Below are 56,442 nucleotides of genomic sequence, written 5' to 3' on the forward strand. Positions count from 1 at the left end.
GCGCGCGATCTCCAGTTCCTTCGGCTTCCGCTCCTCATAGGTCGCCGCCATCTTCTTCTCCGTCGCGTCATCCAGCTCCTCGTCGGCGGCCGGGAACATCTCCTCCTCTTCCTCGTCGATGTGGTGCTCGTAGCGGTGGCGCATGTGGAAGAACTTGGACTCCCACTCGTCAGATCCGAAATCGAGATCCATAAGCTCGCCCAGCAGATCATCGACTTCCTTGTGCTCGGACACCGAATGCCGCGCATCGTCGCGAAGCTCGGGATTGCCCAGCATCACGGCGTAGAGCGATTCCTCCTCCGCGGCGGCATGGCTCTGCAGCTCGAGCCGAAACGCTTCGAACAGCTTCTGGCGCTTCTTGGTATCGCCGCGCAGCTCGGCCAGCTCCTTCAGCATCTCGCGCTGCTTGTCGTGATCGGCCTTCAAGTCACGATAGATTTGCGCCTGGGTCATCGTCCGGTCTCCTCCGCGTCATGCGGCAGAACAGGTCAATGGCCCCCGGGTTGCTGTTGCGATCCGTTTTCAGCCGGCATCGCGGCGATCCAGTCACGCAGCAGCGCGATCGCCTCCTTGTGCGCCGTCGCGCGACCGATCTCCGGCATGGCGATGCCGGGCTCGGTCGATTCCATGCGATAGAGCAGGATCGAATTCTCCGGATGCCCCGGCGCGATCGCGAAATCCCGTGCGCCCGATCCACGCCCCGCCGCCACCGGCCGCTTCAGGAGGCCCTGCGCCACGGGATCGCTTTCGCTGGTTAGCAGGAACAGCCCGGAATTGGACGCCGCCCCCTCTCGCCGGTGGCAATGCGCGCAATTCACCTCGAGATAGGCGCGCGCCCGGTCAGCCAGCGGCGCGCTCGCATCGTCCCAGCGTAACAGCCGCGGCGCGTCACCGGGCGCGCGATCGAGCACGCCGGCGGCAACCAGCGCCTGCAGCTGCCGCCCATCATTGAGGTTGCGCGCGGTCGGCCCGATCGGGGTGATGGCGCCGCTCAGCGCATGGCATTCCTTGCACTGATTCTGGTTCGGCACCTGGTAGCTGATCGTCCGCGCCTCGCCTGATGGATCGGTGAACATCACCGGCATCCGCGTTCCGGCGCGCTTCAGCACCGCGTCGCTCAGGTCATCGTTCCAGACATAGGGCAGCGCCACCCAGCCGCCGGCGCGATGCAGCAGCACCCGCGTCTCGATCGGGCGAAAGGCGGCGCCGGCGCCATAGCCGAACGTCTTGATCAGCGCGGCGCCGATTGGGAACGCGAGCACGCCTTGCGCATCGTACCGCGCCGGCTGCCCGGCGGGAACGTAGATGTACCGCTGCTTCTCGGCGTAATCGGAGAACAGCGGCGTGTTGAGATGATAGCCGGTCACGCGCGTCGCCGGCGTGCGGGTCTTCAGATCGCGGAAGAAGCCGAACGCCGACAGGGCAGGGGGATAGCCGTCCGACATGATCGCCGCGTCGTTCACGCTGTCGCCGGGCTGCCCCCCGATCGCTGCGGAGACGAAGAGCGCGGCAGCCGCGAGGAGCGCCGCGACCCCCTTCACTTCGCCGCCGCCTCCATCGCCGCCGGTAGCACCACTGGCGCCCGAAGCGCCGCCGGCGTGCGCTGCAGATCGACCGGTGTCGGCCGCGCGTTGGTCGGCGCCTCGCCCGCCTTCAGCCCCAGGCTCAGTACCTTGCTGTCGCTCACCGTCAGCGAGTTCGCGTCACCCGTCCCGTCCCACAGCACCGCGGGGATCGCGCCGCCCATCGCCGCGGCCAGCTGCTCGCCGCCCGGCAGCCCCGGTGCGAAGCCCGCTGGCCCATGTGTATTCTTCGCCACCACCACGTTGCGCGGCAGCGGGTTGTACTTCGCGTCCTGATAGGGGTTGCGATAGCTCACGATCATCACGTTCGCGGTGGCGTTCTTCGCCAGCGCATTGTCGGTGATGAACACGCCGTCATTGGCCATCACCAGCACGCCCGTGCCCTTGGGCACCTGCGCCACGATGTTGCCCTTGGGCGCGAAGTTCGGCGTGTCATTGTCAACCACCGTGTTGCCATAGACCCGCACGTCGCCGCCATTGCCGCGCGGCAGGTTGGGCAGGTCGAACACCAGGATGCCGCCGGTGTTGCGGGTCGCGGTATTGCCATAGACGTCCGCGTGACGGCTGTTCTCTATCTCGATCCCCGCGACATTCTGCTCGACGATCGAGTTGCGGACGATGATGTCCTCGCTCTGGCCGACATAGATGCCGGCATCGGATGCGCCGCGCACCATCCCGCCGTCGACCAGCACGCTTTTGCTCTCGACCGGATAGATGCCGTAGGCACCATTGGTTTCCTTCGGCCCGCCGGTCCATTCGACGCGAATGTCCTTGTACACGATCCGGTCCGCGCCCTTGGATTTGATGCCGTCGCCCTTGCTGTCCTCGATGGCGAAGCCGCGCAGCACCACGTCGTCGGACGTAACGAGCAGGCCTTCACCGGCGCCCTGCTGTCCTTTGAAGCTGAGCACCGTCTTGTCCGGCCCCGCGCCGCGTACGGTGACGCCGCTCACGTCCAGGCTGAGGCCGTCGGTCAGGTCGTAGCGCCCGGCGGCAATCGCCACCACGTCGCCCGGCTTCGCGTCGAGCAGCGCTTCCTGCAGCGCCTCCTGCGCATTGCCGCTGGGGCTGACGCTGATGGTGCGGGCGGCGGCCGGCGTCGCGGCAAGCGCGATCAGCATGGCGGTCGCGGCGAAATTGCGCATCCGACTCTCCCCTGTATCTTTTCAGGGGAGCATAGCGCGACTTACAGCGGTGTAAATTGGCCGCAGATCAGGCGGCGGCGGCGAAGGCGTCCTCTGCCTGCGCCAGCGCGCGCGGATCGTCCACATCGAGCCACCATGCGTCGCCAATGTCGATGACGCGTGCGTCGCCGGTGGCCGCCAGCGCCTCGACGCCGGCCGAGATCGATCCGGTGCCACCCTCCGCGATCGAGCGGCGCAGCGCGGCATGGAAGCGGCCGTCGACGGCGAACACGCCGCAGTCGAACGCGTCATAGCCTGGCAGGTGCTTGCCGATCGCCACGATCCGGTCACCGTCGGTGCGCACGCGGGTTACGTCGTCCATGTCGACCAGCGGATTGTCGAGCCGCCGGTCGATCGCCAGCGTCAGCGCGGCGGGCGGCGCCGCGATGGTGCGCGCGACGATGGCGGGATCGAACAGGTGATCCGCCATCATCAGCAAATGCGGCGCCGGCCCGAGCACGTTGGCGCCGGTCAGCACCGAATGCCCGTTGGCCAGGTTCCAGTCGGCAGTCTCGACGCACCGGATGCCCGGATCGAGCCGGTTGAGGAAGGCGCGCAGCCGATCACCCTCATGCCCCGTCACCACGACGAAGCCCGTCGCCCCGCCGGCCCGCGCCGCCGCGATGACACGCGCGATCAGCGGCGTGCCGGCGACCAGCGTCAGCGGCTTGGACGGGGAAACCGCGCGCAGCCGGCTGCCGAAGCCGGCTGCGACGATCAGTGCCTGCATGGCGGCGCGCTCCGACCGGTAGGTCGCTTACTCCGCGGCGATCCGCGCATCGGCGTGGATGAAATCGTCGGTCATCTGCGCGGCGACGTCGTCGGTGAACTGCTCCGGCGGGTGCTTGCAGAAGAACGACGACGGCCCGGTCAGCGCACCTGCAGTCCCGCGCTCCAGCGCCACCTTCACGCAGCGGATGGCATCGACCACCACGGCCGCCGAGTTTGGCGAATCCTCCACCGAAAGGCGAAGCTCGAGATTCATCGGCACGTCGCCGAACAGATTGCCCTCAAGCCGCAGGAAGCACAGCTTGTTGTCGTGCAGCCACGGAATGTAGTCCGAAGGGCCGACGTGGATGTTCTCGTCCGCCAGGCGCTCGGCCAGCACGGCCTGAACTGCTTCGGTCTTCGATTCCTTCTTGCTCGACAGGCGGTTGCGGTCGAGCATGTTCATGAAGTCGGTGTTGCCGCCGGTGTTCAGCTGGTAGGTGTGATCGATCGTCACGCCGCGCTGACGGAACAGGTTCGAAAGCACGCGGTGAACGATCGTCGCGCCGACCTGGGCCTTCACGTCGTCCCCGATGATCGGCAGGCCAGCGTCGGCGAACTTCTTTTCCCACTCGGGACGGCTGGCGATGAAAACCGGCATGCAGTTGACGACGCCAACGCCCGCTTCGAGCGCGCATTCCATGTAGAATTCGGTCGCTTCCTGGCTGCCGACCGGCAGGAAGTTCACCAGGATCTCCGCGCCCGATGCCTTCAGTTCGGCGACGATCTCGGCCTTGGAGGCATCGCGCGTATCGTCGATCTCGAAACCGCGGTCGTTGGCTGCCGACAGCATGTGGGTGGCGACGCCGTCGAGCTTCGCACCCATCTTCACGATCGTGCCCGTCTCCGGCACGTCGGCGTGGAACACCTTGGTGCAGTTCGGCTTGGCGAAGATCGCCTTGCCCAGATCCTGGCCAACCTTGCGCGAATCGACGTCGAACGCGGCGACGAACTCGAGGTCCGACACGCGATAGCCGCCGATCTCTTCGTGGATCAGGCCGTGCGCGGTGTTGCTGGCGGCATAGTGATACTTGCCCTGGACCAGGCTCGACGCGCAATTGCCGACGCCAATTACCGCAACTTTAATCGTCGCCATCTTTTTCTGATTCCTAAAACGCCGGTTCCCCCCGGCGAAGACAAAAGGATTGCAGCGTCGTGACAGATGCGCGACGCCTGTCAAGCGACGCGTGCCGGTGCTAGGGGCGGTGCAAGGGGACGCGAAAAGTGGCGACGATCGAATTGCGACCGACTGTGACGGGAAAGCCTCGCGAATTGCAGGGTTTTCTCAACCGGACGATCTATCATCCAGCAGCCCGCCGGCTGGCCACCATGCTGGTTCCGACGCCGGTTACGCCGAACATGGTGTCCGTTTTCGGGGCTGCGATGGTGGTCACGGCGGGCATTCTCTACGCCTGGGTCGGCACGCCGCTGGCGATCGCGATCGGCTTCGCGCTGCACCTGCTTTGGCACGTCGTGGACGGCGCCGACGGGGATCTCGCGCGCATGAGCGGACGGGCCAGCCCGCGCGGCGAAGTCGTTGACGGAATGTGCGATTATCTCGGCCATACAGCGCTTTACCTGATGTTGGCGAGCGCGCTGGACGACAGCATTGGCGCGATCGCCTGGGTGCTGGCGGTCTCGGCCGGCGTGTCGCGCGCCGTCCAGTCCGTCTTCGCGGAAAGCTCGCGGCGCACCTATCAATGGTGGGCCTATGGCGTGCCTTGGATCCAGCAGAACAAGAACGCCGCGACCGGCGCCGGCGGCGCACTCGCCAGGCTCTATCTTGCGGCAGCCAGCCTCCTGAACGGGGCGACTGCCCGGGTGAACACGCTCGTCGCCAGTGCCGAAGTCGACCCGGCGGAGCGGCAGCGGATCGCGCGGCTGGCGCGCGAATCGGGGCCCGGCTTCCTCGCCATCCCGGCAGTGCTCGGCGCCAACCCGCGCACGATCATGCTCGGCGTCAGCATGATCGCCGGCAGTCCCTTGTGGTTCTTCATCGTCGAGGCAACGATCCTCAACGTCGTTTTGGTGGCCGGCGTGCTGCGCCAGCATGCGCAGTGCCGCCGACTCGTTTCTCTGATCGCGCGGGGGCATGACTGATGGCGGGGCTGTGGTTCGAGGAGTTCGAGGTCGGCCAGCGCTTCGTCCACGAGATCCGGCGCACCGTGCTGGAATCAGACAATATGCTGTTCTCGGCGCTCACCTATAATCCGGCGGCGCTGCACATCGATCACGCCTATGCCGCCACCACCGAGTTCGGAAAGCCGCTGATCAACTCGCTCTTCACGCTGGGCCTCGTCATCGGGCTCAGCGTGCAGGACACCACCTTCGGCACGACGATCGCCAATCTCGGCATGAGCGAGACGGTCTTTCCAAAGCCTGTGTTCGCCGGAGACACGATCCGGGTCGAGACGGAAGTGAAGGCGCTTCGCCCCTCCGCGTCGCGGCCGGGGCAGGGGATCGTCACCTTCGAACATATCGGCCTAAACCAGCGCGACGAGATCGTCTGCCGTACCACGCGCGCTGCGCTGATGATGGCCAAGCCCGCCTGACGGGGAACAGGTTATGGCGACGCTCGTTTCGTCGTCGAAACGGGAGAAGATCATGATTCGTCTGACGGTTGCTGCTGGCCTTGGCGCCTGTGCGCTCGCGCTCGCCGGGTGCAATGAAGACAAGCTTGAAACGGGCACGCCGCTGCCGGGCGCGCCCAGCGCGGTTGCGATGCTGCGCACCGCTGACGGGGCCGATGTCGGCCGTGCCACGGCGACGGACGCCGCGGGCGGGCTGCGCGTCACCGTCGACGTCAAGGATCTGCCGGCCGGCACGCACGGCGCGCACGCGCACACCGTCGGCCGCTGTGACGCGCCCACCTTCGAAACGGCGGGCCCGCACTGGAATCCCACCAGCATGAAGCACGGGACGATGAACCCGCAGGGTCCGCATTACGGCGACATGCCCAACATCATCATCGATTCGGGCGGTCGCGGCACCGTCGCCGCCACCATCCCCGGCGCGACGCTAGCCGGCCTGCTCGATGCGGACGGCGCGGCGTTCGTGATCCATGCCGGCCCGGATGATCTGAAGACCGATCCCTCGGGCAACAGCGGCGGCCGCATCGCCTGCGGCGTGTTCCAGGCGTCCTGACATGAAAAAGGCGGGTGCCTCGGCACCCGCCTTCTTGTTCTCGGAGCGGTCGCTCAGTCCTGGCGGTTCAGCCGAACGCCGTAGAGCTCCATCCGGTGGTCGACCAGACGGAAGCCAAGGCGCTCGGCGATCTGCTTCTGAAGCAGCTCCAGTTCCGGATCGACGAACTCGATCACGCGCCCGCTCTCCACATCGATCAGATGATCGTGATGCGCCTCGGGCGAGGGCTCGTAGCGCGCGCGGCCATCGCCGAAATCGTGTCGGTCGAGGATGCCGGCCTCTTCGAACAGCCGCACGGTGCGATAGACAGTCGCGATCGAAATTCCCGGATCGACGGCAGAGGCACGCTCATACACCTTCTCCACGTCGGGATGATCGTCCGCCTCGGATAGAACGCGTGCGATCACGCGGCGCTGTTCGGTGATGCGTAGGCCCTTTTCCTGGCAGAGGGCTTCAAGGTCGATCTTACGTGGCATGGTATCTCATGTAGTGCGGAGTGCGCGCAGCGAAAAGCGCGAGCGACTCGCAGGATGGTCAGTCTAGCGAAAGCGCGTAGCTGTGGGCGTCGAATGTCTGCCCGGTTCGCCCGCGATAGTAATCGCGCCGCTCCCCGGTCTTGCCGAACCCCTGTGCCTCATACAGCGCGATGGCGCCATTGCCGGCGCGCACCTCCAGGTGGACGCGCTTGACGCCGCGCCCGCGCGCCTCTGCCAGCACGCTGCGCAGCAGGGCGGCGCCGATGCCGCGCCGGCGAAAGCGGGGGGAAGTGGCGAGAAGCAGCAACTCGGCCTCGTCGAGGATCGCGCGCGCCAGGGCGAAGCCGGCGATTTCGCCCTCCACCCGCGCCAGCGTCAGCCACACGCCCGGCATGCCGAGGATGCCCAGGCACTGGCTGCGCGTCCATGCCTCGCCGAAGCGCGGCTCGAACGCCTCGGCCATCACGCTGTCCACCGCGTCGATGTCAGCCGCGGTGCCGGTCAGCAGTTCGACCATGCGAAGGCTCGTGGCGCTCATGCCGGCACCTTCGCATCGGGCGCCCGACCGTAGATTGGGCTCGGCGGCAACGAGGTGAGTTCGGCCGGCAGCAGGTACGCGTCGGCGGCATTCGGTAAAGCGTCGTGCGTCTGTGCACATCCGTCGACAGTTGCGAGCCAACGCACACCATTGCCGACCGCGGGGCGACCATTGAGCGCCGCCATTGCCGCATCCGGGCGCAGTGAAACCAGCGTATCTTCCGGTGTCAGCGGCGAGGCACGATATCCCTGCATGAACACCTCACCGTGCCCGCCCTCCAGCACCACGGCAAGGGGTTCCCCTATGCCGCGCGCGAAAGCCGCCGCGGCAACGATCGCGGTGGACAAATAACCATGCACCGGCACCGACCAGCCAAGCCCCAGCCCACGCGCGGCCGCGATCCCGACGCGAATGCCGGTGAAGCTGCCGGGGCCAACGTCGACCAGGATCGCGTCCGCGCGTCCGCCTCCGGGCAGTTCGGCGATCATCGGCACCAGCCGCTCGGCATGGCCGCGCCCGACCACCTCATGCCGCGACGCGACGACCGCTCCGTCTTCAATCAGCGCGACGGAGCAGGCGGCGGTGGCCGTATCGATAACGAGCGTTCGAGGCATCCCGCCCTTTCACCCGCCGTGCGCGGCGGCTCAATCCCGATCAGGCGAGCCGGTTGAACTTTTCGAACGCCGGCCGCGGGCTGCGCTCGAAGATCGTCGACGGATCGCCATGACCAAGCGTGGAGATGAAGTTCGTCCGCACCCCGGGCTGATCGGCGAAGAACGCCTTGTCCACCTCGCCCGCATCGAAGCCGCTCATCGGTCCGGTGTCGAGGCCAAGCGCTCGCGCCGCCAAGATGAAATAGCCCCCCTGAAGCGTCGAGTTGCGGAACGCCGAGGCCTCACGCAGCTCCGCATTGCCGTCGAACCAGCTCTTCGCGTCGGTGTGCGGAAACAGCTCGGGCAGATGCTCGTGAAAGTTTACATCCATGCCGATCACCACCGACACGGGCGCCTTGCGGATCTTGTCGGCATTGCTGTCGCTGGCGCAGGCCGCGAGCTTCTCCTTCGCCTCCGGCGTGACGCACCAGACGAGGCGTGCGGGAAGTTGGTTCGCGCTGGTCGGCCCCATCTTCATGAGGTCCCAGATCGCGCGCAGCTCGTCCTCGGTAACCGGCTCGTCGGTGAAGCCATTATAGGTCCGCGCCGTGCGGAACAGCTGGTCGAGCGCGGCATCATCGAGGCGAGCGGACATCGGGAACTCCGTCATGGGATCAGGAAAGAAGGACGAATCACATCCGCGATCCCGCCGTCACGAAGTGGCGGGAAGCGCAGCGGCCGGTCAGACCGCGCGAACCTCGGTCACTTCGGGCACGTAATAGCGCAGCAGCTGCTCGATGCCGTTCTTCAGCGTCGCGGTGGAGGAAGGGCAGCCGGCGCACGCGCCCTGCATCCGCAGATAAACCTTACCCTTGTCGAACCCGCGATAGATGATGTCGCCGCCGTCGTTCGCCACGGCCGGGCGCACCCGAGTCTCGATCAGGTCCTTGATCTGCTCAACGATCTCCGCGTCGGCAGGATCGTCCGTGAACGCTTCCTCTGCCGGCGGAACGGAGAAGCCGGCGCCTCCGCTGCGGAACAGTGGCATCTGCGCAGTGAAGTGGTCCATCACGATGCCAAGCACATCCGGCTTCACGTCGCGCCACTCAGCGCCTGGCGCGATCGTCACCGAGATGAAGTCACGGCCAAAGAACACGCCCGTCACGTCGCCAAGATCGAACAGCGCCGTCGCGAGCGGGGAAGCTTCCGCCTCCTCCGGCGTTGCGAAGTCGCGCGTGCCCGCCTCCATCACGATGCGCCCTGGCAGGAACTTCAGCGTCGCCGGATTGGGGGTCGGTTCGGTTTCGATCAGCATGATTGCCATGTGGCGTGCGCGGGCAGGGGGATCAAGCGCCGTACCGGAAAGGATTGGTTTCCGTTCGCACAGCCCGGCTGTCGCCGCTAGCATGGCGCCCGATGACGGAACGTATCACTCCCGCCTTGGCGCGCCGTATCGCGCTGGCGGCACAAGGGTTCGGGGCCGCGCGTCCGGCGCGGGTCACGGGGGCTCATCTTCGCCGCACGCTGGATCGTCTGGCGCTGCATCAGATCGACAGTGTGAACGTGCTCACCCGCGCGCATTACATGCCCGCTTTCTCGCGTCTGGGCTCCTACGACACCACGCTGGTCGATCGCGCCGCCTGGGGCACGCGCGGCCAGCGGCGGATGTTCGAATATTGGGCGCACGAAGCCTCGCTCCTGCCGCTCGAACTTCACCCGCTGCTGCGCTGGCGGATGGACCGCGCCGATCGCGGCATGATGCGCTCCGCCGGCATGCGCGCGTTCGCGGGAGAGCGCCGCGGCGAGGCCATGGCCCTCCTCCATCGTATCCGCAGCGAAGGCCCGCTCGCCGCATCCGACATCGAATCGAGCCGCACCGGCTGGTGGATGTGGAGCGACGCCAAGCTCGCGCTCGAGTGGCTGTTCTACGCGGGCCACGTCACCACTGCGACGCGCCGGCGCGGCTTCGAGCGGGTCTATGACGTGCCCGAACGGGTGATCCCGCGCGCGATCCTCGATCTGCCGACCCCTGACGAAGCGACCGCGCAGGCGGCGCTGGTGGCGCGTGCGGCCCGCGCCCTGGGGGTCGCGACGGCCACCGAATTGCGCGACTATTTCCGGCTCAGTCCCGCCGACAATGCCGCCGCGATCACCCGGCTGGTGGAGGAGGGGGTGCTCCGCCCTGTTACCATCCCGGGCTGGCCCAAGGCTTACATCCATCATCAGGCACGTCGCCCACGCCGCATCACGGGGCAAGCGCTGCTTGCCCCGTTCGATCCGTTGATTTGGGAACGCGCCCGTACGGAGCGCTTGTTCGGCTTCAACTACCGGATCGAGATCTACGTGCCTGCGGCGAAGCGTCGCTACGGCTACTACGTGCTGCCGTTCCTGCTCGACGGCGAACTCGTCGCGCGCGTGGATCTGAAGGCCGATCGCCAGCGCCGGCGCCTGCAGGTGCAATCCTGTCATCTGGAGCCTGGCGCCCCGCCCGATACGTCCGAGCGGCTGGGCGCGGAGCTGGAGCTGATGGCCGGCTGGCTCGGCCTCGATTCGGTGATCAGCCGGCCGCAGCCCTGAAGGTGCTGCCGGTCAGACGTCCAGCTGCTTCACCGCCGCATTCCACGACGCGATATTGTCGCGCGCCTCCTGCACGAAGGCGGAGCGGCGCACGAAGCCAAGGAACAGGTCTGCGATCCACTTGCCCGGGTTGCGCAGCGGGCGCGCGAACTGGATCAGAAGCACCACGCGGGTACCGCTCGTCTCGTTCCACACCTCGTGATCATAGGTGTCGTCGAACACCAATGTCTCGCCCTCGGACCAGCGCACGAAGCGGTTGTCGACCCGCATCCGCACGTCGCCGTCGCGTGGCACGACCAGGCCAAGATGGCAGGTGATCAGCCCCTTGGTGACGCCGCGGTGCGCCGGGATATGCGTCCCCGGTGCCAGGATGGAGAAAAAGGCGCTGTTGAGGCCGGGGATCTGCTCCACCAGTGCCGTTGTCTTCGGGCACCGCGCCGCATTCTCGTCGATGCGGTAGCTGTAGCCCCACAGGAAGAACGATCGCCACATGTTGATCTTCGCGATCGAGCGGTGATCCGGGGAGATCGTCGCCAGGCTGGGGCTGGCGTCGCCCTGCAGCGCAACGGCCACCGCCTCGTCACGGATCGTCTGCCAATTGTCGCGCAGCACCTGGGTCCAGGCGAAGTTGCGCACGTCCAGCACCGGATCGTTCGGCACCAGCGACGATGAGGCGATCATGCGATCGAACAGGCCGCGAAGATGTTTGCCGATGCGGATGATTAGCGGACGTCCCGGCTCTGCGCGAAGCTCCGGATCCGGCGCGGCCTTGGCCGGCGCCGGGATGCCGGTCGCCATCGCCATCGTCCCGCCGGGGCCGAATTCCTGCCGCATTTGCCGCCGCTTTTCGCTGGTCGTGCTCACGTCCTTGGCCCATTTCGCCTGCGGCCCTGGCGGCCGTCTGCTGGGATATGGGTGCTAGGCGCGATTCGAGACGGAAAGATGGCGATTGCTGGGTGATCGAAAGATCGTCGCTGGGGTGTGGCGGCGTACCGCGCACGCGGGTACAAGCATGCCATGATCGTATCTTTGCGCGCGTTTGCTGCGCCGCTCGCTCTCCTCTCCCTCCTCGGCTCGGCTGCCGTTCCCGCGATCGGCCAGCAGGCCGCGCGCAAACCCGCCGCGGCCGCCGCCCCGGCGACGGCCGTTGCGCCGGCAGGACCATCCACGATCGTCGATCCCGCATCGATCAAGGTCGATACGTCGCCGTGGCTGTTCAAGGGATCGGACATTCCGCCCGATCCGGCGTGGAACTTCGGCACTCTTCCGAACGGCCTGCGCTACGCCGTTCGCCGCAATGGGGTGCCGCCCGGGCAGGTTGCGGTTCGCGTGCGGATCGACGCCGGTTCGCTGAACGAAACCGATGACGAGCGCGGCTACGCCCACCTCATCGAGCATCTGTCGTTCCGCGGCTCGCGCTACGTTCCCGATGGCGAGGCGAAGCGTGTGTGGCAGCGCTTCGGCGCCACCTTCGGGTCGGATTCGAACGCGCAGACGACGCCGACGCAGACCGTCTACAAGCTCGATCTGCCAGCCGCGACCGAGGCGAACCTAGACGAGAGCCTGAAGATCTTCGCCGGCATGATGTCAGAGCCCGGCATCAACGACCAGGGCCTCGCTGCCGAGCGCCCGGCCGTCCTGGCCGAGCAGCGCGAGGCGCCGGGCCCACAGGTCCGCCTGGCCGACGCGCGCAACTCCCTGTTCTTCGCCGGGCAGCCGCTCGCGGATCGCTCGCCGATCGGCAACGTCAAGACGCTGGAAGCGGCCACCGCCGCGAGCGTGAAGGCGTTCCACCAGCGCTGGTATCGCCCGTCTAAGGCCGTGGTGATCATCTCCGGAGACATCGATCCGGCGGTGTCGGCCCGCCTCATCGTCAAGAACTTCGGTGGTTGGCAGGGCGTCGGGCCGGAGCCTGCCGATCCTGATTTCGGCAAGCCCGATCCCAAGTCGGCGCCGACCGCGACTATCGTCGAACCCTCGCTGCCGCCGCTCGTCATCTCGGCGGTGCTTCGCCCGTGGGTCTATCGCGACGATACGGTCATCTTCAATCAGAAGCGGCTTGTCGATCTGATCGCGATGCGCGTGATCAACCGGCGCCTTGAAACGCGCGCGCGCGCCGGCGGCAGCTTCCTGCAGGCAAGCGTCAGCCTGGAAGATGTCGCCCGCTCTGCCAACGGCACGTTCACCAGCATCCTGCCGGTCGGTGACGATTGGGAAGCGGCGGTGAAGGAAGTACGCGCCGTGATTGCGGATGCCATGGTGTCCCCGCCCACCCAGGCGGAGGTGGATCGCGAAGTGGCCGAGTTCGACGGCGCGATGCGCAATGACGTCGAGACGGCGCGGGTCGAGGCCGGTGCGAAGCAGGCCGAAGATATGGTCCAGGCGCTCGACATACGCGAGACGGTCGCGGGCCCGCAGGAATCCTATCGCATCTTCCTCGATGCGCGGCAGAAGGGAATGTTCTCGCCGGCTGCCGTGCTCGAATCCACCCAGCGCGTGTTCAAGGGCGATGCCCAGCACGCCTTGCTCAACACCCGCGTCGCCGACCCGGGCGCCGCGGCGAAGCTTGCCGCGGCACTGACGGCCGATGTGTCGAAACTCGCTGGCCAGCGGGCGCGGCAGAATGCGGTGAACTTCAAGGACCTGCCGAAGCTCGGCAAGCCCGGCACCGTCACCTCGCGCGAATCGATCGCCGATCCCGGTGTCGAGAAGATCGTCTTCTCGAACGGGGTGCGGATGCTAATGTATCCCAACAACTCGGAAACGGGGCGCGTGTATCTGCGGGTGCGCTTCGGCCGCGGCTATGCCGCGCTGCCGGCGGACAAGCCGAGCAGCGCCTGGGCTGCGGATGCCGCGCTGGTGCAGAGCGGCATCGGCAAGTGGAACCAGGGTGATCTCGACGCGCTCACCACCGGCCGGCGCATGGGGCTCGATTTCGACGTCACCGACGACGCTTTCACCATGAACGCGCAGACGACGCCGGGCGACTATGCCGACAACCTCGCGCTCATGGCCGCAAAGCTTGCCGCGCCGCGCTGGGATCCGGCGCCGGTTCTGCGCGCCAAGGCTGGTGCGCTCGCAGGCTACGCCGGCTTCGATTCCTCGCCCGACGGCGTTCTGTCGCGTGATCTGGAGCGCAAGCTGCGCGATGGAGACACGCGCTGGGGTCCGCCGACGCGTGCCGAAATCGAGGCGCTAACGCCCGAGAACTTCCGCGCCACCTGGGAGCCGCTGCTCGCCACTGGCCCGATCGAAGTCGACGTGTTCGGTGACGTGAAGCCCGATGAGGCGATTGCCGCGGTTGCACGCACCTTCGGCGCGCTCAAGCCGCGCACCGAGGCGCCGGTGGTGGCACCGGGCGCTGCCTTCCCGGCACATGTCGATCGTCCAGTCGTGCTGACTCACCAGGGCGCCGACACGCAGGCGGCGGCGGTCATCGCCTGGCCGACGGGCGGTGGCACCGACGGCATCGCGGAAAGCCGCCGTCTCGACATCCTGGCGGCGATCTTCGGTGACCGGCTGTTCGATCGCCTGCGCTCGGTCGCCGGCGCCAGCTACAGCCCCAGCGCGGTGAGCCAGTGGCCGCTCGGCCTCCAGTCCGGCGGTCGCTTCATCGCCATCGGCCAGGTTGCGCCTGACAACGTCGAGCTGTTCTACAAGCTCAGCCGGGAAATCGCGGCCGAGCTCGTGGCCAAGCCGGTGGACGAGGATGAGCTGCGCCGCGCAATCGGGCCGATGATGCAGTACCTCGCCCGGGCATCCTCCGGGAACCAGTTCTGGCTGATCCAGACGAGCGGCGGCGCCTATGACGACAAGCGGCTCGCCGGCGCGCGCACGCTGGTGCAGGACTATATGTCGATCACTCCGGCAACGCTGCAGGCGACCGCCGCGAAGTATCTGCGGCCGGAAAAGGACTGGACGCTGGTAGTCCTGCCAAAGGCGGCAGCGAAGTAAGCCGGAACGGGGCGGGTCGATCCCGGCCCCTCAGGCGGTGCGGCTCAGAACAGCCGGCCGCCGTTCGGCACCGGCAGGCTGGGCGCCGTCAGCACCACCTTGCCGTCCGCATCCGGAAAGCCGAGCGTCAGTACCTCGCTCATCATCGGCCCGATCTGGCGCGGCGGGAAGTTGACCACGGCGGCCACTTGCTTGCCGACCAGGTCCTCGGCCGAATGGTTCTCCGTGATCTGGGCCGAGGAGCGCTTGCGGCCGATCACCGGGCCGAAGTCGATCATCAGCTTCAGCGCTGGTTTGCGCGCTTCCGGAAACGGCTCGGCCACCACGACCGTGCCGACGCGGATGTCGACCTTCAGGAAATCGTCGAAGCTGATCGTCTCGGCGGCCGGCGCCGCGGCATCATGGTTGGCGTGCATCAGAAATCCGGGTTCTCGTAATATTCCGGCGGTTCGATCCCGCTCATCCGTTCGGCCAGCAGCGGGCGGAAGCTGCGGCGGCTCTTGAACGCTGAGTACCACGCCTTGGCATGGGTATGGCTCGACCAGTCGATTCCGCCTAGATAATCGGCGACCGAGATATGCGCGGCGGCTGCAAGGTCGGCGAGGCTGATCGTCGCGCCGGCCATCCACTTGCGATGGTCCAGCAGGAAATCGATGTAATCCAAGTGGCCGATGGCGGATTTCATCGCCTCGCGCAGCCGCGCGGCATTGGGCGACTGGCGATGCACCAGCCGCTTCACCATCCGCTCTTCCAGCAACGGCCCGCTGACATCGCGATAGAATTGCGAATCGAACCAGGTGACGAGCCGGCGGATCTCGGCGCGATTGGCGGCCGATCCGTTGATCATCGCGGAGCGTTCGACCGTCTCTTCGAAATATTCGCAGATCGCCATCGAATCGATCAGCACCGTGCCGCGTTCGGCGTCCACCATCACCGGCGTCTGGGCGGCAGGGTTCAGGTCGACGAACTCGTCGCGGCGCGCCCAGGGCATCTCACGGATCAGCTCGTAGCCGACGTCCTTTTCGCCCAGCAGGATGCGCACCTTGCGCGTGAAGGGACACAAGGGGAATTGGTAAAGCTGCCACATACGGACCAGTTAGGCGCAGCCGCGGCGCGGCGGAAGCCGGTTTGGCGAAGGTTCGCCACCAGATGGCGCATAGCGGAACAGCGGGTTATGCCGATCGCGACAAGCGGACGTCTTGATCCGCACGAGGAGAGCCGATGACCTTTGAACAGATCCGCTACACCACCGATGGTCCCGTCGCGACGATCACCCTCGCCAGGCCCGACAAGCTGAACGCCTACACCGCCATCATGGGCATTGAGCTTGCTGCCGCGATCCGTCAGGCGGGTGAGGACGATGACGTCCGCGTGATCGTGCTGACCGGTGAGGGCCGGGGCTTCTGCGCAGGCGCCGACATCTCCGGCGGCGCGGACAGCTTCGGCAGTGGCGGGCCGAACTTCGCCGCGGCTGACCGCCCGCGCGAGGAAGGTGGCGGGTTCGTCGGTGCCCTGTTCGAAAGCACCAAGCCGACGATAGCGGCGATCAACGGCGCCGCGGTCGGCGTTGGCGCGACGCTGACCCTGCCGTGCGACGTCCGCATCGCCGCCGACAGCGCCCGCTTCGGCTTCGTCTTCGCTCGCCGCGGCCTGGTGCCCGAGGCGGGCAGCGCCTGGTTTTTGCCGCAAATCGTGGGCCTGCCGCAGGCGCTGCGCTGGTGCCTGTCAGGCGCGATCTTCAATGCCGACGAGGCGCTGAAGGGAGGGTTGGTCAGCGAGGTCGTCCCGTCCGACGCGCTCCTTGCCCGCGCGCATGAAATCGCATGCGAGATCGCGGAGAATACTGCGCCGGTCTCGATCGCACTCACCCGCCAGATGCTGTGGCGCTTCGCCAGCGAGCCGTCGCCTGCCGGCGCGCTGAAGGTCGACGGCGGCTTTGCCATGGCGCTTGGCGCCGGGCCGGACGTGCGTGAAGGCGTCGCCGCCTTCCTCGAGAAGCGCGCGCCCGCGTTCCCCGGCCGGATCGCGACTGACATGCCCGCCGGCTATCCCTGGTGGGATCGCTGACGCTTCAGCCCTTGTAGAGCGCGTCGAGCCGTTCGCCGTACACATCCCTCAAGACGTGGCGGCGGATCTTTAGGCTCGGCGTCATCTGTTCATTCTCGATCGTGAACGGCCCGTCGGCGAGAATGAAGCGCCGCACCCGCTCGATCACCGAAAGCTCCTTGTTGGTCCGCTCGACCGCGTGGCTGATCGCGGCGCGATAGTCCGGATCCTCGGCTAGCGTCCGAAAGTCGCACTTTGTGCCAGTGGCGGCGCAGAATTCCTGGGTCCACTCGGGATCGGGCACGATCACTGCCACCATGTGCGGCCGGCGATCACCGGCGATCATCGCCTGCATGATCTCGGGCTGAAGGGTCAGCATCCCTTCCACCTTCTGCGGGGCGATATTGTCGCCCTTGTCGTTGATGATGAGGTCCTTCTTCCGATCGGTGATCTTGAGCCGGCCCGCCTCGTCGAAAATCCCGATATCGCCGGTATGCAGCCAGCCGTCGCGCAGCACGCGCGCGGATTCGGACGGGTTGCGCCAATAGCCGTGCATGACGAGCTCGCCGCGCACCAGGATCTCGCCATCCTCCGCGATCTGCACCTCGGTATGGGGAAGGGGCGGGCCGACACTGTCGACCGTCACGCCCGCCTTCGGCCGGTTGCACGAAATCACCGGCCCGGCCTCGGTCTGGCCATAGCCCTGCAGGAACATGATCCCGAGCGACTGGAAGAACAGGCCGACCTCGGGGGTCAGCGGCGCGCCCCCGGAAACCAGCGCCTTCATCCGTCCGCCGAAGCGCTTGGCGATCTTGGGCTTGAAGACGGTATCCACCATCAGCGCCTTTGGCCGGTCGATCAGCCGCAACGATCCCTCGGCGCGCTTCTCTCCGATGTCGAGCGCGGCGCCCAGCAGCCGCTGCGCCATGCCGCCCTGCTTGGCGATCCCCTTGCTGATCCGCGCCCGAAGCACCTCGAACAAGCGCGGCACGACGAACATGATCGTGGGCTGGGCCTCCTCCATGTTCGCCGCCAGTTTCTCCAGGCTTTCGGCGTAATATATCTGTCCGCCCATGCCGATCGGCAGGAACTGCCCTCCAGTGTGCTCGTAGGCGTGGCTGAGCGGCAGGAACGACAGGAACACTTCCTCGCCCCAGCCCAGGTCCTCGGAAATCACATCCGCGCAGCCTGCGACATTGTGCAGGATCGCGCCATGGTGCTGCATCACGCCGCGCGGCGCACCGCCGGTGCCGGAGGTATAGATGATGCAGGCGGTGTCGGACCGGGCGAAGGTCGCCTGCGCTGCGATCAGCTCGGGCTCGGCGGGATGATCGTCGATCAGCCCCTGCCAGTGGCAGCTGCGCACGCCCAGCGGACGCGGCCGCAAATGCTCGATCGCGATGACCGTTTCGATATGCGTCGTGCGCAGCACCGCCTTCAGCAGCACGTCTGCCAGCTTCTGTGTCGAGACGATGACAGCACGCGCACCCGAATTCTCGATGATATGGGCGTGATCGCGCTCGGTGTTGGTGGTGTAGGTCGGCACGGTGATGCAGCCAGCCGCCATGATGGCGAGGTCGCTCAGGCACCATTCCGGCCGGTTCTCGCTCACCAGCATCACCCGATCGCCCGGCTGAAGCCCCTGTGCCTTCAGCGCCGTGGCAAGGCTCGCCACCTGGCGCGCCGCTTCGCCCCAGGTGGTCGGCTGCCACTCGCCGCCCTTCTTCGCCCACAGGAAAGGCTCGTCACGCTGCTCCGCGGCGCGGGTGAAGAACATCGTGACGAGGTTCGGAAAATGTTCGAGCCTGCGCATCTCAATCCCCTCTGGTCCTCCCGCCGGCCCGCGCGTTTCGCTCGCGCAGCTGTTTCGGGAAGCTTCTTATTCTATTCGCGCACCGCATTGCCGACGCCGCGTGGATCGGCAGCGCCGACCCAGCCAGCCGGCGTCTTTTCCGCCGCATTGGCCTTCAGCCCGAGCCGCCCGACCGTCACCTTGTGGCCCATCGCCTTCAGCGCCGGCTTCATCGCGGCTAGGCTCGTGCCCTGCTCCAGCACCACGCCGTCGCGGTTGAAGAAGATGAGGCCGAGGCCCAGCGCCTCGCGCGCCGGCAGCTTCCAGTCGACATGGGCGATGATCGCCTTTGCCACCTGCATGATGATTGTCTTGCCCCCGGCCGCGCCAACGGTGAACACCGGCGCGCCGCTCGCGTCATAGACGATCGTCGGCGCCATCGACGACAGCGGGCGCTTGCCCGGCTCCACCCGGTTCGCCACCGGCGCGCCGTCCTTCTCCGGCGCCAGCGTGAAGTCCGTCAGCTCGTTGTTGAGCACAAAGCCGTTGGCGATCAGCTGGCTGCCGAACGGTCCCTCGACCGTGGAGGTCATGGTCGCGATGTCGCCCGCGCGATCGATCGCGATGAAGTGCGTGGTGCTCGGCACTTCACGCTGCTCGGCCGCGGTCCGGGGCTGAGCGCCAGGGGGCGTGCCGGCCTCATAGGTGCCGAGTGCGCGCGTTTGCGAGATAAGGCCGGAGCGCTCGGCGATGTAACCGCGGTCGATCAGCCCGGCGACCGGCACGTCGACAAAGTCGGGGTCACCCAGATACTTTTCGCGATCGGCATAAGCGAGCTGCATCGCCTCGGCGATCAGGTGCCAGCTTTCCGGCGAATCCTTGCCCAGCTTCTGAAGGTCGAACCGCTCGAGCATACCCAGAATCTGCAGCACAGTGGTTGCGCCCGACGACGGCGGCCCCATGCCGCACACCTTGTACGTGCGGTATGTGCCGCAAACGGGTGCGCGCTCCTTGGCCTGATAGGCAGCAAGGTCGGCCGTGGTCATCTTGCTCGGCGCCACCGACGTGGTGGTCACTGCGCTGATGATCGCCTTGGCGTTCTCGCCCGTATAGAAAGCGTCCGGTCCTTCCTTGGCCAACCGGCGCAGCAGCTTGCCAAGCGCCGGGTTCTTCACCGTCGCGCCTTCGACCAGCGGCTCACCGTTCTGGGAGTAAAGTGCGGCGACGTGCGGGAACCGCCCGCCGGCCGAGCCGGTCCCCGTCGATGCGCCGCCCTCGGGCCCGGCCACCGCCGTGGTGCCGCCAGCCCACAACGGGGCAAGATTGGTGCTCGCCGCCGCCATTGGGCGGGTTACGCTATAGCCGTTCTCGGCAAGCCGGATGGCGGGCGCGAACAGCGTCTTCCACGGCAGCTTGCCCCACTTCTTGGTCGCCAGCGCCATCAGGCGGATGTTGCCCGGCACGCCGACTGACTTTCCACCCGGGAACGCCTGGATGTGGGGCACTGGCTTGCCATCTGGCCCCAGGAAGAGTTCCGGCGTCGCCGCCATCGGCGCCGTCTCGCGCCCGTCGATTGTCTCCAGCGGGCCGGTCGCGCTTTGATGCAGCAGGAAGCCGCCGCCACCGATGCCGCTCGACTGCGGCTCGACAACGGTCAGCGCCAGCATCATCGCCATGGCGGCATCCGCGGCGGATCCGCCGGCGCGCAGGATTTCCTGCCCGGCAGCAGTGGCACGCGGGTCAGCAGAGGTAACCATGCCCTGCGCGAGGGCGGGAAGCGGGGTGATCAGCGCAGCAAGCGCCAGCAATCTCTTCATGCGGCGGGACCCTATCGGGGGCTTGCTGAACGTCAACCTAAGCCCACTGCCTCGCTCACCGAAGCAAAGCCATCGCGTCGAAGCAGCGCGGCCAGATCCTTGAGGATACGCACCGGCAGGCCGGGCCCGGCATAGACCATCGCACTGTAGAGCTGCACCAGGCTCGCCCCTGCGCGGATCCGGGCATAGGCTTCCGCGCCGCTGTCGATCCCCCCGACTGCGATCAGCGGGATCGCGCCGGCGGTCGCGCTGCGGAAATCCGCCAGTCGCTGGCGCGCAAGCGGGGCGAGCGGCCGGCCGGAAAGGCCTCCGGCCTCGCCGGCATGCTGCGAGCCGAGCGGCGGGCGCGAGACGGTGGTGTTGCCGATTATCAGCGCATCCAGCCGGTGCTCGATCACCGCGCGCGCAATGTCGTCGATCGCGCTCGGTTCCAGGTCCGGCGCCACTTTCAGGAACAGCGGCCTTGTGCCGGCCGCCAGTCGCGTCGCGCTCAGCAGATCGCGCAGCGCCGCGCCATGCTGCAGGTCGCGCAGCCCCGGTGTGTTGGGGGAACTCACGTTGATGGTCACGTAATCGGCGACCTTCGACGCCGCCGCTACGCCCGCGACGTAATCGGCGACGCGATCCTTGGCGTCCTTGTTCGCGCCCACGTTCAGGCCAAGCACGCCGCGCCGCTTGGCCGGGGCCGGCAGGCGCTCGATCGCCGCAGCGAGGCCGCCATTGTTGAAGCCCATGCGGTTGATCACGGCATGCTCCGGCACCAGGCGGAACAACCGCGGCTTCGGATTGCCCGGCTGGGGCAGGGGGGTAAGCGTCCCCACCTCGACCGCGCCGAAGCCAAGCGCGTGAAGGCCGGTCACCGCTTCACCATCCTTGTCCACACCCGCCGCGAGGCCCAGCGGGTTCGCGAAGTCGATCCCCGCCACACTCGTCCGCAGGATCGGATCGTCGACTGTGCTGCCGCCCGGCGCTCCGGCGCGTCCCCAGGCGGCAAGGCCGCGGATCGTCAGCCGGTGCGCGCGCTCGGCGTCCAGGGCGAAGAGGGCGGCGCGAAGTGGAAAGCTCATGGCTGCGCGCGGTGCCCGCAAAGCGCCTGCCGAATCAAGCGCTCACCGTCGCTGGCGCATTCGTTCAGGGTCATGTCGCATCCGTACAATACGCCGCCGCCAATTCAGGTTCTAACCGATGTGCGACCCGAAGGGCCCCCGTGGTGGGGGTTCTCCACTAAGGCTCGGCCGCTTCGGCGACCGAGCCGCTTTTCTTTTCGTAATGATACAGGTACCTTCGTCCTGTTGACGTAGGGCACGTATCATGACGGATGTTGCGTTGGACTATCGGGTGCCGCCCGAAGACCTTCAGCCTTACGTCACGCTTTTCTATCATTTTTGCGCAGACGTGCCGATGTTCGAGGATGTCGAGCGCGCGGATCATGCGCAACTTCGCTTCCGGCTGTCCCCCGGGACAGCTACCTACGACTTCCCCGATGGCTCGCGGCAGGATGCGCCCGCGCTTCATGTCGTCGGTGCCACGACGGGCGCGATTCGCACGCGCGCGGAAGGGCCGCTGCTGGTCGTCGGCATGGGGCTTCAGCCCGCCGGATGGGCCGCGCTGCTCGGGCTTGACGCCTCGACGATGCTCAACCGCGCGCTCGATGGCGTCGCGGCTTTCGGGCCGGCGATCGTAGAAGCCGCTGACCAGATGCGGGCCGCGGCGGACGTCGATGCGCGCGTCGCCATCGCCGCGTCGTTCGTGCGCCAGTCCATCACCGCCGCAGGCTCGCGCTGGCTCGCCTTCGCGCGTCAGGTCGATGCGTGGCTCGCCGGCAGCCCATCGCCCGATCTCGATGAGCTGGTCGCCGCGACCGGCCTGTCGCGCCGGCAAGTGGAAAGACGCTGCAATGCGCTCTACGGCGCGCCGCCCAAGGTGCTCGCCCGCAAGTACCGCGCGCTCCGTGCCGCCTCCGCGCTCAACAGCGGCAGCGCGACACTCGATGAGCTCCTCGCCGACGGCTTCTACGATCAGCCTCATCTCATCCGCGAGGTGAAGCGCTTCACCGGCATGACGCCGCGGCAGATGCGCGACCAGCCGGGGCTGCTCGCCCAGCTGACGATCAGCCAGCGCAACGCGCTGCATGGCCAGGTTCATCCGATCATCTCGGACACCTGAACTGCGCGCATCAAGGCGGTTGATTTCCGCCGCGCGCACGCCCATTTGGCAATCAGAACGAATTAGTCCGATTTGAGAACCGCTCGCAATATGCGTCTGTCCAGCCTTGCCGATTATGCTGTCGTCATGATGACGGCTGCGGCGCGCCATTGCGGCGGGCTGGCGCGCGTCAATGCGACCAGCCTGGCGCAGGAAACCGGCGTACCGCTTCCTACCGCGCAGAAGCTGGTGAGCCGGCTTTCCTCCGCCGGACTGATCGAAAGCACGCGCGGGACCGGTGGCGGCTTCCGCCTGTCGCGCCCGCCGGCCACGATCACGCTGGCTGACATCATCGAGGCGGTGGAGGGGCCGATCGCGCTCACCACCTGCGTCGACACCGCCCAGCATGATTGCGCGCTGGACGGCAGCTGCCGCGTGAAGCCGCATTGGGCGGTCGTCAACAATGCGGTGCGCGGCGCGCTTGCCGGCATCACGCTGACCCAGCTTGCCGCCACTACTCCGATCGTCACCGGCGCTGCCGGCGGACGCGCAATGACCGACATGAAAGTGGACGCCTGACATGGCCACCAAGAACGCCGAGGCGCTCGCCGCGGTATCCAAGAAGTACGAATGGGGCTTCGCCACCGAGGTGGAGCAGGATTTCGCGCCCAAGGGGCTGAACGAAGACACCGTTCGCTATATCTCCGCCAAGAAGGGCGAGCCCGAGTGGATGCTCCACTGGCGGCTGAAGGCATTCCGCAAATGGCTGACGATGGAATCGCCGGATTGGGCAAAGCTCAACATCCCGCCGATCGACTATCAGGACGCCTATTATTACGCGGAGCCCAAGCAGAAGAAGACGATTGCGTCTTTGGACGAACTCGATCCGGAAATCCGCCGCACCTATGAGAAGCTGGGCATTCCGATCGCCGAGCAGGAAGTGCTCGCCGGTGTCGAGGGCGCGCGCAAGGTCGCGGTCGACGCGGTGTTCGACAGCGTCTCCGTCGCGACCACGTTTCGCGAGGAGCTGAAAGCGGCGGGCGTCATCTTCCTGTCGATTTCGGAAGCGATCCGCGAATATCCCGAGCTGGTGAAGAAGTGGCTCGGGAAGGTCGTGCCGCAGCATGACAATTACTTCGCGACACTGAACAGCGCGGTCTTTTCCGACGGAACGTTCGTGTACATTCCGGAGGGCGTGCGCTGCCCGATGGAGCTCAGCACCTATTTCCGCATCAATGCCGAGAATACCGGCCAGTTCGAGCGCACGCTGATCGTCGCCGACAAGGGCGCGTACGTGTCGTACCTCGAGGGATGCACGGCCCCGATGCGCGACGAGAACCAGCTTCACGCCGCGGTGGTCGAACTGGTCGCGCTGGACGATGCTGAGATCAAATATTCGACGGTGCAGAACTGGTACCCGGGCGACGAGAATGGCCTTGGCGGTATCTACAATTTCGTCACCAAGCGCGCGCTGTGCCAAGGCAAGAACAGCAAGGTCAGCTGGACGCAGGTCGAAACGGGAAGCGCGGTGACGTGGAAATACCCGAGCTGCGTGCTGCTGGGCGATGGCAGCGTCGGTGAGTTCTACTCGGTCGCGGTGACCAACAATCGCCAGCAGGCGGACACCGGCACCAAGATGATCCACCTGGGCAAGAACACCCGCTCGACCATCGTGTCGAAGGGGATCAGCGCGGGGCGTTCGGACAACACGTATCGCGGGCTGGTGCGCGTCGCGCCGACCGCGGAGGGCGTGCGCAACTTCACCCAGTGCGACAGCCTGCTGCTGGGCGACCAGTGCGGCGCGCACACCGTGCCTTATATCGAGGTGCGCAACCCTAGCGCGCAGATCGAGCATGAGGCGACGACGTCGAAGATCAGCGAGGACCAGCTGTTCTATGCGATGAGCCGCGGCCTGGATCAGGAAGCCGCCGTGGCGCTGATCGTCAACGGCTTCGCGCGCGAGGTGCTTCAGCAGCTGCCGATGGAATTCGCCGTCGAGGCGCAGAAGCTGCTCGGCATCAGTCTCGAGGGCTCGGTCGGATGACTGGCGCTTCCGTCACTCACCTTTGCGGGTCGGCCGCTCCGACCGCCTTCATTTCGGAATGACCATGCTTAGAATCGAAAACCTTCACGCCGAGATCGACGGCAAGCCGATCCTCAAGGGCCTCAGCCTCTCCGTGAATGCGGGTGAGATCCACGCGATCATGGGGCCGAACGGCGCGGGCAAGTCGACGCTCGGCTATGTGCTCGGCGGTCGCCCCGGCTACGAAGTGACCGAAGGCAGCGTCACCTTCGATGGTGTCGATCTGCTTGAGCTGGAGCCGCATGAGCGCGCCGCGGCAGGCGTGTTCCTCGGCTTCCAGTATCCGGTCGAGATCCCGGGCGTGTCGAACGTCCAGTTCCTGCGCGAAAGCCTGAACGCCCAGCGCGCCGGCCGGAATGAGAAGCCGCTGTCGGGCGGTGAGTTCCTGAAGCTGGCGCGGGCGCAGGCCGATGCGCTCGGCCTCGATCAGGACATGCTGAAGCGCCCGGTCAACGTCGGCTTCTCCGGCGGCGAGAAGAAGCGCAACGAGATGGTGCAGATGGGGATCATCGATCCCAAGTTCGCGATCCTCGACGAGACCGACAGCGGCCTCGACATCGACGCGCTGCGCATCGTGGGCGACGGCATCAACCGCATCATGCGCAAGCCCGAAAAGGCCGTGCTGCTGATCACCCACTACCAGCGCCTGCTGGATTACGTGAAGCCGGACTTCGTTCATGTCCTGGCCGATGGCCGCATCACCCGGTCGGGCGGCGCGGAGCTCGCGCATCAGCTCGAGCGTGAGGGCTATGCGGAGGTCGCGGCGTGAGCGACGCCGTGCTTGATCTTCCCTCGGCCCGAGAGGAGGCCTGGCGCTGGGCCGATCTCGGCGGGCTGGCGGCGGCAGCGGCGCTCGCGCCGATCGCGGCGCCGGAGGCCGATTTCCTCGACCTTCCGGGTGCGAAGCTGCTGTTCATCGACGGCGTGTTTGATGAAGCGCGCAGCGACCTTCATCGCGTGACGATCGGCACGCTCGCCGCGGACGATCACCCGCTCGGCCGCCGCGCTGGCGGCACCGGTTGGTCGCTCCACCTCGATGCGCAGGCGGCTGCCGATCCGGTGCAGATCGTCCATGTCGCCACCGGGCGTCAGAACCATGTGCCGGCGGAGATCATCCTTGCCGACGATGCCGCGGCCGAGGTGGTGGAGACGTTCGTCGGTGCTGGCTGGCAGAACCGCTTTACCCGCACGCGGCTGGGCAAGGGCGCGCGGCTGATGCGGTCGGTGCGGCTGCTCCAGCCCGCTGGGTTCGTGTCGCTGCGCGAAGCGGCGGAGATCGGGGAGGCGGCGAGCCTCGTCACCGTGTTCCTGGGTGCCGGTGGGCAGGGGAGCCGGATCGATGCGCAGCTGACCATGGCGGGCGACGGCGCCTTCGCCGAATATGGCGGCGCGCTGTTGACGTCGGCTGACCAGAAGCAGGAATGTGCGGTGCGCGTGAACCATGCGCATCCCAATGGCTCCTCGCGGCAGGTGTGGCGCGCGGTCGCGGCGGATCGCTCGCAGGTCAGCCTGGCAGCGGCGGTCGAGGTGGCGCGCCATGCGCAGAAGACCGACGGCGAGCAGAGCCTGCGCGGCTTGCTGCTCGATCGCACCGCGACGGTAAACCTGAAGCCCGAGCTGGAGATCTTTGCCGATGACGTGAAGTGCGCGCATGGCGCGACGGTTGGCGAGCTCGACCAGCGCGCAATGTTCTACATGCAGAGCCGCGGCATCCCGCGGGCGCGTGCCGAGGCAATCCTGACGCGGGCGTTCGTCGCCGACGCGCTGGAGCGGATCGGCGACGAGACGGTGCGCGCGGCGTTCGAGGCGGACGCCGATGCCTGGCTCGAGGCGGCGCTGGATTGATGGACCAATCGCTCACCCCGTTCGTCCCGAGCGCGGTCGAGGGACCGGCCGCGGGCGCATCGCTGGCCGCACGTTCCACGACGATGCTCGGAAGGAACGCGGTGGGTGCCGGTCTCGTCCTGGACCTGTCCTACGCGCGCTTCATCTGTCAGCGTCCCCCTATGTTCGTCGCATCCCCAATGTTGAGAAAAACGCGCCAGCGCCTCAACTTCCTCAACATTCGCGAGGTCGCATGACCGTTCTCGCCACTGCCCGCCCACTCGATGTGCTTGCCGATTTTCCGGCGATTCCAGCGGGTTGGGCCTATCTCGATACCGCCGCGACGGCGCAGAAGCCGCGCCCGGTGATCGACGCGATCACGCGTGGCTATGACACCACTTACGCTACCGTCCATCGCGGCGTGTACCAGCGGTCGGCGGACATGACGCTGGCCTATGAGGCCGCGCGTCGCCGCGTCGCTGACTTCATCGGCGGGGAGGAAGGCGAGATCGTCTTCGTTCGCGGCGCCACGGAGGGGATCAACCTCATCGCGCAATGCTGGGCGGGGACTCAGCTGAAGGCGGGCGACCGGATCCTCTTGTCGGCACTGGAGCATCATTCGAACATCGTCCCGTGGCAGATGGTCGCCGAGCGTGTCGGTGCCGCGATCGACGTCGTGCCGCTGACCGCCGATCACCGCATCGATCTCGACGCTATGGCCGCGATGCTGACGCCGGCGCACAAGCTGGTCGCGCTGGCTCATGTGTCGAACGTGCTGGGATCGGTGCTGGACGCGAAACGCGCGGCCGCGCTTGCGCACGGCGTCGGTGCGAAAATCCTGATCGATGGCTGCCAGGCCGTGCCGCGCATGCCGGTCGACGTCGTCGATCTCGATTGCGACTTCTACGTCTTTTCCGCGCACAAGCTGTACGGCCCGACGGGTCTCGGCGTGCTGTGGGGCAGGGCGGAGCTGCTCGATGCGATGCCGCCGTATCAGGGGGGCGGATCGATGATCGACCGCGTGACCTTCGCTAAGACGACCTATGCCCCGGCGCCGACGCGCTTCGAAGCGGGAACGCCGCATATCGTCGGCGCGCTCGGCCTCCATGCAGCGATCGATTATGTCGAGGGCATCGGTCTCGACCGCATCCATGCACATGAGACAGCGCTGGTCCGCCAGGCGCGCGAGGCGCTGTCCGCGATCAACTCCGTGCGCCTGTTCGGGCCGGAGGACAGCGCCGGGATCGTCTCCTTCTCCATCGAGGGGGTGCATCCGCACGACATCGGCACCATCTTGGACGAGGCGAAGGTCGCGATCCGCGCCGGCCATCATTGCGCGCAGCCGCTGATGGAGACGCTGGGCGTCGAGGCGACCGCTCGCGCGAGCTTCGGCGTCTATAACGGGCCGGCCGATGTCGAGGCGCTGGCAAAAGGTATTGAACGAGTGACGAGGATCTTCGGATGAGCAGCGAACCGATCCGGGTTGAGGAAGTCGAGGCGGAAACCAAGCCGCCCCGCGCCCGCGTGGAGGATGCGGTGGAAACGCCCGCCGAGAGCGTTACCGAGACCTTCGCTCGCAAGCGCGACTACCTCGAAGGCTTTCTGGCGCAGAAGCCGGGAGGTGAGCGGGCGCATGAGCCGGGCGGCGCGCTTTACGAGGCGGTGATCGATGCGCTGAAGGAGATCTACGATCCCGAGATCCCGGTGAACATCTACGAGCTTGGCCTCATCTATAATGTCGAAGTGACGGACGACGGTCACGCCGTGGTCACCATGACGCTGACGACGCCGCACTGCCCGGTCGCCGAATCCATGCCGGCTGAGGTTGAGCTTCGCGTCGGATCGGTGCCGGGAATCGCGATCGTCGATGTGAACCTCGTGTGGGATCCGCCGTGGGATCCGGCCAAGATGTCCGACGAGGCCCGGCTCGAACTGGGGATGTTGTGATGGCGACGACTGTTCGTGAGCGCCCCGCGGCGCTGATCCTCACCGACACGGCCAAGGCCCGCATCGCCGCGCTGATGGCGACTGCGCCGGAGGGCGCCATCGGGGTGAAGCTTTCGACGCCGCGGCGCGGCTGTTCGGGCCTCGCCTACTCTGTCGACTATGTGACGGAGGCCAAGCCGTTCGACGAGAAGATCGAGACGGAGGGCGGCACGCTCTTCGTTGATGGCGGCTCGATCCTGTACCTCATCGGATCGACGATGGACTGGGTGGAAGACGATTTCACCGCCGGCTTCGTCTTCAACAATCCGAATGCCAAGGGCGCCTGCGGCTGCGGCGAGAGCTTCACCGTCTGATCACGGTACGAAACGGTCAGTTGCGGTGCAGCACGAGGCGTGACTCTCCGGGATCACGCGTTAAGCTCGCCGGCCATGACAGGATCTGCTCCCGCCGCCGCCGCTGAACGTTCACCTCTCGCGACGCGGATCGTCGACACGCTGATCCACCGCATCGGCAAGGACGAAAGCGCGGCGCGCAAGCACGATTGGCTCGAAGCCACGATCCTCACGCTGCGTGACGAGATCATCGACAAGTGGATGGCCTCTACCCGCGCGGCGCATGCTGCGGGCGCGAAGCGGGTTTACTACCTCAGCCTCGAGTTTCTCATTGGCCGCTTGCTGCGCGACGCCCTGCAGAACCTCGGCCGCAATGCCGAGGTTGGAAAAGCGCTCGCCTCGCTTGGCGTCGATCTGGTCGAAATCGAGGAGATCGAGGCGGACGCTGCCCTTGGCAACGGCGGCCTTGGCCGGCTCGCCGCCTGCTTCATGGAGAGCCTCGCGACGCTGGACCTGCCCGCCTACGGCTACGGCATCCGTTATGTGAACGGCATGTTCCGTCAGCGCATCGACGATGGCTGGCAGGTGGAGCTTCCCGAAAACTGGCTGGCCCACGGTAATCCCTGGGAATTCGAGCGGCGGGAAAGCGCCTATTTCATCGGGTTCGGCGGCGAGGTGACCGGCACCGACAGCGGCATCACCCGCTGGCATCCGGCCGAAGGCGTCCAGGCGGTGGCCTATGACACCCCCGTGGTCGGCTGGCGCGGCAAACGGGTGAATACCCTCCGCCTCTGGAGCGCCCGTGCGCTGGACCCGATCCGGCTCGACGCGTTCAACGCCGGTGACCACATCGGTGCGCTCGCCGGCCAGGCACGCGCCGAAAGCCTGGTACGGGTGCTGTACCCCGCGGACTCGAACCCGTCCGGCCAGGAGCTTCGGCTGCGGCAGGAGTATTTCTTCTCCTCCGCCTCGATCCAGGACATCGTGCGCCGTCACGTCCAATATTTCGGCGACATCAAAAGCCTGCCGGACAAGGCGGCAATCCAGCTCAACGACACGCACCCCGCGGTGGCCGTCGCCGAACTGATGCGGCTGCTGATCGATTTTCACCACCTCTCGTTCGACGAGGCCTGGGATCTTTCGCAGCGCACCTTTGGCTATACCAACCACACGTTGCTGCCGGAGGCGCTGGAAAGCTGGCCGCTCCCCTTGTTCGAGCGGCTGCTGCCGCGGCACATGCAGATCGTCTACGCGGTCAACGCCAAGGTGCTGCGTGATGCGCGCCATCGCGCGGGCTTGGGCGACGAGGCGATCAGCGCCATCAGCCTGATCGACGAGGCGGGCGAGCGGCGCGTGAGAATGGCGAACCTCGCCTTCATGGGCAGCCACAGCGTCAACGGCGTGGCTGCGCTTCACACCATGCTGATGAAGCAGACGGTGTTTGCCGATTTGCACCGCCTGTATCCGGATCGGATCAACAACAAGACCAACGGCATCACCCCGCGGCGCTGGCTGATGGAGTGCAATCCCGGGCTTACGGCGCTGGTCCGCGATGCGATCGGCCCCGGCTTCTGCGATGATGCGGCTGAGCTCAAGGCGCTGGAATCTTTTGCGGAAGATGCATCGTTCCGGGAGCGTTTCGCCGAGGTCAAGCGTTCGAACAAGGTGGCACTGGCGGACTACATCAGGGGGAATATCGGGCTGCGGTTAGATCCCGATGCGTTGTTCGACGTGCAGATCAAGCGGATCCACGAATACAAGCGCCAACTGCTCAACATCATCGAGACGGTGGCGCTATACGATCAGATCCGCAGTCATCCGGAACGGGACTGGACGCCGCGGGTGAAGATCTTCGCTGGCAAGGCCGCGTCGAGCTATCACAATGCAAAAGTCATCATCAAACTCGCCAATGATGTGGCGCGGCGGATCAATAACGATCCTTCTGTCGGCGGCCTGCTGAGGGTCGCTTTCCTTCCCAATTACAATGTCAGTCTCGCCGAGCGGATCATTCCGGCCGCTGATCTATCGGAACAGATCTCCACCGCCGGTCTCGAAGCGTCCGGCACCGGCAACATGAAGCTCGCGTTGAACGGCGCACTGACGATCGGAACCCTTGATGGTGCCAACGTCGAGATCAAGGATCATGTGGGTGACGACAACATCATCATCTTCGGCCTCACCGCGGATGAAGTCGCGGCCAGGCGGGTCGACGGCTATCGCCCGCGCGAGGTGATCGAAGCGAGCGCGGAGCTGAAGCAGGCGGTAAACGCGATCGCGTCGGGCGTCTTCTCGCCCGACGATCCGGATCGCTTCAAGGGGCTGATGGACGGGCTCTATGATCATGACTGGTTCATGGTCGCCGCTGATTTTGACAGTTATGCCGCCGCCCAGCGCCAGGTGGATGCGCGGTGGTGCGATCAGGCCGGCTGGCGCGCCGCGGCGATCCGCAACGTCGCGAACATGGGCTGGTTCTCGTCCGACCGCACGATCGCCGATTATGCGCGCAACATCTGGGGCGTGATGTGAAGCCGCCGCAGGGCGCGATCTCTGCCCTGCTGGAGGGCCGTCATGATGATCCGTTCTCGCTGCTCGGCCCGCACGCCGGGCCGGAGGGCACGTTCATTCGCGCACTCGTGCCGGGGGCGGAAGCGCTGGAGGTGCACAGCCTCGCCGGCGACACCTTGGGGTTGCTCGCCCTCATCGACGAACGGGGATTGTTCGAAGGCGAAGTGAGCGGCGATCCGCAGCCGGTGCGATACCGCGCCAGCCGTGGCGACGTGGAGTGGTGGATCACCGATCCGTACAGCTTCGGCCCGGTGCTCGGCCCGGTCGATGATCTGCTGATGGCGCAGGGCAATCACTTCCGCCTGCACGACAAACTCGGCGCGCACCTGATCCGGCACGAGGGCGCCGACGGGGTACACTTCGCGGTGTGGGCGCCGAACGCCCGCCGCGTCTCGGTCGTCGGCGATTTCAACGATTGGGACGGCCGCCGCCACATCATGCGCCGGCGCGGTGACGTGGGGGTGTGGGAGATCTTCATTCCCGACATTGGTGCCGGTCGCTGCTACAAATACGAGATCATCGGGCCTGAGGGCGATCTGCAGCCGCTGAAGGCCGATCCGTTCGCCTTCGCCAGTGAGCTGCGGCCCAGCACCGCGTCGATTACCACTGGCGCGCCGACCCACGTTTGGGGCGATCAGGATCACCAGGAGCATTGGAAACGGACCGACCCGCGCCGGGTGCCGATCAGCATCTATGAGGTGCATGCGGGATCCTGGGACCGGGACGAGAACGACTGGTTCCTGACCTGGGATGCCCTCGCCGAACGGCTGATCCCTTATGTGGTGGAACTGGGCTTCACCCATATCGAGTTCCTGCCGATCTCCGAGCACCCGTACGATCCGTCGTGGGGCTACCAGACGACCGGCCTCTACGCCCCGTCCGCGCGCTTCGGCGACGTGGAGGGCTTCGCCCGCTTCGTCGACGGTGCGCATCGTGCCGGCATCGGCGTGCTGCTCGATTGGGTGCCGGCGCACTTCCCGACGGATGCGCATGGCCTCGCCCGCTTCGACGGCACCGCGCTCTACGAGCATGAGGATCCGCGGCTCGGCTACCACCCGGACTGGAACACCGCGATCTACAATTTCGGGCGACGGGAGGTAAGCGCCTTCCTCGTCAACAATGCGCTCTTCTGGGCGGAGCGTTACCATATCGACGGGCTGCGCGTGGATGCGGTCGCCTCGATGCTGTACCGCGATTACAGCCGCAAGGCCGGCGAGTGGATCCCCAATGCCGAAGGGGGCCGGGAGAATTGGGAAGCCGCCTCCTTCCTCCAGTCGATGAACAAGGCGGTCTACGGCGAGCACCCGGGCATCTTCACCGTCGCTGAGGAATCGACGGCGTGGCCGGGGGTTACCCATCCCGCCTATGACGGAGGTCTCGGCTTCGGCTTCAAGTGGAACATGGGCTTCATGCACGACACGCTGAAGTACATGTCACGCGAGCCGATCCATCGTCGCCATCACCACAAGGATATCACCTTCGGGCTGATGTATGCATTCAGCGAGAATTACGTGCTGCCGCTCAGCCATGACGAGGTTGTCCACGGCAAGGGATCGCTCCTCACCAAGATGTGTGGTGACGATTGGCAGCAGTTCGCCAACCTGCGCGCATATTACGCGATGATGTGGGGCTATCCGGGCAAGAAGCTGCTGTTCATGGGGCAGGAGTTTGCCCAGCGGCGCGAATGGAGCGAGGAACGCGCACTCGACTGGCATCTGCGGCACGCCACCGCACATGAGGGCGTGCGCAAGCTCGTGCGCGATCTCAACAATCTTTACCGCGCACGACCTGCACTCCACGCCCGCGATTGCGAGCCCGAAGGTTTCGAGTGGCTCGTCGCTGATGACGCTGAGAACTCGGTCTTCGTCTGGCTGCGCAAGGCGCCGGGCGCTGCGCCGGTAGCCGTCATCTGCAACATGACGCCGGTAGCGCGCGCGCCCTATCGCATCCCGCTGCCGCATGACGGTCGCTGGCGCGAGATCCTGAATTCCGACGCGCATGATTACTGGGGCTCGGGCCTCGGCAATCTCGGCGGGGTGGTGGCGAGCGGCGGCGAGGCCATGGTCACGCTGCCACCGCTCGCGACGATCATGCTAGAATTTGATCAATAACATCGAAGAATAAGGGCGAGAGGATGGATCATCGTAAGGGACAGCCACTCGCACGTGACGCGATGGCGTATGTTCTTGCCGGAGGCCGCGGGAGCCGGTTGGCGGAGTTGACGGATACGCGCGCCAAGCCGGCGGTCTACTTCGGCGGCAAGAGCCGCATCATCGATTTCGCCCTGTCGAATGCGCTGAATTCCGGCATCCGGCGTATTGGTGTCGCTACCCAGTACAAGGCGCATTCCCTGATCCGGCACCTGCAGCGCGGATGGAACTTTCTTCGCCCGGAACGCAACGAAAGCTTCGACGTGCTGCCCGCATCGCAGCGCATCAGCGAGTTTCAATGGTACGAAGGCACCGCAGACGCGGTGTATCAGAACATCGACATCATCGAGAGTTATGGCCCCGAGTTCATGGTCATCCTGGCGGGCGACCATATCTACAAGATGGATTACGAGCTGATGCTCCAGCAGCATTGCGACAGCGGTGCTGATGTTACGGTCGCATGCCTCGAAGTGCCGCGGATGGAGGCGGTCGGTTTTGGCGTCATGCATGTCGATGAAACCGGGCGGATCATCGATTTCGTTGAAAAGCCGGCCGATCCGCCGGCGATGCCGGGCAAGCCCGACGTCGCACTCGCCTCGATGGGTGTCTATGTCTTCAACACCTCGCTGCTGATCGACCAGTTGCAGCGCGATGCCGAGACCCCCGGCTCGAACCGCGATTTCGGCAGGGACATCATCCCGTGGCTGGTCAAGAACGGCAAGGCCGTCGCGCACGAGTTCAGCACATCCTGCGTGCGCTCTTCCAACGAGGCGTCGTCCTATTGGCGCGACGTGGGCACCGTCGACGCTTATTGGGAAGCCAACATCGATCTTACCGATGTCGTCCCCGCGCTCGATCTCTACGATCGCTCCTGGCCGATCTCGACCTATTCCGAACTCACACCCCCGGCGAAGTTCGTCCACGATATCGAGGGCAGGCGCGGATCTGCCGTCGCGAGCCTCGTGTCGGGCGATTGCATCGTCTCTGGCTCATCGGTGTTCAAGTCGCTGCTCTTCACCGGCGTCCGCACGCACAGCTATGCGATGCTCGATGAAGCGGTGGTCCTGCCTTACGTAAAGATCGGCCGCGGCGCGCGGTTGCGGAAGGTGGTGATCGATCGCGGGGTCGAGATCCCCGATGGACTCGTGGTCGGCGATGATCCCGTGCTGGACGGCAAGCGCTTCCGCCGCACGGAGAATGGTGTGTGCCTGATCACGAAGCCGATGATTGATCGCCTGTTATGATCTCTCGCCTTCTTCGGCCCAGCTCGTGAAGGTCCTCTCTGTTGCGTCCGAGGCGTATCCGCTCGTCAAGACCGGCGGGCTGGCCGATGTGGTCGGCGCTCTGCCGGCTGCGCTGGCGCCGCACGGCGTTCACACGACTACCTTCATCCCCGGTTATCCGCCGACGCTGAAGGCCGTCGGCGGCCGCGCAATCCACAAATGGCGTGATCTGTTCGGCGGAGAGGCGAGGCTGCTTCGCGGCCAGCTTGGCGAGCACCCGCTGGTCGTGCTTGATGCGCCGCATCTCTTCGTTCGCGAGGGCGGTCCGTATGGGGACGCCAGCGGCGCCGATTGGCCCGACAACTGGCGCCGCTTCGCCGCCTTTGCGCGTGCGGCGGCGGAAATCGCGCGGGGCGGGGTCAAGGGCCTGTCGTTCGACATTCTTCACGCGCATGATTGGCAAGCCGCGCTCGCGCCGACGTATCTGCGCTACGCCGATACGCGTGTGCGCACGGTGATGACGGTCCACAACATCGCCTTTCAAGGCCGGTTCGACGCCGCGATCTTCCCGGAGCTGGGGCTCCCCGCTGCTGCCTGGGCGATCGACGGCGTGGAATATTATGGCGGCGTCGGCTTCCTGAAGGCGGGGCTCGAAGCCGCCGATGTGATCACCACGGTCAGCCCTACCTATGCGCGCGAGATTCTGGAACCCGAGTTCGGCATGGGACTGGAGGGTCTGATGCGCGCGCGGGAGGACAAGATCCGCGGCATCGTCAACGGTATCGATCCTGCAGTCTGGACCCCCGCGCGCGACGGCGCTCTGCCGGCCTCTTACACGAGCCGTAATCTCGCCCGCCGCGCCACGAACAAGCACGCCGTGGAGCGCATGTTCGGTTTGCAAGCGGGCGACGGGCCGATCTTCACCGTCGTCAGCCGGCTTACGTGGCAGAAGGGGATGGACGTCCTTGCCGAATGCCTCGATGAGCTCGTCGCGATGGGCGGCCGGCTGGCGCTGCTTGGCTCCGGCGATGGGGCACTCGAACGCGCCTTTCTCGATGCCGCGGAGCGACACAGCGGCGCAATCGGCGTTCGCATCGGCTACGACGAGCCACTATCGCACCTGCTGCAGGGCGGCGCCGACGCCATCCTGATCCCGTCGCGCTTCGAACCCTGCGGTCTGACCCAGCTCTACGGTCTTGCATATGGCTGCGTGCCGATCGTCGCACGAACCGGCGGGCTCGCGGATACGATCATTGACGCGAACACGGCGGCGCTTGGGGCGGGCGTTGCCACCGGCATCCAGTTCGATCCCGTGGACCGAGCATCGCTTCTCTTCGCGATCCGCCGGGCGATTGATCTTTATGCCCAGCCCGAGACTTGGCAATCGCTTCAGCGGCAGGGCATGAAGGCCCGGTTTTCTTGGGAAGCCAGCGGGGCCGCCTATGCCGCGCTATATCGGGAACTGAGCAGTCTATGATCCACGCGGTCGCAACCAGGCCATTTGCGGACCAGAAGCCCGGTACCTCGGGGCTGCGCAAGAAAGTGAAGATCTTCCAGCAGCCGCATTACGCGGAAAACTTCATTCAGTCCGTGTTTGACGTTGTGCCCGAAAAGGAAGGCGCGACGCTGGTGATCGGCGGCGATGGCCGGTTCCTCAACCGCGAGGTGATCGGCAAGGCGATCCGCATGGCGGCGGCGGCGGGCTTCGGCCGCGTGATCGTGGGACAGGGCGGGATCCTCTCCACGCCGGCCGCGTCGAACCTGATCCGCGAACGCGGTGCGATCGGCGGCCTCGTCCTTTCCGCCAGTCACAACCCGGGTGGGCCGGACGAAGATTTCGGGATCAAGTACAATGTCGGCAACGGCGGCCCCGCGCCCGAAAAGGTGACCGCGGCAATCTATGCCCGCACCACGGAGATCGATCATTTCGCGATTTTCGAGGCGCCGGACGTCGATATCGACACGCTCGGTGAAACCCAGCTGGCGGACACGATCGTCGAGGTCGTCGATCCCGTCGCCTCCTATGCAGCATTGATGGAACGGCTGTTCGACTTCGGCGCAATCCGCTCTTCCGGCCTCTCCGTGGCGTTCGACGCGATGAGCGCGGTGACGGGGCCTTACGCGACCGAAATACTGGAGCGGCGCCTCGGGTTTGCGCCGGGGAGGGTGCGCAACGGCACACCGCTGGAGGATTTCGGCGGCCACCATCCGGATCCCAATCTCGTTCATGCGCGCGCGCTCTACGATCTGATGATGTCGCCCGGGGCCCCCGACTTTGGCGCCGCCTCAGACGGGGACGGGGATCGCAACCTCATTATAGGCCGCGGCATCTTCATCACCCCGTCGGATAGCCTGGCGATGCTTGCCGCCAATGCGCATCTCGCCCCCGGCTATGCCGAAGGGCTGAAGGGGATTGCGCGGTCGATGCCGACCAGCGCGGCCGCGGATCGCGTCGCCGCCGCGCTCGGCATCCCGTGCTATGAGACGCCGACGGGATGGAAGTTCTTCGGCAATCTGCTCGATGCGGGCCGCGTCACCATCTGCGGGGAAGAAAGCGCCGGCACCGGATCCGATCACGTGCGCGAGAAGGACGGGCTCTGGGCCGTCCTGCTGTGGCTCAACATCCTCGCCGCCACGGGCAAGTCGGTGAAGCAGATCGCCACCGAACATTGGGCACGCTTCGGGCGCAACTATTACGCTCGACACGATTACGAAGGCGTCGAGAGCAACGCTGCCGACGCGCTGATGGGCGGGTTGCGCGATCGGCTCGCCCAGCTTCCCGGGCAAGCGTTCGGCACGCTCACGGTCGAGGCGGCCGACGATTTTGCCTATGAAGATCCGACCGATGGTTCGATCAGCAGCCAGCAGGGCGTGCGCGTGCTGTTCCAAGGCGGCAGCCGCGTCGTATTCCGCCTGTCCGGTACGGGGACCAGCGGCGCAACGCTGCGCGTGTATCTCGAGCGCTACGAGCCTGCCGGCGGCCGCCTTGACGCGGATACGACCGAGATGCTCGCCGAGATCGCGGCTGCTGCCGATCAGATCGCACAGATCCGCAAGCTGACAGGGCGAACCGCGCCTGACGTCGTCACCTGATCGATAGCCGGTGTGCGGACAAGCGCGAGTGGCACCGCCTATAGCAACCAAGTTCTGCGTGCGCAGTCCTCGCGCGATCAGCGTGTTCCTTTGCCTCTTTGACGAAGACCAGCACGAAACACGGCTGCCCATGGTTCGCGATGGCAGCAACTGGGTCATCACGGTCGCGATGGCTGTCGGGCAACGCTACGGCCTCCGCGCCGACGGACCACCGCCGTTCGACTTCGCGAAGCTGCTTGTCGATCCCAACGCCACCCAGCTTGACCGCCCGTTTGTCTCTGATCCCCGGCTGGCGGTGCCCGGCGAGGACACTGCCGATCTCGTTCCCAAGGCGCTGGTAACACGGCCGCTGCCGCCGCTCGCATTCTCGCCGCCGGTATTCCGCGCCGGTGGGCTTATCTACGAGGTCAACGTGCGCGGGTTCACCATGCGCCATCCGGAAGTGCCGCTGGAACTGCGCGGCACGGTTGCGGCGCTCGCACACCCTTCCGTCCTGGCGCACCTCACCAAGATCGGCGTTGATGCGGTGGAGCTGATGCCGGTCGTCGCGTGGCTGGACGAGCGTCACCTGCCGCCGCTCGGGCTCTCCAATGCCTGGGGCTACAATCCCGTGGTGCCGATGGCGCTTGATCCGCGCCTCTGCCCCGGTGGCATGGCGGAGCTGCGTCGGACCGTCGATACGCTGCGCACCCATGGCATCGGCACGATCCTTGATCTCGTGCTTAACCACACCGCCGAGAGCGATGCCGACGGTCCAACGCTGTCGTTCCGAGGGCTCGATGATGGCGTCTACGCGCGCGCGCCGGACGGCGCGCTGATCAATGACGCCGGGACCGGCAATACCCTGGATTACGGGAACCCGGCGGTTCGCGATCTGGCGCTTACGACCTTGCGACACTTCGTTGAGGAGACAGGTGTCGACGGCTTCCGCTTCGATCTCGCGCCGATCCTGGCCCGGGCGCCTGGCTTCGACCGCGAGGCACCGATCTTCGCCGCAATCGCCGACGATCCCGTGCTCAAGGACCGGATTATGATCGCGGAGCCGTGGGATACAGGGCCGGGCGGATACCAGCTGGGGCATTTTCCGCCGACCTGGCTGGAGTGGAACGATCGCTTTCGCGACGACGTGCGCCGATTCTGGCGCGGGGACGGCAGCGCCGGAGCGCTGGCGACCAGGCTCGCCGGGTCGACCGACGTGTTCGGTCAGGAGCGGACCCGTTCGGTGAACTTCGTCGCCGCCCACGACGGCTTCACGCTCGCCGATAGCGTCTCCTTCGCTGACCGGCGGAACCACGCGAACGGGGAGGAGAACCGCGACGGCCATGCACATGAGGTAAGCTGGAGCGCGAAGGCACTGGGGCGGGACGGGCGGGGGGATGTTCGTGCGATGCTCGCCAGTCTCTTCGCCTCGCGCGGCACGATCATGCTCACCGCCGGCGACGAATTCGGCCGCTCACAGCGTGGCAACAACAATGCCTATGCGCAGGACAATGAGCTCTCCTGGCTCGACTGGAGCGGGCGGGATGAGGAACTGGAGGCCTTTGTCGCAGCGCTATCCCAGTGGCGGCGCCCGCACGCCGAAATCGCCGACCCGGTAGTGCGCCACGATCTCGAATGGCTAGCTCTCGACGGTAGCAAGTTGCGCGATGGCGACTGGCAGCACGCGGACGGCTTCACGATGATCGTGCCCGGCGGTGCGAGCGTCCGTGTCGATCGTGGCGCACGCACCGTCACCCTCTCGCCGCCGCCCGGCGCCTGAAGGCGCAGAGCGGCGGGGTGCCGGGTCAGCGCTGCGGCGTGATGAGATACTTCTCGCCGGTCGCACGCTTGCCATATGCGGCGATAACCGCGGGATCGAGCGCCTGCTCCAGCGTGATGCGCTGGGTGTATTTGCTGGCGAACGTCGTCTTCAGCTCACGCGCCACGCGATCGCGCAGTGCCTTGGCTTCCTCGGCCCCCACGTCTTCCAGGAAATAGGTCAGCAGCCAGCCGCCCATCCGCCAACGCATGCCGAAGCCACGGTTGAACTCGGTCGGTTCGGACGAAAGGCCACCATAGACGTACACCTGCTTCATCTGGCGCGAGCCATAGGGTCCATCGGCGCGCTGCGTGCGAAGCGCCGCCTGTTCCATCGCCGTCAGGATCTGGCCGGCGAGCTTGCCGCCACCCACCGCATCGAAGGCGAGATAGGCGTTGGTGGCAGCGATCGCATCGATCAGCCGCGGCATGAAATCCGCGGCGGTCATGTCGACGACATGCTCCGCGCCCAGATCGCGCAACAGCTGCGCCTGCGCTTCGCTGCGCACGATGTTGACCAGCGGCACGCCGTCCGCCGCGCACAGCTTCACCAGCATCTGGCCAAGGTTGGATGCCGCGGCCGTGTGGATGAGGCCGGAATAGCCTTCGCGCTTCAACGTGCCGACCATGCCGAGCGCGGTCAGCGGGTTCACGAACGAGGATGCTGCCTCTTCGGCGCTCGTCCCCTCTGGCACCACCATGCAATCGGCGGCCCGCACCTTGCGATACTGGGCGTAGAAGCCGCCGCCGGCCAGCGCGACCGTCTTGCCGAGCAGCGCCTGCGCCTCGGGCGAGCTGCCCGCAGCGACGACCAGGCCAGCGCCCTCGTTGCCGACCGGCAGGTCGACCCCCGCGCGCGCGCCGAGCACCCGCTGGATCTGGGGCGGCAGCGGCGCCACGGCAGCGCCGTCCTCCGCCTTGAAGCTCGCTGGATCGGCCAGCGCCAGCAGCACCGCGAGGTCCGAGGGGTTGATCGGCGTCGCCTCCACCCGGACGAGCACTTCGTCGTCGCCGGGCGTCGGCACCGGCACTTGCTGGATCGACAGGCGCGCCTGTCCGTCCTTGGTGACGGTGGAGACGAGGCGACGATGCGTGTCGGGCAGGGTGTCGGTCATGCAATGCTCCTTGTAATGGGCAGGCGTAGTTTGGTCAGGCGAGCGTCAGGCCCTTCATCGAGCCCTCGTCCCGCCAAGCCTTGATCGTCTTGAAGAACGCGACCGGCCCCTTGCCGTAGCTGGAGAAGCTGGCCGCCTGCGGGCTCAATTGTCCCTCACCGTTATAATAACCGGGCGTGCATTCCTCCAGGAACTTGCGCCTGTCGAGTACCGACGCAAGGATCTCCTGCGTCCATTCGTTTTCCGCCGCCTCTGTCGCCTCGACGCGCGATTTCTGCGTGGAAAGCGCATGGCCGATGATGTGCGCGGCGTGGCCAGCTTGCTCCAGTAGGGCGTGGGGATAGTTCGCGGTGAAGCCGGACTGGATCACCGAGAAGATGAACATGTTCGGAAAGCCGTTCACCGTCATGCCGTGAAGCGTGCGGCCGCCAGTCGCCCATTTCTCCTCCAGCGTCCGCCCGGCGACGCCATGGACATGATAGCCGGCGCGGCGGGCATAGCTGGTGCCGACTTCGAAGCCGGTCGCGAAGATCAGGCAGTCGAGCTTGTATTCCCTGCCGGCCACCACGACGCCCTCGCGCGTGATCCGCTCCACGCCCTTTCCCTGCGTATCGACCAGCTTCACGCTCGGCCGGTTGAAGGTGGCGAGATAATCGTCGTGGAAGCAGGGGCGCTTGCAGAACTGGTTGTACCAGGGCTTCAGCGCCTCGGCAGTTTGCTTGTCGGTGACCACGCTGTCCACGCGGGCACGGATTGATTCCATTTTCTGAAAATCGGCGAGTTGCACCAGCTCGTCCGGGTCCTGCACGCCCTCCTTGGCAGCCTTCATGCGCGCGATCATGCCAAGGTTGCGGATGATGTCGGTCCAGCCGTCGTTCACCAGGTCCTCATCCGCCCAGCCACCCGAAACGAGCGTGTTGAAATTCTCCATCCGGTGCTGGTGCCACCCCGGCGTGAGCGACTGCGCCCATTCCGGATCGGTGGGGCGGTCGCCGCGGACGTCGATCGACGATGGCGTGCGCTGGAACACGTAAAGCTGCTTGGCCGTCTCGCCGAGGTGCGGCACGCATTGCACCGCCGTCGCGCCGGTGCCGATTATCCCCACCACCTTGTCGCCAAGCTTGTCCAGCCCGCCGTTCTGGTCGCCGCCGGTGTATTCGTAATCCCATCGGCTGGTATGAAACGTATGACCCTCGAATTCCTCGATCCCGGGTATGCCGGGCAGCTTGGGGCGATGCAGCGGCCCGTTCGCCATCACTACGAAGCGGGCGCGGATCGCATCGCCGCGGTTGGTCGACACGGTCCATCGGCGGCTCTGCTCGTCCCACGCAAGGTCCGTCACTTCGGTCTGAAACAGTACGTCGCGGTGAAGGTCGAAATGCTCTGCGATGCGCCTTGAATAAGCGCGGATTTCCGGTCCCTGGCTGTACTTGCGCTCAGGAATGAAGCCGGTCTCTTCCAGGAGCGGCAGGTAGACGTAGCTCTCGATGTCGCATGCCGCGCCCGGGTAGCGGTTCCAGTACCAGGTGCCGCCGAACTCGCCGCCCTTCTCGATGATACGCAGATCCTCGACACCCGCCTCGCGCAGCTTCGCGCCGGCCAGCAGCCCGCCGAAGCCGCCGCCGATCACCACCACGTCCTTCTCGTCGCCCAGCGGTGCGCGATTGCCGGGGGCCTCGATATAAGGGTCCTCGAGAAACCGTGCGAACCGGCCCTTCATCTCGAGATATTGCTCATTCGCATCGGCACGCAGGCGCTTGTCCCGCTCAGAAAGGTACTTCGCCTTCAGCGTCTTCAAGTCAAACGCCAGACCGTCGGACGCGGGATCATGTGCCGCCTGCGACTCGAACGTCATGCTGCCTCTCCTCTTTGTTCTTTGGATCGCAGTATGACTTGCGACTGAGCAGAGTTGTAGTCCGCTACGGAACAAAAGTTACGTTCGCCAGCAGGCGTCTCTACCGCGCCAGGCGACCATCCGCGATCGCTGATGGTTCGAACGGAAAGAGCAGATTGCTGTCCGGCGGGGTGATGTGGTGCGCGATCTCCGCGGGCGCGAGTTCGCGCAGCAGGTGCCGGATGATCGCGCGCCGCGCCTTCTTCTTGTGGTCCGCGTGGACGCAGATCCACGGTGCGTCAGGCGTGCTGGTGCGCGCCAGCATCGTATCGCGCGCCGCCGAGTAATCGTCCCAGCGCTCCTGCGCGACGGCATCGAGCGCCGAGACCTTGAGCGCCTTCAGCGGATCCTCTCGTCGCGATTTCAGGCGCCTGGCCTGCTCCTCGCGCGAAATATCAAGCCACAGCTTCACCAGCCGGATGCCGTCATGAAGCAGCATCGCTTCAAAGCCGGGAACGTCGGTCAGGAAGCGTGCCTGCTGCTCTGGCGTGGAGAAGCCGTTTACCACCTCTACGCCAGCGCGGTTGTACCAGCTGCGGTTGAAGATCACGAGTTCGCCAGCCGCCGGCAGATGCGCGGCATAGCGCTGGAAGAGCCATTGCGAGCGTTCGCGCTCGGATGGCTTGGGCAACGCGACTACGCGCGTCTGGCGGACGCCAAGGTGCCGCGTGATGGTGCGGATCGCACCATCCTTGCCCGCGGTGTCGCGTCCCTCGAACAAGACGACCGCGCGCGCGCCGCTTTCAGCGGCCCAGGTCTGGTAGCGGACCAGAGCAAGTTGAAGGTCGTGATCTTCCTGCTCATGGTCCGCCATGGTCGATCTCAGACCAGTTCGACGGCGATCGCAGTGGCTTCGCCGCCGCCGATGCAGAGGCTGGCGACGCCGCGCTTCTTGCCGTGATGCTTCAGCGCCGCGACCAGCGTGGTGATGATCCGCGCGCCCGATGCGCCGATCGGATGCCCCAGTGCGGTCGCCCCGCCGTGCACGTTGATCTTCTCGTGCGGGATGCCGAGATCGCGCATCGCGAACATGGCGACACAGGCAAATGCCTCGTTGATCTCGAACAGATCCACATCGTCGATCGTCCAGCCGGCCTTCTTCAGCAGCTTCTCGATCGCGCCGACCGGGGCGGTGGTGAAAGCCGCCGGCTCCTGCGCATGCGCCGAATGGGCGACGATCCGCGCGACCGGCTTCTGCCCTTTCGCTTCGGCAACGCTGGCCCGTGTCAGGACGAGCGCGGCGGCGCCGTCCGAGATCGAGGAACTGGTGGCGGCAGTGATCGTGCCGTCCTTGGCAAAGGCCGGCTTCAGCGTCGGGATCTTGTCCGGCATCCCGCGTCCAGGCGCCTCGTCCGTATCCACCACCACTTCGCCCTTTCGGGTCGCGACGGTCACCGGAACGATCTCCTCGGCAAAGGCGCCGGTCTTGATCGCTTCCTGCGCGCGGCGAAGCGATTCGATCGAGTAATCGTCCTGCGCTTCGCGGGTCAGCTGATATTCGTTGGCGGTTTCCTGCGCGAACGTGCCCATCGCACGGCCGTGCTCATAGGCGTCCTCGAGCCCGTCGAGGAACATGTGGTCATACGCCATGTCGTGGCCGATGCGCGATCCGCCGCGATGCTTCTTCAGGATATAGGGCGCATTGGTCATGCTCTCCATGCCGCCCGCCACGATCAGGTCGGCCGATCCCGCCGCGATCGCCTCGGCACCCATGATCACCGTCTGCATGCCCGAACCGCACACCTTGTTGACGGTAGTCGCCTGTACCGACTTCGGCAGACCGGCCTTGATCGCCGCCTGGCGCGCCGGCGCCTGGCCAAGCCCTGCGGGAAGCACGCAGCCCATGTAGATCCGCTCAATCTCGTTCGTGTCCACGCCGGCACGTTCCACGGCGGCCTTCACGGCTGTCGCGCCAAGATCGGTTGCCGACACGTCGGAAAGCGCGCCCTGCATGCCGCCCATCGGCGTCCGGGCGTAGGAAAGGATCACGACGGGATCGGCGGGAACCGTGGCCATATCTATGCTGCTCCGCAAAAAACTGTTGGATGCGATCTAGGGCGAAGCGGCATGGAATACAAAGGGTCGCCGCTGCGTTGGCGCGCGATGGACTCACTAACCGACGTGCTCAAATGGGCAGCCTCGATCAGCGGAATGATCGCTGCATTCATGGTATCACTGGATCTTGGTCGCCGGGTGACGGGATGGGGGTTCGTGCTGTTCGTCGGCTCGTCGATCTGCTGGATCAGCGGCGCGGCGCTGACGGGCGACTGGGCGCTCGGCACGCAGAACGTCGTCCTGTTCGGGATCAACCTGTTCGGCGTCTATAGATATCTGATACGAAAGAAGAGTGTCTGATCTCTTCTGGCCGCTCGCGTTTGGTGTGCTCGGCGCGATCCTCGGCAGCTTCCTTGCGACGGTTGCGCTGCGCTGGCCGGCGGGCGGATCGGCGCTGGCCGGGCGTTCGATGTGCGACGGCTGCGGCACGCCTGTTCCGCCACGTCATCTGCTCCCCCTGCTGAGCGCTCTGCTCCTTCGCGGCCGGGCCCACTGCTGCGGGGCCGTAATCGCGCCGCTTCACTGGCAGGTCGAGGCAGCTGCTGCGCTGGTGGGCGTTGCGGCGGGCGTCGTTATCCCGGGGCCGCTCGGGCTGGCGGTTGCCGCCTGCGGATGGCTGCTCGTGCTGATCATTGTCCTCGACGCCACCGAATATTGGATCCCGGATTCGCTCGTTGCCGCATTCGCGATCGGGGGGCTCGCCGCCTCATTGGTGCTGCCGCCGCCGCTCGAAGACCGCCTGATCGGTGGTGCGGTCGGCTTCGTCGCGTTGTGGCTGATCGCGGCGCTGTATCGTCGAACGCGAGGCAGGGAGGGGATGGGCGGCGCCGATCCCAAGCTGTTCGGCGCGATCGGGCTATGGCTCGGCTGGCGGATGTTGCCACCGGTACTGCTGCTCGCCGCCATGATCGGGCTCGGGGTGGTGGCTTGGCGTGCCGCGACTGGCCGCGCCGTCGCGGCGGATGATGCGTTGCCGTTCGGGGCCTTCCTCGCGCTGGCGGCTTATCCCGCCCTTCTCCTCATGATAAGGTTCCAGCCATGATCGCGCTGCTTCTCCTTGCGCTCGTCGCGGCGGATCCCCCCGCCGCTCCTCCTGTCACCATCGATGGCCTCCCGATCGGCGGCCTGCCGCGCCAGTCGCTGCCCGCGACGGGGTGCGCCGCCTATCTGTTCAGCGCCGGGCAGACACGCGCCCTGGTGGCGATGGCCTCGGCAGAGCCCGCCTCGCTGCGCCTGTCGCTGGATGGGCGGGTGGTCGATCTCGGTCGCACCACCGCGAGCGGAGCAGTCAACTTCGGTTTCGGCACCAGCACCGAATATCGCGCCAGTGACGTCACGGCGACGCTCGACATGACGACGCGGTCGCGCAAAGATCTGACGCAAGGGGCAGTTGTCGACAGCGGTACCTTGCGTATCGATCGTGCCGGCAAGGACACGATCGTCCTGCCGGTCGGCGGGTTGATCGGCTGCGCTACATAACGGGAGAGGGTCAGGATGAAGAAAATACTTGCCGCGCAGCGCGAAAGCTTCATGGCGGCGCTGCCTGAGCCCATGTCCATCCGGAAGGACCGGCTTAAGCGCGCCGCGGCGATGATCCGCGATCATGCTGATCGCTTCTGCGATGCGCTGAGCGAGGATTTCGGCCACCGCAGCCGCGAACAGTCGATGGTCACTGACATCGCGGGCTCGATCGGCCCGATCACGCATGCGCTGAAGAATGTCGAGAAATGGGCGCGTACCGAGAAGCGCTCGGTGCAATTCCCGCTCGGCCTGTTCGGCGCCCGCGCCCGCGTTGAGTATCAGCCCAAGGGCGTGATCGGCGTGATCGCGCCGTGGAACTTCCCGGTGAACCTCGTCATGTCGCCGCTCGCCGGCATCTTCGCCGCGGGTAACCGCGCGATGGTGAAGACCAGCGAGTACACGCCCGTCACCGCCGCGCTGTTCGAGGAGATCGTCGGCCGCTATTTCGATGCGACCGAACTTGCCTTCGTGTCGGGCGGCCCGGAAATCGGCAAGGCGTTTGCCGAGCTGCCGTTCGATCATCTTCTCTTCACCGGCGCCACCGGCATCGGCCGCCACATCCTCCATGCCGCGGCCGACAATCTGACGCCCGTCACGCTGGAGCTTGGCGGCAAGTCGCCGGTGATCATCGGCAAGGATGCGGATCTCAAGCAGGCGACCGAGCGGGTCGCGCTCGGCAAGATGCTGAACGCGGGCCAGATCTGCCTCGCACCCGATTACCTGCTCGTGCCGTCCGACCAGGAAGGCGCGGTGGTGGAAGGGTTGAAGAGCGCCGTCGGCGCCATGTACCCGACGGTTCTGTCGAACCCCGATTACACCAGCGTCGTCAACGATCGGCACTTCCAGCGCCTGAACGACTGGATCGATGATGCCCGCGCGAAGGGCGCTACGGTCGAGGTGGTGAACCCCGCGAACGAGGATTTCGGCAGTACCAACAGTCGCAAGATGCCGCTCCACATCGTGCGTGATGCGACGGACGACATGACGGTGATGCAGGAGGAGATCTTCGGCCCGATCCTTCCGGTGCGCCGCTACGACGGGATCGACTCGGCGATCGCCGAGGTGAATCGCCGAGATCGCCCGCTCGGCCTTTATTATTTCGGGAAGGACGCGGCCGAGCGTCGCCGCGTTCTCGATCGCACGATCTCCGGCGGCGTGACGGTGGATGACGTGATCTTCCACGTCTCGATGGAGGATCTGCCGTTTGGTGGCGTCGGCCCGTCGGGCATGGGGGCCTATCACGGCTTCGATGGCTTCAAGACGTTCAGTCACGCCAAGAGCATCTATCAGCAGGCGCGGGTGGATGTGGCGAAGCTTGCGGGGCTGAAGCCGCCTTATGGGGCGGCGACGCGCAAGTCGATCGCGCGCCAGATCGGCCGGTGAACGGCCACTGAAGTGGCGCGGGGCGGGGAGTGATCCCCGTCCCGAGCCGTCATGTTGCTCAATGCGCCGCGGAAATGACCTCCTTCAGGCGCAGCTTCTGCTTCTTGAGGTCCGCGATCAGGATGGCGTCCGGCATGGGACGTAGGGTCTCCTGGGCGATGCGCTGATCGAGCACGGCATGCTTGGCCTCGAGAGCCGAAAGATGCGCGTTCTGCATAACAGGAACCTCCTTGCTTTGCTTGGTGGGACTCGGGATTAGAACGCTTGTGCGGGCAAAAGTCCTCATCATTTTTGCGATGCGCGCGCTGGGCCGAAGCTGATGCGCGATGTCACGTGGATGTAACGATTTTTCCGCCGCGGTGGCGGCGGCTGGGCCGGGGAGCGCTGGCCGGGACGGGAGGTCGAGGGTTGGACGAAAACCAGATGATCGCGCGACTCGGCGCGCTGCGCATGGAGCATCGCGATCTCGATGATGCGATCGTCGCGCTCGCCAGCGGTGGTGGCGCCGTCGATCAGTTGCAGCTGGCGCGGCTGAAGAAGCGCAAGCTGCGTCTGCGCGACGAGATCTCCGCGCTCGAAGATCAGCTGGTTCCCGACATCATCGCCTGAGTGCCGGTTTGGGACGCAGCTAGCCTTGGCGGGTCGGCCCGCGGCTCGCGGACCTGCACGATCGGTGCAACATATCGGCCATGCGAGCAGGCACGCCCGAATCGCCGGTGCAACGGCGTCTCATCGATACATTGTACGTCGAGGCGATGCTGCTGGCGGATGATGCCCGCAGTTACTTTGACGATGGCGGGCGGATCGAGCGGGAATTGCTGGGGCCGCTCGAACGGGTCACCTTCAGCTGCGAATCGCTCAAGGTCACCACGCGATTGATGCACGTCATCGCCTGGCTGCTGACGCAGCGCGCGGTGCTGACGGGGGAGCTTGCCGCAAGCGACGCGCTCGATCCCTCGCGGCGATTGGGCGAGGGGCCGGTGACCGATACAATGACCATCGATCGCCTGCCCGAACCGGCGCAGGCGCTGGTCGCCGCCAGCATCGATCTCCACCGCCGGGTCGCCCGGCTCGACGAGGCGCAAGTTCCTGACGCGCTGGCGCAGAGCCCCGCCCGCCAGATGCTGGAGCGGTTGAACCTCGCGTTCTGACCGGCGCGCCGCTTACGCCGTTTCCAGCGCCTCGTTTGCTTCCAGCCAGCGCGCCTCGGCTGCCTCGATCCGCTCGGTGAGGGCGGAGCGCCGCTTCATCAATTCGCCCATCGCCAGCCCCGACAGCTTCGGATCCGCACCCGCCGGATCGAACATGGCGCGTTCGATCGCCGATCGCTCGGTGCCGAGGGAGGCGATCTCCGCCTCCATCTCGCGGGCCACCTTGCGCCATGCCTTGTCGGTTTCGCGCTTCTCCGCCGCGGCCTTGCGCTCCTTGGCGGCGTCCTTCTTGGCGCGCCCCTCGCTCTTCGGCTCCTTGGTCAGCACCATGGCGACATAATCGTCGAGGCTGCCGTCGAACTCGCAGGCGGTGCCGTCATCCACCAGCACCAGGCGATCCGCCGTCAGCTCCACCATGTGACGATCGTGGCTGACGATCAGCACCGCGCCCTTATAGTCGTTCAGTGCCTGGACCAGCGCCTCGCGCGCATCGACGTCGAGGTGGTTGGTCGGCTCGTCGAGGATCAGGAGGTGAGGGGCCTCGCGCGTGATCAGCGCCAGCGCCAGGCGCGCCTTCTCGCCGCCGGACATCTTGCCGACGGTCGCCGTCGCGCGGTCGCCCGAGAAGCCGAAGCGCCCCAGCTGCGCGCGCACGGCGGCCGGCGTCGCGCCCTTCATCACCCGCGTCATATGCGCGAGCGGCGTGTCGTCCGCCTCCAGCTCCTCGACCTGATACTGGGTGAAATAGCCCACCCGCATGCGGTTCGTCGCCGCCATCGTGCCCTCCATCGGGGCAAGCTGCGCCGCTATCAGCCGGGCAAAGGTGGTCTTGCCGTTGCCGTTGCGGCCGAGCAGCGCGATCCGGTCATCCGGATCCATGCGCAGGTTCAGCCGCTTCAGGATCGGCGTGTCGCCATAACCAACCGCGGCATGGTCGAGCGTCACCAGCGGCGGCCGCAGCGGCTCGGGATCGGGGAAGCCGAACGACAGGGTCGGATCGTTCGCCAGCTCCGCGATCGGCTGCATCTTCGCCAGCATCTTCGCGCGGCTCTGGGCCTGCTTGGCGGTCGAGGCGCGGGCCGAGTTGCGGGCGATATAATCCTGCAGCTTCGCACGCTGCGCTTCCTGGTTCGCCTTTGCGGCGGCGATCTGCGCCATTCGCTCCGCGCGCTGCCGTTCGAACGCGTCGTATCCGCCCGGGTAGAGCGTCGTCTTGCCGCCCGACAGGTGAAGGATGTGGTCGACCACATTGTTCAGGAAATCGCGTTCGTGGCTGACGACGACGATCGTCGCCTTGTACGAGCGCAGGAAGTCCTCGAGCCACATCACCGCTTCGAGGTCGAGGTGGTTCGACGGTTCGTCGAGCAGCAGCAGGTCAGGCTGCGAGAACAAGAGCGCGGCCAGCGCCACGCGCATCTTCCACCCGCCCGAGAAGCTGTCGAGCGGCCGGTTCTGCGCCTCCTCGTCGAAGCCAAGGCCAAGCAGGATCTGCGAGGCGCGCGCTGGCGCGGTATAGGCATCGATCGCGATCAGCCGCTCATAAATGTCGCCGAGCTTCTCGGGATCCGTTTCGGTCTCGCTCTGCGCCATCAGTTGCGCACGCTCGGTGTCCGCCTCCAGCACCTTCTCGAACGGGGTGGCGTCGCCAGCCGGCGCTTCCTGCGCGATATAGCCGATACGCGCCCCACGCGGCATGTCGATCGAGCCGCCGTCCGGTTCCAGCTGGCCGGCGATGACCTTCACCATCGTCGACTTGCCGGCACCATTGCGGCCGATCAGGCCGACACGGCTACCCGGCGGGAGTGACGCAGACGCGCCATCGAGGATCGTACGCCCGCCGAGGCGCACCGTGATACCGTTAATCGTAAGCATGAGCGCACCCTAGCAGATTTGCTGCGCCTGCGTAATGCATCGCAATGGAGGCAGCCCGCCAACGGCCCGCCTCCAATATCTTCGATGTCCGCGCTTCAGTGAACGAAGCGCGCCACCACGTCGCGATAGCTGCGGCTGACCTTAACCTGCGCGCCCGAGTCGAGCACCAGGAAGCATTCGCCATTGGTGTGCGGCTTCACTTGCCGCACCTGATCGAGGTTCACGATCGTCGAACGGTGGACGCGCTGGAAGCGCCGCGGATCGAGGCGCTTCTCCAGATCCTTCATCGTCTCGCGCAGGATCAGCGTGTTGTCCGCCGTCTTGATGCACATATAGTCGCCGGCCGCCTCGACGATCTCGATCGTGTCGACATCGACGCGGAAAATCTGTCCACGGTCCTTGACGTTGATCAGCTTCTCGAACCGGTTGGCGTTGGCCGGCTCCACCCCGCCGTCGACGATCTCGGCCGCCGCTTCCGGTGCGTGCTCGGCCAGCGCCTCCTTCAGCTTCTCCGCCTCGCCGACGCTGGATTTCTCGGCCAGCCGCTGCCGCACGCGTTCCAGCGTATCGGCAAGTCGCGCCTCCTCGACCGGCTTCATCAGATAGTCCACGGCCTGTGCCTCGAACGCGCGCAGCGCGTGATCCGAATAAGCCGTGACGAACACGAACAGCGGGGGCTCCACGTCCATCAGCCCCTGCACGACCGAAAAGCCGTCAAAGCCGGGCATCTGAATGTCGAGGAAGACGAGATCGGGCTTGTGGGTCTTGATCGCGCTGATCGCTTCGCGGCCGTTCTGGCACTTGGCGATGATCTCGACGTCGTCGTGCGGCTGCAACCGGAGCTCAAGCCCCTGGATCGCGAGCGGCTCGTCGTCGACGAGAATGGTGCGGATGGTCATGGTGTCGATAGTCTCCGATGCGATGCCGGCCGGTGGTGACGTTCCGCCCTGCCGGTCATCTGAACTCAACTGCCCCCTGTTGCTTCCTGTTCGCTGCTTCCTACTCGCGCTGGAACGGTATCTCGATCTCCACGCCGAAGCCCCCTGTCGGCATCGCGCGGACCTCGAAGCGGTGATCCGTCCCGAATGATTGTGCCAGTCGCTCCCTGATATTGGCGATCCCGACGCCAGTTGAAAGGCTCGGCTTGTTTCGGTTCGGCTGCAAGCCCGGTCCGGTATCGGATACGCCGATCCGAACGCGATCCCCGATCAGCCGCGCGGTGACGGAAATATCCGCCCCTTCCTCCTTGGGCGTGACGGCATATTTGATCGCATTCTCGACCAGCGGCTGCAGCAGGAGCGACGGCAGGCGTGCCTTCTCCGCGGCAGGATCGATGTCGAATTTCGGGCGCAGGCGATCCTCGAAACGCATCTTCTCGATCTCGAGATAGAGCTTCAGCGTCTCGACTTCCTGCGCCAGCGTGACGTCCGCAGTCGGCTCGTTCGCCAGCGTGTAGCGCAGGAAGCTCGCCAGCCGGCTCAACATCGCATTCGCCCGCTCGGTCTGCTTCAGCAGCACGAGGGTGGAGATCGAGTTCAGCGTGTTGAACAGGAAATGCGGGTTCAATTGGTAGCGCAGCATCGCCAGCTGCGCCGAGCTTGCCTGCGTCTCCAGATGCTGCATCTGATCGATCTGCTCTTCGACGATCAGGTAGAAGTTGATCCCGAAATAGAGCGCGGACCAGCCGGCCAGCACCGTGAAATTGAGGAACAGCGCGCCGATCAGCAACTTCACGTCCACGCCGGGCGCCGATCGCGCGATAAAGCTGAACGAGAAGGTGTCGAGCAGCGCGTAGATGAAGGTAGCGGCGCTCAGCGTCAGCACCGTCAGGATGATCGCCGGAATGCGCGGGAAGCTGCGATATAGGCCGTAAAGCGTCGAGAGCAGTAGCGTGATGCAATAGCCCACGATCGTCTCGACGATGTTGGTGACGACGCCCTGCAGCGTGAAGCCATTCGAGATCGACGAGACTGTGCGGAGCACCAGATAGCCGGACCACCCGGCCGCCTGCAGGATCCAGAAGGCGCGTGCCTTGTCCTCGAAGAACGGGCGTACGGCCAGGTTGCTCGGCCGGATCGGCGCAGCGGTGGTGGTATTGCTGGGGGCAGGGAGCGTGGTCGCCATCACGCCGCCCTATATGCGGGCCTCGCGTCCGGCGCAAAAGAAAGGGCCGCCGCTCCCTTCGTGGAGAGCGGCGGCCCCGAAAGCGTGATCAGTTACGCGCGATCAGAAGGTGAAGCGCGCACCCACACGGATCGAGTAAAGCGACTGACGCGTGTAGATCTGGTCGCTCGGCGTCGCGGACGGCGCATTGTAGCGATACTGTGCGCACGCCTGGCCGGTGTTCCCGGTCAGCGCCGCGCCCGGTGCCGTGCCGGTCGCAACCGGCGTCTGGAGGCACTGAACGCGAACCGCCGGGATCGTGTACGGGAACTGATATTCGCGTACCTGGCCCCAGTTCTTGTTGAGCAGGTTCGTCACGTTCTCGATGTCCGCGAACAGCTCGATGCGGCTGTTGCCCACGAAGGCCGGGATTTCCTGGCCGAAGTGGAGATCGAAGCGCGTGAACCACTTGGAGTTGAAGGCGTTGCGCGGCGCGATCTTGCCACGATACTTCTTCAGGTTCGTCGAGTTGATCAGGTTCTCGAGATAGTCGCGGGTCGCGGTGCTGTCGTACGACACCAGCGCGTCCGTGGTCGAGGTCGGCACATAGAGCAGGTAGCGACCGGCAGCACCGTTCGTCCCGAACACTGGCGAACGTCCGCTGTTGACCTGGTCCTGCATCGTGTAGCTGAACGGACGACCGATACGGGTCTCACCGAACAGCGTGATGTTGGTCTTGTAGTCGCCGAAGAAGGCGCGGTCGAAGCTGACGTTGTACTTGATGTTGTGGCGAACTTCGTCGTTCGAGATGCCGTAGGCGGCGCCATTGGCATCAAGGAACGCGCCGTTGCCGTAGTTCGACGAAGCGGTCGACGAGGTCGCCGGCGCCTGATCCTTCACGTCCTGGTAGGCATAGCTCACGAACGCCTTCAGACCGAAGTCGAAGTCCTTCCCGATGCGCGCAACGCCGATCAGGCTGCGGCCGCGGGTGGTGTTGGTCAGGAACAGGTCCTGGTTCGTGTCGCCCAGGTTGGTGACGCCAGCGGCCGAGGTGTAGCGGACGCGGCCGTCCGGGGTGCGAAGCGCGGTCGGCACGGCGCGCAGGTCGGTGAAGAACACCTGGTTGCGGACCTTGGACCACAGGAAGTCGGCGCCGAAGTGCCAGCCGTCGCCGAAGGTGCCGCCCCAGTTCGGATCCCAGTCCGCCGACAGCGTGCCGCGCCACTGCGAAGGCACCTTGAATTTCGGATCGAGCGCGTTGGTCGGCGACAGCTGGTTCACCGATGCGTTGGTCAGCACCGCGTTGGCGGCCCCCGGGATGACCGTGCCGTTGACGTTGGTCAGGATCTCCGCACCAGCCGCCGCCGCACCCGGGCCGGTCAGGCCCGGAACGGTGTACCCGCCGCCGTTCAGCTGACGAACGTCGATGGCGTTGGTCAGGAAGCCGGTGTTCGAGAAGCTGTTCGAGACGTAGACGTCCGGCGAACCGCCCGAGAAGATGCCGATGCCGCCGCGCAGCGACACGTCCGACACCGGCTTCAGGTCGAAGCCGACGCGCGGCTGGAACACGCCGCGACCCGAGATGTAGGCAGTGTTCGGGAAGCCGTAGCGGCTGAGGAAGCTGCCGTTCAGCTCGGGACGGCTGTCGCCGCCGAACAGGTCGTAACGTGCGCCGTACGACAGGGTCAGGATGTCGCTGACCGTCCAGGTGTCCTGGATGCCGAAGGTGAACGTCTGGTAGCGGAAGCGCGCTGCGCCGTTCACCGGATCCAGGCTCGGCACGGCGTTGCCGTAGCGGAAGCGCTGTGCGTTGCCGGCGCGGAAGTCGGCGATCGAGTCGAAGTAATAGTCACCCGCGGTGCGCTGCACGAACAGGTTGAAGATCTTCGTATCCTGGAATTCGCCGAAGATGCGCAGGTCGTGGTTGTTGCGCGTCAGGCGGGCCTGGATCAGGCCGCCATAGGTGCGGCTGGTCAGCTCGTTCGACTGGCGCGACACGTCCGGCCCGAACGAGACGTTGCCGAAGCCGGACTGGCAGGTGCCGGACAGGTCGTTGTTACCCGGAACTGCGCTGGGAAGGCTACGATCCGAGGTCGGCGCGGTGCAGACCTGCATCTGCGCGAAGCCGCGGCCCATGATCGGGTCCTGACCGCGCTTATAGTCCTTGTAGAAGCCGCGGACTTCGGTCGAGAACTCGTCGGTCCAGTCGCTGTTCAGCTGGAACACGCCGGTGTGCAGGCGGTTCGAGCCGATGTAGCCGTTCGATTCCAGGCCAAGGCCCGGCGTGCCGCTGGTGAAGGTGTTCTGGTTAAACTGGATCGAGTCCTTGGTGTACAGGTACGTCACCGAGGCGCGCTGCGTGTCCGACAGGTTGGCGTCGATGCGCGCGACGAGGCGGTCGTCGCGGTCCTTCGCGTTGTTCAGGATGCCGCCGGTGTCATAACCGTAGCGGCTCTGCGCGATCTGCTGGATCTCGGCGACCGCAGCGTCCGTGATGTTCGGAACGACGGTGCCGGCGTTGTTGCCCGCGGTGCCCTCGGGGATCGGGGTGTTGGCGCGGATGCGCTCACCGGCGACCATGAAGAACAGCTTGTCCTTGATGATCGGGCCCGACAGCTGGGCGCCATAGTTCTCGTACTTGAAGTCCGGGATGTTGACGCGGCCGGTGGGGACGCCCGGGCCAGCCTTGGTCTTCTTGCCGGTCAGGCCGGCGTCCGAATAAGCGTAGAAGCCGGTGCCGTGGAACGAGTTGGTGCCGGACTTCAGAATGGCGTTGATCGCGCCGCCCTGGAAGTTGCCTTCGCGCACGTCATACGGCGCGACCTTCGTCTGGAACTGGCCGATGGCGTCGAACGGCACCGGCGAGCGGCGGGTGGGCAGGCCATCCGGGTTCAGGCCGAAATTGTCGGTGACCGGCACGCCGTCGACCGAGAAGCGGTTGAAGCGGGCGTTCTGGCCCGCGAACGAGACGGCGCGGCCGCCCGTGGGCGTGTCGTCGAGGCGCGCGAACGGATCGCGGCGCATCAGGTCGCGCACGTCGCGGTTGACCGAGGCGACGTTCGCAATGTCGGCCGCCGAGAGCACGGTGGCCGGGCCCTGGCTGACGGTGCGCGCATTGGCGACGCGCGACGCGGTGATGACGATGTCGCCGCCGGCTTCTTCAGTGGCTTCGGCCTGCAGCTCGATCGGCAGGTCGAAGGCCTGCGCCACGACGGTGAAGATGTCGGTGACGGTGACCTGGGGATAGCCCGGGGCTGCGACAGTGACGGAGAAGGGGCCGCCGACGCGGAGGCCAGATGCGTTGAACGAGCCGTTGGCGTTGGTCGTCACGGTCGAGGTCGTGCCCGAAGGAACGTTGACGATCGTCACCGTTGCGCCCGGTACCGGGGCACCAGCCGCCGTCACCGTGCCGCGAATTACCGAGGTCGTTTCCTGTGCCGACGCCGCAGCCGGCGCGATGAGCGCGACCGCAGCCACGCCCAGATACAGGTTATGTCGCATCAATCTGTTCCCCTTGAGAGCTCGTGTGCTCTGACCGCACGGTACCTTGACCGTCCGTCGCGCCCCTGCCCGTGCAATATTTCGCTTCCGTGACACCGACTAGGCGATTCGTGATGGAACCGGATTCGTTTTTGCTGCGTTGCAAAAAGGCGACAGGTGCGTCCGGGTTCAGGCCGATGCTGCCACGATCGCCTGCCAGCCGGCCTCGTCGATCAC

53 protein-coding genes (2 of these 53 running past the window's edge) are annotated in these 56,442 nt (G+C 66.0%); 27 read left to right on the top strand and 26 right to left on the bottom strand.

The window, feature by feature from the left end:
- From ACH0AE_RS09640 to ACH0AE_RS09660, 5 genes are all read right to left on the bottom strand, one after another.
- A protein-coding gene (locus ACH0AE_RS09640; RefSeq protein ID WP_294441732.1) for a hemerythrin domain-containing protein crosses the window boundary here: on the bottom strand, positions 1–453 show its 5' portion. Its footprint begins 33 nt before the window's first position; 453 of the gene's 486 nt are visible here — the first part of the coding sequence; its start codon is at positions 451–453; its stop codon lies off the left edge, out of view.
- Positions 454–488: 35 nt separating this feature from the next.
- Positions 489–1,541 carry an SO2930 family diheme c-type cytochrome gene (locus ACH0AE_RS09645; protein WP_406875708.1) on the bottom strand — a complete coding sequence of 351 codons (1,053 nt, stop codon included), beginning with the start codon at positions 1,539–1,541 and terminating at the stop codon, positions 489–491.
- Positions 1,538–2,728 carry a parallel beta-helix domain-containing protein gene (locus ACH0AE_RS09650; protein ID WP_294441730.1) on the bottom strand — a complete coding sequence of 397 codons (1,191 nt, stop codon included), beginning with the start codon at positions 2,726–2,728 and terminating at the stop codon, positions 1,538–1,540. The genes ACH0AE_RS09645 and ACH0AE_RS09650 overlap by 4 nt, the downstream gene beginning before the upstream one ends.
- 67 nt (positions 2,729–2,795) lie before the next feature.
- On the bottom strand, positions 2,796–3,497 hold the full coding sequence (locus ACH0AE_RS09655) for an NTP transferase domain-containing protein (protein WP_294441729.1): 702 nt from the start codon (positions 3,495–3,497) through the stop codon (positions 2,796–2,798).
- 27 nt (positions 3,498–3,524) lie between these two features.
- The gene (locus ACH0AE_RS09660; RefSeq protein WP_294441728.1) at positions 3,525–4,631 is read right to left on the bottom strand and encodes an inositol-3-phosphate synthase; all 1,107 of its coding nucleotides are present in this window, start codon (positions 4,629–4,631) and stop codon (positions 3,525–3,527) included.
- A 155-nt stretch (positions 4,632–4,786) separates the two neighbouring features.
- Here ACH0AE_RS09660 and ACH0AE_RS09665 point away from each other — a divergent pair, with 155 nt between their 5' ends.
- From ACH0AE_RS09665 to ACH0AE_RS09675, 3 genes are read left to right on the top strand one after another with little or no spacing between them, the layout of a single operon-like run.
- Positions 4,787–5,635, top strand: a complete 849-nt coding sequence (locus ACH0AE_RS09665) for a CDP-alcohol phosphatidyltransferase family protein (RefSeq protein ID WP_294441727.1) — start codon at positions 4,787–4,789, stop codon at positions 5,633–5,635.
- Positions 5,635–6,087: a MaoC family dehydratase gene (locus ACH0AE_RS09670; protein WP_294441726.1), complete on the top strand. Its 453-nt coding sequence runs from the start codon at positions 5,635–5,637 to the stop codon at positions 6,085–6,087. The genes ACH0AE_RS09665 and ACH0AE_RS09670 overlap by 1 nt, the downstream gene beginning before the upstream one ends.
- 52 nt (positions 6,088–6,139) lie before the next feature.
- On the top strand, positions 6,140–6,679 hold the full coding sequence (locus ACH0AE_RS09675) for a superoxide dismutase family protein (protein ID WP_294441725.1): 540 nt from the start codon (positions 6,140–6,142) through the stop codon (positions 6,677–6,679).
- 53 nt (positions 6,680–6,732) lie between these two features.
- Here ACH0AE_RS09675 and ACH0AE_RS09680 read toward each other — a convergent pair whose 3' ends face one another.
- The 5 genes from ACH0AE_RS09680 to ACH0AE_RS09700 form a co-directional block, all read right to left on the bottom strand.
- Positions 6,733–7,155 (bottom strand): Fur family transcriptional regulator, encoded by a 423-nt coding sequence (locus ACH0AE_RS09680; protein WP_294441724.1) that lies wholly within the window; start codon positions 7,153–7,155, stop codon positions 6,733–6,735.
- 58 nt (positions 7,156–7,213) lie between these two features.
- Entirely contained in the window at positions 7,214–7,693 is a 480-nt protein-coding gene (locus tag ACH0AE_RS09685; protein ID WP_294441722.1) for a GNAT family N-acetyltransferase, read from the bottom strand.
- The gene (gene tsaB / locus ACH0AE_RS09690) at positions 7,690–8,307 is read right to left on the bottom strand and encodes a tRNA (adenosine(37)-N6)-threonylcarbamoyltransferase complex dimerization subunit type 1 TsaB (protein ID WP_294441720.1); all 618 of its coding nucleotides are present in this window, start codon (positions 8,305–8,307) and stop codon (positions 7,690–7,692) included. The genes ACH0AE_RS09685 and tsaB overlap by 4 nt, the downstream gene beginning before the upstream one ends.
- A gap of 40 nt (positions 8,308–8,347) precedes the next feature.
- On the bottom strand, positions 8,348–8,941 hold the full coding sequence (locus ACH0AE_RS09695) for a malonic semialdehyde reductase (protein WP_294441719.1): 594 nt from the start codon (positions 8,939–8,941) through the stop codon (positions 8,348–8,350).
- Between the two features lie 87 nt (positions 8,942–9,028).
- A complete protein-coding gene (locus ACH0AE_RS09700; RefSeq protein WP_294441750.1) occupies positions 9,029–9,601 on the bottom strand; it encodes a NifU family protein in 573 nt (190 codons plus the stop codon).
- Between the two features lie 101 nt (positions 9,602–9,702).
- Here ACH0AE_RS09700 and ACH0AE_RS09705 point away from each other — a divergent pair, with 101 nt between their 5' ends.
- On the top strand, positions 9,703–10,863 hold the full coding sequence (locus ACH0AE_RS09705; RefSeq protein ID WP_294441718.1) for a winged helix-turn-helix domain-containing protein: 1,161 nt from the start codon (positions 9,703–9,705) through the stop codon (positions 10,861–10,863).
- 12 nt (positions 10,864–10,875) lie between these two features.
- Here ACH0AE_RS09705 and ACH0AE_RS09710 read toward each other — a convergent pair whose 3' ends face one another.
- Complete coding sequence (locus ACH0AE_RS09710; RefSeq protein WP_406875711.1) at positions 10,876–11,697, bottom strand: aspartyl/asparaginyl beta-hydroxylase domain-containing protein; 822 nt, start codon at positions 11,695–11,697, stop codon at positions 10,876–10,878.
- 183 nt (positions 11,698–11,880) lie between these two features.
- Between ACH0AE_RS09710 and ACH0AE_RS09715 the strand changes: the two genes are divergently transcribed.
- A complete protein-coding gene (locus tag ACH0AE_RS09715) occupies positions 11,881–14,817 on the top strand; it encodes a pitrilysin family protein (RefSeq protein WP_294441716.1) in 2,937 nt (978 codons plus the stop codon).
- 44 nt (positions 14,818–14,861) lie between these two features.
- On the opposite strand, the gene ACH0AE_RS09720 is transcribed toward ACH0AE_RS09715, so the two are convergent.
- Both ACH0AE_RS09720 and ACH0AE_RS09725 read right to left on the bottom strand, forming a co-directional pair.
- A complete protein-coding gene (locus ACH0AE_RS09720; RefSeq protein WP_294441715.1) occupies positions 14,862–15,233 on the bottom strand; it encodes a tRNA-binding protein in 372 nt (123 codons plus the stop codon).
- Complete coding sequence (locus ACH0AE_RS09725; RefSeq protein ID WP_294441714.1) at positions 15,233–15,904, bottom strand: glutathione S-transferase family protein; 672 nt, start codon at positions 15,902–15,904, stop codon at positions 15,233–15,235. Before ACH0AE_RS09725 ends, ACH0AE_RS09720 begins: the two co-directional genes overlap by 1 nt.
- 134 nt (positions 15,905–16,038) lie before the next feature.
- On the opposite strand from ACH0AE_RS09725, the gene ACH0AE_RS09730 reads away from it, so the two are divergent.
- Positions 16,039–16,884, top strand: coding sequence for an enoyl-CoA hydratase-related protein (locus ACH0AE_RS09730; protein WP_294441713.1), 846 nt, complete (start codon positions 16,039–16,041; stop codon positions 16,882–16,884).
- A 4-nt stretch (positions 16,885–16,888) separates the two neighbouring features.
- On the opposite strand, the gene ACH0AE_RS09735 is transcribed toward ACH0AE_RS09730, so the two are convergent.
- The 3 genes from ACH0AE_RS09735 to ACH0AE_RS09745 all read right to left on the bottom strand — a co-directional run bounded on the left by ACH0AE_RS09735 (position 16,889) and on the right by ACH0AE_RS09745 (position 21,539).
- Complete coding sequence (locus ACH0AE_RS09735; protein ID WP_294441712.1) at positions 16,889–18,676, bottom strand: long-chain fatty acid--CoA ligase; 1,788 nt, start codon at positions 18,674–18,676, stop codon at positions 16,889–16,891.
- A 71-nt stretch (positions 18,677–18,747) separates the two neighbouring features.
- A complete protein-coding gene (locus tag ACH0AE_RS09740; RefSeq protein WP_294441711.1) occupies positions 18,748–20,472 on the bottom strand; it encodes a gamma-glutamyltransferase family protein in 1,725 nt (574 codons plus the stop codon).
- A gap of 32 nt (positions 20,473–20,504) precedes the next feature.
- A complete protein-coding gene (locus tag ACH0AE_RS09745; RefSeq protein ID WP_294441710.1) occupies positions 20,505–21,539 on the bottom strand; it encodes a quinone-dependent dihydroorotate dehydrogenase in 1,035 nt (344 codons plus the stop codon).
- A 244-nt stretch (positions 21,540–21,783) separates the two neighbouring features.
- Between ACH0AE_RS09745 and ACH0AE_RS09750 the strand changes: the two genes are divergently transcribed.
- The 15 genes from ACH0AE_RS09750 to ACH0AE_RS09820 all read left to right on the top strand — a co-directional run bounded on the left by ACH0AE_RS09750 (position 21,784) and on the right by ACH0AE_RS09820 (position 39,593).
- On the top strand, positions 21,784–22,638 hold the full coding sequence (locus ACH0AE_RS09750) for an AraC family transcriptional regulator (RefSeq protein ID WP_294441709.1): 855 nt from the start codon (positions 21,784–21,786) through the stop codon (positions 22,636–22,638).
- A 90-nt stretch (positions 22,639–22,728) separates the two neighbouring features.
- Positions 22,729–23,196, top strand: coding sequence for an SUF system Fe-S cluster assembly regulator (locus ACH0AE_RS09755; protein WP_294441708.1), 468 nt, complete (start codon positions 22,729–22,731; stop codon positions 23,194–23,196).
- Between the two features lies 1 nt (position 23,197).
- The gene (gene sufB, locus ACH0AE_RS09760) at positions 23,198–24,661 is read left to right on the top strand and encodes a Fe-S cluster assembly protein SufB (RefSeq protein WP_294441707.1); all 1,464 of its coding nucleotides are present in this window, start codon (positions 23,198–23,200) and stop codon (positions 24,659–24,661) included.
- A gap of 64 nt (positions 24,662–24,725) precedes the next feature.
- A complete protein-coding gene (gene sufC / locus ACH0AE_RS09765; protein ID WP_294441706.1) occupies positions 24,726–25,469 on the top strand; it encodes a Fe-S cluster assembly ATPase SufC in 744 nt (247 codons plus the stop codon).
- Positions 25,466–26,545: a SufD family Fe-S cluster assembly protein gene (locus ACH0AE_RS09770; protein ID WP_294441705.1), complete on the top strand. Its 1,080-nt coding sequence runs from the start codon at positions 25,466–25,468 to the stop codon at positions 26,543–26,545. Before sufC ends, ACH0AE_RS09770 begins: the two co-directional genes overlap by 4 nt.
- Complete coding sequence (locus tag ACH0AE_RS09775) at positions 26,545–26,781, top strand: hypothetical protein (RefSeq protein ID WP_294441704.1); 237 nt, start codon at positions 26,545–26,547, stop codon at positions 26,779–26,781. The genes ACH0AE_RS09770 and ACH0AE_RS09775 overlap by 1 nt, the downstream gene beginning before the upstream one ends.
- Positions 26,778–27,989, top strand: coding sequence for a cysteine desulfurase (locus tag ACH0AE_RS09780; RefSeq protein ID WP_294441703.1), 1,212 nt, complete (start codon positions 26,778–26,780; stop codon positions 27,987–27,989). Before ACH0AE_RS09775 ends, ACH0AE_RS09780 begins: the two co-directional genes overlap by 4 nt.
- The gene (locus ACH0AE_RS09785; protein WP_294441702.1) at positions 27,986–28,471 is read left to right on the top strand and encodes an SUF system Fe-S cluster assembly protein; all 486 of its coding nucleotides are present in this window, start codon (positions 27,986–27,988) and stop codon (positions 28,469–28,471) included. Before ACH0AE_RS09780 ends, ACH0AE_RS09785 begins: the two co-directional genes overlap by 4 nt.
- Positions 28,471–28,824: an iron-sulfur cluster assembly accessory protein gene (locus ACH0AE_RS09790; RefSeq protein WP_294441701.1), complete on the top strand. Its 354-nt coding sequence runs from the start codon at positions 28,471–28,473 to the stop codon at positions 28,822–28,824. Before ACH0AE_RS09785 ends, ACH0AE_RS09790 begins: the two co-directional genes overlap by 1 nt.
- A gap of 75 nt (positions 28,825–28,899) precedes the next feature.
- Positions 28,900–31,329, top strand: coding sequence for a glycogen/starch/alpha-glucan phosphorylase (locus tag ACH0AE_RS09795; RefSeq protein ID WP_294441700.1), 2,430 nt, complete (start codon positions 28,900–28,902; stop codon positions 31,327–31,329).
- Positions 31,326–33,479, top strand: coding sequence for a 1,4-alpha-glucan branching protein GlgB (glgB, locus tag ACH0AE_RS09800; protein WP_294441699.1), 2,154 nt, complete (start codon positions 31,326–31,328; stop codon positions 33,477–33,479). The genes ACH0AE_RS09795 and glgB overlap by 4 nt, the downstream gene beginning before the upstream one ends.
- 23 nt (positions 33,480–33,502) lie before the next feature.
- Positions 33,503–34,762: a glucose-1-phosphate adenylyltransferase gene (glgC, locus tag ACH0AE_RS09805; RefSeq protein ID WP_294441698.1), complete on the top strand. Its 1,260-nt coding sequence runs from the start codon at positions 33,503–33,505 to the stop codon at positions 34,760–34,762.
- A gap of 25 nt (positions 34,763–34,787) precedes the next feature.
- The gene (gene glgA / locus ACH0AE_RS09810) at positions 34,788–36,218 is read left to right on the top strand and encodes a glycogen synthase GlgA (RefSeq protein ID WP_294441697.1); all 1,431 of its coding nucleotides are present in this window, start codon (positions 34,788–34,790) and stop codon (positions 36,216–36,218) included.
- Complete coding sequence (locus ACH0AE_RS09815) at positions 36,215–37,834, top strand: alpha-D-glucose phosphate-specific phosphoglucomutase (RefSeq protein ID WP_294441696.1); 1,620 nt, start codon at positions 36,215–36,217, stop codon at positions 37,832–37,834. The genes glgA and ACH0AE_RS09815 overlap by 4 nt, the downstream gene beginning before the upstream one ends.
- Positions 37,835–37,844: 10 nt before the next feature.
- A complete protein-coding gene (locus tag ACH0AE_RS09820; protein ID WP_294441695.1) occupies positions 37,845–39,593 on the top strand; it encodes a glycogen-debranching protein in 1,749 nt (582 codons plus the stop codon).
- A 25-nt stretch (positions 39,594–39,618) separates the two neighbouring features.
- On the opposite strand, the gene ACH0AE_RS09825 is transcribed toward ACH0AE_RS09820, so the two are convergent.
- From ACH0AE_RS09825 to ACH0AE_RS09840, 4 genes are all read right to left on the bottom strand, one after another.
- The gene (locus ACH0AE_RS09825) at positions 39,619–40,746 is read right to left on the bottom strand and encodes a zinc-binding dehydrogenase (protein WP_294441694.1); all 1,128 of its coding nucleotides are present in this window, start codon (positions 40,744–40,746) and stop codon (positions 39,619–39,621) included.
- 34 nt (positions 40,747–40,780) lie between these two features.
- Positions 40,781–42,601, bottom strand: a complete 1,821-nt coding sequence (locus tag ACH0AE_RS09830) for an NAD(P)/FAD-dependent oxidoreductase (protein WP_294441693.1) — start codon at positions 42,599–42,601, stop codon at positions 40,781–40,783.
- A 100-nt stretch (positions 42,602–42,701) separates the two neighbouring features.
- On the bottom strand, positions 42,702–43,454 hold the full coding sequence (gene ppk2, locus ACH0AE_RS09835; RefSeq protein WP_294441692.1) for a polyphosphate kinase 2: 753 nt from the start codon (positions 43,452–43,454) through the stop codon (positions 42,702–42,704).
- Positions 43,455–43,462: 8 nt separating this feature from the next.
- Positions 43,463–44,656: an acetyl-CoA C-acyltransferase gene (locus tag ACH0AE_RS09840; protein ID WP_294441691.1), complete on the bottom strand. Its 1,194-nt coding sequence runs from the start codon at positions 44,654–44,656 to the stop codon at positions 43,463–43,465.
- Positions 44,657–44,743: 87 nt separating this feature from the next.
- Here ACH0AE_RS09840 and ACH0AE_RS09845 point away from each other — a divergent pair, with 87 nt between their 5' ends.
- From ACH0AE_RS09845 to ACH0AE_RS09860, 4 genes are read left to right on the top strand one after another with little or no spacing between them, the layout of a single operon-like run.
- Positions 44,744–44,995 (top strand): hypothetical protein, encoded by a 252-nt coding sequence (locus tag ACH0AE_RS09845; RefSeq protein ID WP_406875712.1) that lies wholly within the window; start codon positions 44,744–44,746, stop codon positions 44,993–44,995.
- A complete protein-coding gene (locus ACH0AE_RS09850; protein ID WP_294441689.1) occupies positions 44,988–45,737 on the top strand; it encodes an A24 family peptidase in 750 nt (249 codons plus the stop codon). Before ACH0AE_RS09845 ends, ACH0AE_RS09850 begins: the two co-directional genes overlap by 8 nt.
- Positions 45,734–46,174, top strand: a complete 441-nt coding sequence (locus ACH0AE_RS09855) for a hypothetical protein (protein ID WP_294441688.1) — start codon at positions 45,734–45,736, stop codon at positions 46,172–46,174. The genes ACH0AE_RS09850 and ACH0AE_RS09855 overlap by 4 nt, the downstream gene beginning before the upstream one ends.
- A 15-nt stretch (positions 46,175–46,189) precedes the next feature.
- Positions 46,190–47,599, top strand: a complete 1,410-nt coding sequence (locus ACH0AE_RS09860) for a coniferyl aldehyde dehydrogenase (protein WP_294441687.1) — start codon at positions 46,190–46,192, stop codon at positions 47,597–47,599.
- Positions 47,600–47,657: 58 nt separating this feature from the next.
- Here ACH0AE_RS09860 and ACH0AE_RS09865 read toward each other — a convergent pair whose 3' ends face one another.
- Positions 47,658–47,816: a YdcH family protein gene (locus ACH0AE_RS09865; protein WP_294441686.1), complete on the bottom strand. Its 159-nt coding sequence runs from the start codon at positions 47,814–47,816 to the stop codon at positions 47,658–47,660.
- Positions 47,817–48,022: 206 nt separating this feature from the next.
- Here ACH0AE_RS09865 and ACH0AE_RS09870 point away from each other — a divergent pair, with 206 nt between their 5' ends.
- The gene (locus ACH0AE_RS09870; RefSeq protein ID WP_294441685.1) at positions 48,023–48,208 is read left to right on the top strand and encodes a YdcH family protein; all 186 of its coding nucleotides are present in this window, start codon (positions 48,023–48,025) and stop codon (positions 48,206–48,208) included.
- Between the two features lie 107 nt (positions 48,209–48,315).
- Positions 48,316–48,750 carry a DUF1465 family protein gene (locus ACH0AE_RS09875; RefSeq protein ID WP_406875713.1) on the top strand — a complete coding sequence of 145 codons (435 nt, stop codon included), beginning with the start codon at positions 48,316–48,318 and terminating at the stop codon, positions 48,748–48,750.
- Between the two features lie 12 nt (positions 48,751–48,762).
- Here the strand turns inward: ACH0AE_RS09875 and ACH0AE_RS09880 are convergent, their stop codons facing one another.
- The 5 genes from ACH0AE_RS09880 to ligA form a co-directional block, all read right to left on the bottom strand.
- Positions 48,763–50,622, bottom strand: coding sequence for an ABC-F family ATP-binding cassette domain-containing protein (locus ACH0AE_RS09880; RefSeq protein WP_294441683.1), 1,860 nt, complete (start codon positions 50,620–50,622; stop codon positions 48,763–48,765).
- Between the two features lie 95 nt (positions 50,623–50,717).
- Positions 50,718–51,521 (bottom strand): LytTR family DNA-binding domain-containing protein, encoded by an 804-nt coding sequence (locus ACH0AE_RS09885; RefSeq protein WP_294441682.1) that lies wholly within the window; start codon positions 51,519–51,521, stop codon positions 50,718–50,720.
- 100 nt (positions 51,522–51,621) lie between these two features.
- Positions 51,622–52,746: a sensor histidine kinase gene (locus ACH0AE_RS09890; RefSeq protein WP_406875714.1), complete on the bottom strand. Its 1,125-nt coding sequence runs from the start codon at positions 52,744–52,746 to the stop codon at positions 51,622–51,624.
- A gap of 102 nt (positions 52,747–52,848) precedes the next feature.
- Entirely contained in the window at positions 52,849–56,226 is a 3,378-nt protein-coding gene (locus tag ACH0AE_RS09895) for a TonB-dependent receptor (RefSeq protein ID WP_294441680.1), read from the bottom strand.
- A 168-nt stretch (positions 56,227–56,394) separates the two neighbouring features.
- Positions 56,395–56,442 carry the 3' portion of an NAD-dependent DNA ligase LigA gene (gene ligA, locus ACH0AE_RS09900; protein WP_294441679.1) on the bottom strand. Its footprint extends 2,079 nt past the window's final position, so only the last 48 of its 2,127 coding nucleotides appear in the window; the start codon falls outside the window, past its right edge; its stop codon occupies positions 56,395–56,397.

Origin of the sequence: Sphingomonas sp. 179-A 2A2 NHS, from assembly GCF_045371305.1 — a bacterium.
Classification (GTDB): domain Bacteria; phylum Pseudomonadota; class Alphaproteobacteria; order Sphingomonadales; family Sphingomonadaceae; genus Sphingomonas.

Coding starts and splice junctions, on each gene's coding strand:
- ACH0AE_RS09715 (WP_294441716.1), top strand. CDS start 11,881: ATGATCGTATCTTTGCGCGCGTTTGCTGCGCCGCTCGCTCTCCTCTCC.
- ACH0AE_RS09685 (WP_294441722.1), bottom strand. CDS start 7,693: ATGAGCGCCACGAGCCTTCGCATGGTCGAACTGCTGACCGGCACCGCG.
- ACH0AE_RS09700 (WP_294441750.1), bottom strand. CDS start 9,601: ATGCTGATCGAAACCGAACCGACCCCCAATCCGGCGACGCTGAAGTTC.
- ACH0AE_RS09880 (WP_294441683.1), bottom strand. CDS start 50,622: ATGCTTACGATTAACGGTATCACGGTGCGCCTCGGCGGGCGTACGATC.
- ACH0AE_RS09725 (WP_294441714.1), bottom strand. CDS start 15,904: ATGTGGCAGCTTTACCAATTCCCCTTGTGTCCCTTCACGCGCAAGGTG.
- ACH0AE_RS09655 (WP_294441729.1), bottom strand. CDS start 3,497: ATGCAGGCACTGATCGTCGCAGCCGGCTTCGGCAGCCGGCTGCGCGCG.
- ACH0AE_RS09815 (WP_294441696.1), top strand. CDS start 36,215: ATGATCCACGCGGTCGCAACCAGGCCATTTGCGGACCAGAAGCCCGGT.
- ACH0AE_RS09795 (WP_294441700.1), top strand. CDS start 28,900: ATGACAGGATCTGCTCCCGCCGCCGCCGCTGAACGTTCACCTCTCGCG.
- ACH0AE_RS09870 (WP_294441685.1), top strand. CDS start 48,023: ATGATCGCGCGACTCGGCGCGCTGCGCATGGAGCATCGCGATCTCGAT.
- ACH0AE_RS09785 (WP_294441702.1), top strand. CDS start 27,986: ATGAGCAGCGAACCGATCCGGGTTGAGGAAGTCGAGGCGGAAACCAAG.
- ACH0AE_RS09695 (WP_294441719.1), bottom strand. CDS start 8,941: ATGTCCGCTCGCCTCGATGATGCCGCGCTCGACCAGCTGTTCCGCACG.
- ACH0AE_RS09650 (WP_294441730.1), bottom strand. CDS start 2,728: ATGCGCAATTTCGCCGCGACCGCCATGCTGATCGCGCTTGCCGCGACG.
- ACH0AE_RS09845 (WP_406875712.1), top strand. CDS start 44,744: ATGGACTCACTAACCGACGTGCTCAAATGGGCAGCCTCGATCAGCGGA.
- ACH0AE_RS09775 (WP_294441704.1), top strand. CDS start 26,545: ATGGACCAATCGCTCACCCCGTTCGTCCCGAGCGCGGTCGAGGGACCG.
- ppk2 (WP_294441692.1), bottom strand. CDS start 43,454: ATGGCGGACCATGAGCAGGAAGATCACGACCTTCAACTTGCTCTGGTC.
- ACH0AE_RS09660 (WP_294441728.1), bottom strand. CDS start 4,631: ATGGCGACGATTAAAGTTGCGGTAATTGGCGTCGGCAATTGCGCGTCG.
- ACH0AE_RS09790 (WP_294441701.1), top strand. CDS start 28,471: ATGGCGACGACTGTTCGTGAGCGCCCCGCGGCGCTGATCCTCACCGAC.
- ACH0AE_RS09840 (WP_294441691.1), bottom strand. CDS start 44,656: ATGGCCACGGTTCCCGCCGATCCCGTCGTGATCCTTTCCTACGCCCGG.
- ACH0AE_RS09735 (WP_294441712.1), bottom strand. CDS start 18,676: ATGCGCAGGCTCGAACATTTTCCGAACCTCGTCACGATGTTCTTCACC.
- ACH0AE_RS09750 (WP_294441709.1), top strand. CDS start 21,784: ATGACGGATGTTGCGTTGGACTATCGGGTGCCGCCCGAAGACCTTCAG.
- glgC (WP_294441698.1), top strand. CDS start 33,503: ATGGATCATCGTAAGGGACAGCCACTCGCACGTGACGCGATGGCGTAT.
- ACH0AE_RS09780 (WP_294441703.1), top strand. CDS start 26,778: ATGACCGTTCTCGCCACTGCCCGCCCACTCGATGTGCTTGCCGATTTT.
- ACH0AE_RS09740 (WP_294441711.1), bottom strand. CDS start 20,472: ATGAAGAGATTGCTGGCGCTTGCTGCGCTGATCACCCCGCTTCCCGCC.
- ACH0AE_RS09885 (WP_294441682.1), bottom strand. CDS start 51,521: ATGACCATCCGCACCATTCTCGTCGACGACGAGCCGCTCGCGATCCAG.
- ACH0AE_RS09860 (WP_294441687.1), top strand. CDS start 46,190: ATGAAGAAAATACTTGCCGCGCAGCGCGAAAGCTTCATGGCGGCGCTG.
- sufC (WP_294441706.1), top strand. CDS start 24,726: ATGCTTAGAATCGAAAACCTTCACGCCGAGATCGACGGCAAGCCGATC.
- ACH0AE_RS09890 (WP_406875714.1), bottom strand. CDS start 52,746: ATGGCGACCACGCTCCCTGCCCCCAGCAATACCACCACCGCTGCGCCG.
- ACH0AE_RS09855 (WP_294441688.1), top strand. CDS start 45,734: ATGATCGCGCTGCTTCTCCTTGCGCTCGTCGCGGCGGATCCCCCCGCC.
- sufB (WP_294441707.1), top strand. CDS start 23,198: ATGGCCACCAAGAACGCCGAGGCGCTCGCCGCGGTATCCAAGAAGTAC.
- ACH0AE_RS09705 (WP_294441718.1), top strand. CDS start 9,703: ATGACGGAACGTATCACTCCCGCCTTGGCGCGCCGTATCGCGCTGGCG.
- ACH0AE_RS09865 (WP_294441686.1), bottom strand. CDS start 47,816: ATGCAGAACGCGCATCTTTCGGCTCTCGAGGCCAAGCATGCCGTGCTC.
- ACH0AE_RS09670 (WP_294441726.1), top strand. CDS start 5,635: ATGGCGGGGCTGTGGTTCGAGGAGTTCGAGGTCGGCCAGCGCTTCGTC.
- ACH0AE_RS09745 (WP_294441710.1), bottom strand. CDS start 21,539: ATGAGCTTTCCACTTCGCGCCGCCCTCTTCGCCCTGGACGCCGAGCGC.
- ACH0AE_RS09680 (WP_294441724.1), bottom strand. CDS start 7,155: ATGCCACGTAAGATCGACCTTGAAGCCCTCTGCCAGGAAAAGGGCCTA.
- tsaB (WP_294441720.1), bottom strand. CDS start 8,307: ATGCCTCGAACGCTCGTTATCGATACGGCCACCGCCGCCTGCTCCGTC.
- ACH0AE_RS09825 (WP_294441694.1), bottom strand. CDS start 40,746: ATGACCGACACCCTGCCCGACACGCATCGTCGCCTCGTCTCCACCGTC.
- ACH0AE_RS09720 (WP_294441715.1), bottom strand. CDS start 15,233: ATGCACGCCAACCATGATGCCGCGGCGCCGGCCGCCGAGACGATCAGC.
- ACH0AE_RS09755 (WP_294441708.1), top strand. CDS start 22,729: ATGCGTCTGTCCAGCCTTGCCGATTATGCTGTCGTCATGATGACGGCT.
- ACH0AE_RS09730 (WP_294441713.1), top strand. CDS start 16,039: ATGACCTTTGAACAGATCCGCTACACCACCGATGGTCCCGTCGCGACG.
- ACH0AE_RS09710 (WP_406875711.1), bottom strand. CDS start 11,697: ATGCGGCAGGAATTCGGCCCCGGCGGGACGATGGCGATGGCGACCGGC.
- ACH0AE_RS09830 (WP_294441693.1), bottom strand. CDS start 42,601: ATGACGTTCGAGTCGCAGGCGGCACATGATCCCGCGTCCGACGGTCTG.
- ACH0AE_RS09675 (WP_294441725.1), top strand. CDS start 6,140: ATGATTCGTCTGACGGTTGCTGCTGGCCTTGGCGCCTGTGCGCTCGCG.
- ACH0AE_RS09895 (WP_294441680.1), bottom strand. CDS start 56,226: ATGCGACATAACCTGTATCTGGGCGTGGCTGCGGTCGCGCTCATCGCG.